This is a genomic window from Hydrogenophaga soli (genome assembly GCF_054777695.1).
In genome coordinates, this window is sequence record NZ_BAAHAK010000008.1 from 165,110 (window position 1) to 218,676 (window position 53,567).

Consider the following 53,567-nt stretch of genomic DNA (forward strand, 5'->3'; position numbering starts at 1 on the left):
AAGGCGTGGTGCGCCCCGATGGCAGCGTGACCGCCGGCAACGCCAGCGGCGTGAACGACGGTGCCTGCGCCCTGCTGCTGGCCGACGAAGCCACTGCCGCCAAGAACGGCCTCACGCCCAAGGCCCGCGTGGTGGGCATGGCCACCGCCGGGGTGGCCCCGCGCATCATGGGCATCGGCCCGGCCCCGGCCACGCAAAAGCTGCTGGCGCAGACCGGGCTGACGCTGGCGCAACTGGATGTGATCGAACTCAACGAAGCCTTTGCCGCCCAGGGCCTGGCCGTGCTGCGCCTGCTGGGCCTGAAGGACGACGACGAGCGCGTCAACGCCTGGGGCGGCGCCATCGCCCTGGGCCACCCGCTGGGCGCCAGCGGCGCCCGGCTGGCCACCACCGCCATCAACCGCCTGCACGCCACCGGCGGGCGCTACGCGCTGTGCACCATGTGCATCGGCGTGGGGCAGGGCATTGCGCTGGTGTTGGAGCGGGTGTGAGTGACCGGGCCAACGGCTCGGCACCTCAGCTCACATGACGGGCCACACCCGTGGCCGCCACGGGCGTGTCGCCCGGGTGGTGGCCCAGCGAATAGGGGATGGAGACAAACGCGCTCAGCGCCACGACAAACAGCGTGGGCAGCACAGCGCGCAGAACGGACTGGACAAACGACTTCAGATGGGCGTTCATGGCGGCACCTTGTGGGGTTGGGGTGTGGGCATGATGGAGCCGACCCGCTGAATGGGGTCTGAAGTCCGGGTTCAGGTGCGGTTCACCCGGCCTGTGTCGCGTGCCTGCGGGTGGCGATAGACTGCCCGCATGAGCACCGAGCAGACCCCTTCCCCCCTCACCCATTTCGACGCCCAAGGCCAGGCCCACATGGTGGACGTGGGCGACAAGGCCCACACCCGCCGCGTGGCGGTGGCCGAGGGGCGCATCCGCATGTTGCCCGCCACGCTGGCGCTGGTGCAAAGCGGCACCGCCAAGAAGGGCGACGTGCTGGGCGTGGCCCGCATTGCGGGCATCCAGGCAGCCAAGAAAACCAGCGACCTCATTCCCCTGTGCCACCCCATTGCCCTCACGCGGGTGGCGGTGGAGTTCGAGGTGGAGCCCGACACCCACAGCGTGCGCTGCCGCGCCACCACCGAGTGCACCGGCCAGACCGGCGTGGAAATGGAAGCCCTGACGGCCTGCAGCGCCGCCCTGCTCACCATTTACGACATGTGCAAGGCCGCCGACCGTGGCATGGTGATGTCCGACATCCGCCTGCTGGAAAAGCTGGGCGGCAAGAGCGGCCACTTTGTGGCCGGGGCCTGAGGGCCTGAACCACTGAGCGCCGCAACGGCGGCCTTCACTCTGCAGGGCCGATGGTGAGCGCGACGTGGCTCACCCCCGCCGCGCCCAGGTCCACCTGGCCGGTGATGTGGTCGCCCGGCACCACCGCGCCCACGCCTTCGGGGGTGCCGGTGTAGATCAGGTCGCCGGGTTGCAGGTGGTAGTAGGTGGACAGGTCGGCAATGATTTCGCGCACGTTCCAGATCAGCTTGCTCACGTCCGAGCTTTGCTGGGTGACACCGTTCACGCTCAGCGCGATGGCCCCGCTGTCGATCAACACACCCGGCAGGGGCACGATGTCGGCACACACCGAGCCCTGCTCGATGTCCTTGCCCGTGTCCCAGGGGCGGCCTTTGTCGCGGGCCACCAGCTGCAGGTCGCGGCGCGTCATGTCCAGCCCGGCGGCGCAGCCGTACACCAGGGTGTGGGCGTCGGCCTCGGTCACCCGAAAGCCCGGCTTACCGATGGCCACCACCAGCTCCATCTCGAAGTGGTAGTTGCGGGTGCGGGGCGGGTAGGCCACGGTGGCGCCGCTGTCCACCAGCGTCTGGGGCGACTTGGTGAAATAGAACGGTTGCTCCACGCTTTTGTCCACCGGGCGGCCCATTTCCACCGCATGGGCGTGGTAGTTGCGCCCCACGCAGAAGATGCGGTTCACGGGAAAACGCTCGGCCAGGCCCCGCACGGGCAGGCTGGGGAGGGGTGGCGGGTTGAACAGGTAAGACACGGGGGTGGCGGTCATGGGTTTTCAGCCTCGGTTTTCGTACACACCCAGCTTGCGGTGCAAGGGCGATTCATCGGCCATGAAGACATAGGCCGGGGCGTGGGGGGCGCGGTTGGTCAAGGTCACGGCGGTGTAGCCGGGGGCGCAGCAGGTGTCGGCCTCGGCCAGGGTGAAGGTGGTGGCGTTTTCCCCGGCGTTGCCCACGGTCACGGCCACGCTGCCTTCGATGGGGTGGAACACACACGAGGGGGAGCGGGCGGGCAGGCGCAGCGTCTGGCCGGGGCGCAGCATCAGGGCGTAGTAGCCCAGGTTGTTCTGTGCATCGGCCCCGGTTTCGGGGTTGATGTAGGTGATTTGCACCGCCTCCAGCGCGGGCTGGTCGGCGGCCATGGCTTGCAGCGCGGCCTTGGCGTCGGCCCAGGGGTAGCGCAGCATGGGGTAACCGCCGTGGGCGTGGGTGGCCCCGCTGCCCCCGTTCTGGCGGACGAACAGCGGGGTGGGGGCCACACCCCCACGGGCGTACAGGCGGTCGCCCTGGCCGGGCTGGGGTTGCTGGCGTTGGCCTTCGATGGCGTAGGAGGTTTCGGCGTAATAGATGACGGGCAGGTCCAACACGTCCAGCCACACCACGGGCTGGGTGCCCGCGTGTTCATGCTCGTGCCACAGGCCGGTGGGGGTCAGGATCAGGTCGCCGCGTTGCATGGGGCAGCGCTCGCCGTCCACCGTGGTGAAGGCCCCTTCACCCTCCACCACCATGCGCACGGCGTTGGGGGTGTGGCGGTGGCTGGGGGCCCATTCGCCGGGCAGCAGCAGCTGCATGCCCAAATACATGGCGGGGCTGGCCTTCATGTTGTCCAGGCCGTGGCCAGGGTTGGCCAGCACCAGCACGCGGCGCTCGGCCTTGTCCATGGGGGTCAGCTCGCCCGCACGCATCAGCAGCGGGCGCAGCGACTGGTAAGGCCAGTGGGTGGGCTGGGTGCGGCGGGTGGGCACGCCCGGGGGCAGCACGGCACGCAGGCTGGGCCACAGGGGCACCAGGTTGAGGGCGGAGAGTTCGTCGCGGTAGGACTGGGGCAGGTCTTCCAGTCGGCCCAATGCATGGCTCATGTTTATTCCCTTATTGATAGCTGCTTGCGCTTTTCTATAAAGCGACAGAGGCCAATTTCATGCCTGATTCAGGCAGTTGTTCACGTTCCAGCCGTAGAGCCACGCCATGGCGTCGTAGAAGCGCTCCTGGCTGCGGCCTTTCCACAGGCTGTTGCGCACCAAGCGTTCCACCCCGGCGGCGTGGTAAATGCGGCCCATCTCCCGGCCACTGAGCACGATGCGGGCGGTGCGGGTCACGCGGTTCTTCTGGTACAGGGCCAGGGCGGCGTCCCAGTCGTGTCCTTGCGCCGTGCGGGACACGCGCAGCGCTTCGCCCAGGGTGACGGCGTCTTCCAGCGCCATGCAGGCACCCTGGGCCATGTACTGGGTGGTGGGGTGGGCGGCGTCGCCCAGCAGGGTGGCGCGGCCAAACACCCAGGTGCCAATGGGCTCGCGGTCGGCGGTGGCCCAGCGGCGCCAGCTTTTGGGCAGCTCGATCAGCTGGCGGGCTTTGGGGCAGATGCCTTGGAAGTAGCTTTCCACCTCTTCCTTGCTGCCGTCGGTCACGCCCCACTGCTCGGGCTGGCGGCTGTGGAAGGTGACCACCACGTTGTACTGCTCGCCCCCGCGCAGCGGGTAATGCACCAGGTGGCATTTGGGGCCGGCCCACAGGCTGGCGGCGTTCCACTTCAGGTTGTCGGGGAAGTCGGCCTGGTCCACCACGGCGCGGTACACCACGTGGCCGGTGATGCGGGGCGGATCGTTCACGTACTGGGCGCGCACCACGCTTTTGCCGCCATCGGCCCCGATCAGGGCCTGGCCTTGCCAGCGTTTGCCATGCTGGTCGATGGCGGTCACGGTGCCGCTGGCCTCGTCCTGCTCGACCTTTTCGATGCGCGTGCTGGTGAAGAACTCGACGCGCCCGGTTTCCACCGCGCCTTCCAGCAGCGAGGTGTGGATGTCCACGCGGTGAATCACGGCATACGGGTTGCCAAAGCGCTGGCGGAAGGCCTCGCCGGTTTCCAGGCGGCCCACCAGGGTTTCGTCCAGGGCGTCGTGCATCACCATGCAGTCGGTGTAGACGGCGCGGCCCCGGGCCTTGTCGCCCACGCCCAGGGCATCAAACGCATGGAAGGCGTTGGGCCCCAGCTGGATGCCCGCGCCAATTTCGCCAATCTCCGCGGCCTGTTCGAACACCTGCACGTGGAAACCCTGGCGCACCAGCGCCAGCGCCGCGGCCAGGCCGCCGATGCCGCCGCCGGACACCAGCACCGGCAGGGGAGAGGGGGATGTGCTCATGCGTGTGCTCCTATGTAATGTGTGCTGATAATCAGCATGCTGATGAAGTGTAGCGATATCATCAGCATGCTGACGAGTTGGTGTTTTCCCTGAGCTTCCCCCACCCTGCCTGCACAGATCTGCCATGAGCCCTTCCCCCTCTCCGCTGGCCCTGGATGTTTTGCCCGGGCCCTACATCCGCCGCTTGCAGCAGATTGCGGTGGCCCTGTTTGTGGCCGAAACCGAGGGCTGGGGCCTCACGCCGGTGCAATACGGGGCCTTGTTGACGGTCAGCCGCCAACCGGGGGTGGACCAGCGCACCCTGGCCAGCCTGCTGGGGCTGGACACCTCCACCACCGCCGGGGTGGTGGACCGGCTGGAGGCCCGCGGCTGGTTGCGCCGGGGGGCGTCGTCCACCGACAAGCGGGTCAAGCTGCTCAGCGCCACTGCCGAAGGCGTGGCCCTGCTGGCCGAGGTGGAGGACCGGGTGCTGGCGGCGCAGGCCCGCATCCTGTCGCCGCTGTCGCCCGAGGAGCAGGGGCTGTTCATGCGCATGCTGCGCACCCTGGTGGACACACATGCCCAGGCCGGGGAAGGCCCGTCCGACGGCCAGCCCGCCTGAGCGACCGCCCACGAACGGGTCAAGTCCGGCCCTGCAAGGCCGATAAGCCCTCATGTTCAGCATGATTCGGGGGTGAAGACCATGGACGTTTCCACACAAGGGCTGGTGCAGGTGGCCACCGCCATGGCCGACGCGCAGACCAGCCAGGCCATCCAGGTCAGCGTGCTCAAGAAGGCCCTCAACGCCGAAGCCTCCGGTGCCCTGGCCTTGCTGCAAGCGCTGCCCACCACGGGCGAACTGCCCCTGGCCACCGAGGGCAACCTGGGCACCCAGGTCAACGTGCTGGCCTGAGCCGAGGGCGGAATAACGGGGCGTTTGCCCGGTTGATGCGGGTTTAGCCCCCACAGCCCCCCGGTACATTGCATGGCAGCGCGTGAAAAAACGTCCGGCCATGACACCCCAAACTCCCCTTCGCCCTTCCGTGCGCCAGCGCCTGACCCGCAAGGTCCAGGGTGGTGTGATCGCTGTGCTGCTGGCTGCGCAAGCCGGATGCACCACGCTGGACGTGCCCCGGGCTGAAAACTACCCCGCCACCGACCAGCTCAAGGCCCGCGCCGTGCACCACTGGAACGTGCTGGCCGACGACGTGGCCATGCGCATATCTGCCTCGGCTTTGCCCGCGGTGCCAGATGCCTCCGGGGCCTACCACCTGGAGTCCAGCACGGTGTCGCCGTTTCACCGGGCGTTTTCCAGCCTGCTGCTGACGCGGCTGGTCAACAGCGGTGTGCCCATGTCCACCCAGCCCACCGAGGGCCACAAGGTGCACGCCCGCATCGTGTTCGACGTGCAGGTGGTGCAGCACCGCAGCAGCGCCTTCAACGCGCCCCAATTCCCGCTCACCTTCCTGGCGGCGGGGCTGTCGGTGTTGCGCGGCATGTACCTCTACCCCCCCACCGAACTGGGCGGGGCAGCCCTGGGCCTGGCCGCGGCCACAGGCATGGACCTGGCGCAGCAGCACCTGTCGGGACAAGCTCTGGGCGGCCCCACCCGCACCGAGTTGCTGGTGTCCACCACGGTGGAACAAGGGCCGCGCATCGTGGCGCGCACGTCCGACATCTACTACATCGACGCCGCCGACGCCTCGCTGTTCCTGGAGCCCCCGCCCCCGCCGCCGCCAGCCCCGGTCAAACAATGGAAGGTGATCGGGTCATGAAGCGCCGCACCTTTGCTGGGGCCTTGACCCTGATGGTGTCCCTGACGGCCTCCCTGCTGGGGGGCTGTGCGTCGGTGGACGAGGGCCTGGGCTCCAACCTCATCGTGGTCAACCACCGGGCCACCGACGCCCTGATGCAAAAGGTCAAGCTCGACCCGTCGCAGCCCGTGCTGGTGGCCACCCTGGTCGATCAGGAAGACCTGGGTGAATCCTCGCGTTTGGGGCGGCTGTTTTCCGAGCACATTGCCAGCCGCCTGGCCTCGCAGGGGGCGAGGGTGGTGGAGCTGAAGCTGCGCGAGCAGCTTTTCATGAAACAGACCACGGGGGCCCTGCTGCTGTCGCGCGAGGTGCGCGACGTCAGTCAGTCGCACAACGCGCAGGCGGTGGTGGTGGGCACCTACACCTCGTCGGGGCAGACGCTGTACGTCAGTCTGAAACTGGTGCGCCCCGAGGGCAACACCGTGATGGCCGCGCACGACTACGCGCTGCCCCTCAACGCCAACATCAAAGGCTTGTTGCGCTGAAACAGGGGGGGCGGGGCGCATGCCCGCCCCGGCACAGCGGCTGGGGTGCCGCCGCGTCAGTGGGTCAGTGGATGTTGTAGCGGTTCAGCACGCCACGGATCGTGGAAGCCAGGTCGTCGGCGTGGAACTTGGCCACGTAGCCATCGGCCCCCACCTTGCGCACATGGTCTTCGTTGGTGGCACCGGTCAGCGAGGAGTGGATCACCACCGGCAGGTTGCGGAACCGCGGGTCCTGCTTGATGTTGCGGGTGAGGGTGAAACCGTCCATTTCGGGCATTTCCAGGTCGGTCAGCACCATGGCCACACGGTCGGTGATGGTTTGGCCGTTGGACTCGGCGTCGGCCGCCATGTGCTGCAGGCGCTCCCAGGCCTCCTGCCCCGACTTGGTCATGACGTACGCCACCCCCATGGCCTTCAGGCCCGATTCGATCATGGCGCGGGCCACGAAGGAGTCGTCGGCGGCCAGCACCACGGTGCCGGGTTTGATCTTGACCACGGGCCCCACATCGGCGGGGTCCACTTCAGCTTCTTCGCTGGGCATGATTTCGCCCAGAATGGACTCCACGTCCAGCACCTGGGCCAGCCGCGAGCCGGTCACGTTGCCATCGAGGCGGGCAATGCTGGTGACCTTGCCGCCTTGGGCGCCGCGCTCGGCAGGCAGCACCTGCCCCCATTCCATGCGCACGATGTCTTCCACGCTTTCCACGGCAAACGCCTGGGTGGTGCGGGCGAATTCGGTGACCAGCATGATGTTCAACCCGGTTTCGGGCGTGACACCGATGACCGCTGGCAGGTCGATCACGGGGATGATCTGGCCGCGCAGGTTGACCATGCCCAGCATGTGTTTGGACGATCCGGCCATTTCGGTGATTTCGGGCATGGCCACGATTTCGCGGATCTTGAACACGTTGATGCCATACAGCTCTGACTGACCGCCCGGCTTCACCACCCCCAGCCGGAACAACAACATCTCGAATTTGTTGGAACTGGTCAGGTTCGACCGTTCGTCCACTTCTTGTTGAATGGAATGGGTGCTCATGCCGGGATCCTGTGAAAAAATGCGATTGACGGACAACAAATGCCGATGAGCCATTCTAGGAGGGTCTGTTACCCCCGGGCAATGATCGGCACTGCTTTTGTTGTTTGTCTTGTGTCAATCGGCTTTTTCTCACGGAGCGTCCCATGCCAACCCTGTCGTCGATCGCCCAGTCTGGCTTGCAGGCCGCGCAGGCGCGCTTGAACGCCTCGGCCAGCAACGTCGCCAACCTCCAGACCCCGGGTTACAAACCCGTGGCTGTGCAGGCCCAACCCCAGCCGCAGGGCGGCGTGGTGGTCAACTTCAGCCGGGCCGCCACCGAAGGCGTGGCCCTGGAAGAAGAAGTGGTGGCCCAGATGCAGGCCAAGACCGATTTCATGGCCAACCTGCAGGTGCTCAAAACCGCCGACCAGGTCATGGGCAGCCTGCTCGACGCCAAAGCCTGAGCCTGCTGGTCCCCTCGCCATCCACCGCCCCCGACCGATCCTGACCGTTTTGCTGGTTCCTGTTCTGAGTTCGCCTCGCGCGCCCCTCCCTTGTCACTGACCGGCCCCCTTGAAAGCGAGGCCGATGCCCGCGTGCGCGTTGCCATGGCGTCGTTCGACGCGGCCTTGCAGCGCCTGCCAGGCCTGGTCAGCCGCCCCGGCCAGCGCCAGATGGCCGAGCAGGTGGCCCGCACCTTTGCCGAAGCCGAATTGGGTGGCCCCCGCGACCCCCTGCCGGTGCTGGGCGCCGAGGCCGAACCCGCCCCCGACGTGCCAGGCCGCCGCCTGGCCGTGGTACAGGCCGGCACCGGCGTGGGCAAGTCGCTGGCCTACAGCGCCCCGGCCATCGCTCTGGCTTTGGCGCGCAACGCCCGGGTGCTGATCTCCACCGCCACTGTGGCCCTGCAAGAGCAACTGGTGAACAAGGACCTGCCCGCGCTGGCCTCGGTGTGGCCGCAACCCTTCAAATTTGCCCTGGCCAAAGGCCGGGGGCGTTATGTGTGCCGCCTGAAGCTGGAGCGCCAGCTGGGCGGTGACCCGGTCGAGGCCGACGACGACCTGTTTGCCGACGCCGCCGCCCAGGCCGCGGAACGGGCGTCCACCCAAGCCCAGGTCCAGGCCGCCGAGCGCCCCGTGCGCTGGCAGACCTGGGCGCAGGCCCTGGCCAGCGGCTCCTGGGACGGCGACCGCGACAGCCTGCCCACCACCCCCGACGCTGCCGACTGGCTGCCGGTGGCCGCCGAAGCCGCCTCGTGCACCGGCAAACACTGCCCGCTGTTCAACGGCTGCACCTATTTCGAGCGGCGCAAGGAGCTGGTGGGGGCGCAGGTGATCGTGGTCAACCACGACCTGCTGCTGTCCTCCCTGGGCGCGCGGGTGTTGCCCGAGTTGGACCAAAGCCTACTGGTGCTGGACGAAGCCCACCACCTGCCCGCCGTGGCGCTGGACCAGTTCACCGGAAGCGCCGACCTCACCCGCCTGCGCTGGGTGGACCAGTTGGCCCAGCGGGGCTTGCAGGTGGGCGCGGCGCTGTACCTGTCCGACGCGGTGGATTCACCCAAGCTCGCCGCCCAGTTGCGCCTGGCCGTGCAGGAGCTGGCCCGCTGGGTGGTGGACCACCTGCGCCCCGACACTTCTTCAGGCGCCCGCCCCCACGACGCCCCAGGTGCGGGCGGCTTCCGCGCCCGGCGGGGCGGTGCACCCACGCCTGTGCGTGAAGGGCCGGTCCAGGTGCGCCTGCCCAAGGGCCTGCTGCCTGACGGCATGGCCGAACACTGGCAGGCTGTGCTGGATGCCGCCGATGCCTGGTTGGCCCACCTGGCCGGGCTGGCCAAGGTGCTCAAGGCCGAAATCAAGGACAAGCCCGAGGATGCCCGCCGCCTGTCGCAGCTGTACGCCCAGATGGGCACGCTGGCCCCGCGGCTGGAGGGACTGGCCGACTGCGCCCGCCTGTTCCTCTCGGGCCTGGAGCCGCAGCAACCGCCGGTGGCCAAGTGGCTGGACTTCCAGTTCAGCGGCGAGCAGCTGAACGTGCGTGCCCACGCCAGCCCCACGCTGCCGGGCAACGTGTTGCGCCAGCACCTGTGGCCCCGAGTGCGGGCGGCGGTGCTGACCTCGGCCACGCTCACCTCGTGTGGCAAGTTCGACTTCTTTCTGGCCGAAAGCGGCCTGAACAACGACCCCGGTGCCACTGCGCTGGAGGTGCCCAGCCCCTTCGACTTTGCCCGCCAGGGCCGTTTTGAAGTGGCCGCCACCCGGGCCGACCCGCGTGATGCCGCCGCCTTCACCGCCGACATGCTGCGCCTGCTCATGGCCGACCTGGCCGAGGTGGACGGCGGGGCCCTGGTGCTGTTCACCTCCCGCGACCAGATGCGCCAGGCCACCGACCAGTTGCCCGACCGCCTGCGCCCCTATGTGCTGGTGCAGGGCGAATGGCCGCGCACCGTGTTGCTGCAGCGCCACCGCCAGGCGGTGGGGCGGGGCGAGCGGTCCATCATCTTCGGCATGCAGTCGTTTGGCGAAGGGCTGGACCTGCCCGGAGCGCTGTGTGCCCACCTGTTCATTGCCAAACTGCCGTTTTCCTCACCCGACGACCCGGTGGGCCAGGCCCGTGCCGAATGGCTGGAGGCCCAGGGTCGCAACCCCTTCATGGAGCTGACCGTGCCCGCCACCTCGGTGCGCCTGGCACAGTGGGCGGGCCGCGCCATCCGCACCGAAACCGACCAGGCCCACATCGTCTGTTACGACCGCCGTCTGCTGTCCACCCCCTACGGCCAGCGCCTGCTGCAAGGCCTGCCCCCGTTCACCCAGGTGCGCCGTGGCGATGTTTGAAGTTTTTTCAGGCTCTACCGCTTTTCCTGATTCAGTTGCTTGCTATGGTTTTGAAGAATTCTGATGCCCCCGTTTCGCCGCAACTGGGCTTGGCCTTTGGGGATGAGTTCGAGCAGGCGCTGCCGCCCGCTCCGCCCAAGGCCCCCCGTGCCCGCCGCAAACCCGCCGCGACAACCCCCGCGGCGGCAGTGCCAACGGCGCCGCCCGCGGTGGCTTCGGTGGCGCCGGTCGCCCTGGCGCAGCAGATCTCCAGCGCCGCAGCGGGGGCCGTGGCGGCCCCTCCCGTAGCCGCGGAAAGCGTGCCTGTCGTGCCGCCAGCGCTGTCGCCCGAAGGCATGGCCCAGGCGCTGGACGCCCACCCCGACTACCGCGTGCTGCGCCGCCTGGTGCCCACGCTGGACTTTGGCCCCGCGCCCGAGGGGGCCGATCTGGCGCAGGTGCTGGTGCTGGACACCGAAACCACCGGGCTGGACGCGTCGCGTGACAGCGTCATCGAACTGGCGCTGCTGCGCGTGGCGGTGGATCGGCGCACCGGCCAGCCCTTCGGCCCGGTGCAGGTGTACGACGGGCTGGAAGACCCGGGCCGCCCGCTGCCCGCCGAGATCGTGAAGATCACCGGCATCACCGACGCCCTGCTGGCCGGGCAGCGGCTGGACGATGCCCGTGTGACCGAGCTGCTGCACGGCGTGGACCTGGTGGTGGCCCACAACGCCGGGTTCGACCGCCCGTTTGTGGAAGCCCGCTGCCCCCACTTTGCCGCACGGGCCTGGGCCTGTTCGTGGGCCGACCTGGACTGGAAAGCCCTGGGCCAGGGCAGTGCCAAGCTCGAAAGCCTGGCCCTGGGTTTGGGCCTGTTCTACGACGCCCACCGCGCCGAGACCGACTGCCATGCCCTGCTGGCGGTGCTGAGCCGACCCGCCAGCGCCTTTGGCGAGGGCGCTTCCACGCCCTCGGAAACCCCGGCACCCACCCTGCTGGCCGAGCTGCTGCAAGCGGCCCGGCAGCCGCAACACCGCTTGCAGGCCACGGGCGCGCCGTTCGAGGCCAAGGACGCGCTCAAGGCCCGCGGTTACCGCTGGGACGGCAACCAGCGCGTGTGGGGCACGGTGCTGCGCACCGAGGCCGCGTTGCGGGCCGAGCTGCGCTGGCTGGCCGACGCGGTGTACGGTGGCCGGGCGGTGCGCGTGCGGGTGGAAACCCTGGACGCCCACCACCGCTACAGCCCGCGCCCGGGCGAGGTGTCCATGCGGGCGGTGGGCGGGAACGACGGGCTCGATGATGGGTCTACCGAAGCGCCGTCCCGCGAGGCGGGGGCCTGAACAAGCAAGGACCGACTGTGTTGACCGATGTGCTGAACCGCCTCTGGCGGGTGTTTTGGATGCTGGTGGCGGGGGCCTTGGTGCTCACCGTGGCCGGGGTGCTGCTGCTGTTCACCCTGGCGTTTTTGGGGGTGGTGTGGCTGCGGGCCTTGCTCACCGGCCAGCCCTTTGGCTGGCGGGGCTGGCAGCAGACGGCGGCGTCCAAGGTGTGGCGGCAGTACCAGCGGCGTTACACCACCACCGATGGCGGGGCGTCGGCCACGGCCACCGAGGTGGTGGATGTGGAATTCCGCGAGGTGTCGCCCCGCGCCCACACCGCCGAAGCGGCCACCGACGTGGAGCCCCGCCGCATTGAAGCGTCCGACCCCGGTCACCCCAAGACCTGAAGACCCTTCGCCCTGAAGCGGGCCTGGTGGCGGCGTCAGTCCGCCGCGTTGGGCTCGTCGGGGGTGGACTGCTGCGCCAGTGCGGCGGCGTACAGCACGTTGCGCGGGCGGCCCAGGATCTCCACCGCCAGTTTCACCGCAGTCTTTGTGGGCAGTTCGGCCAGCAGCAGGCGCAGGGTGTGTTGTTCGCGCTCGGTCAGCGCATCGGCGTCTTCGTCGGTTGCAGGGGCCAGCGGGTGCAGCACCAGGGCAAATTCACCCTTGCCGCGGTGGGCGTCGGCGGCCAGCCAGGCGGGCAGGTCGGCGCAGGCCAGGGTGACGATTTGTTCGAACTGCTTGGTCAGTTCGCGGCCCAGCGTCACCGGGCGGGCGCCCAGCACGGCCAGGGCCTGGGCCAGGTCGTGGATGCGGTGGGGCGCTTCCAGCAGCACCAGGGCCTGGGCTCGGGTGGCCAGGGCCTGCACGGCGCGCTGGCGTTCGGTGGTCTTGGTGGGCAGAAAACCCACAAAGTCAAACCCCAGCTCTCCCGCGCCCGAGGCGCTGAGCAGCGTGGTGACGCTGCTGGCCCCGGGCAGGGGCACCACGCGGTGCCCGGCGGCCTGCACCGCACGCACCAGGCGGGCGCCGGGGTCGCTCACGGCGGGGGTGCCCGCGTCGCTCACGTAGGCCACGCGCTGGCCTTGGGCCAGGCGTTCGACCACGGTCTGGGCGGCCTGGGCCTCGTTGTGCTGGTGCAGGGCCAGCAGGGGCTTGTGCAGCCCATACTGCCCCAGCAGCGCGGCGGTGTGGCGGGTGTCTTCGCAGGCGATGGTGTCCACCCGTTGCAGCACCTCCAGCGCCCGCAGGGTGATGTCGGCCAGGTTGCCGATGGGGGTGGCCACCACGTACAGCGTGGCCTCGGGATAATGCTGCTGGCCAGCCGCCTGATGGGCGGCCTGGACCGCCAGCGCAAAGCTGGACGACAACGGGGCTGTGGAGGGCGTGTTCAATGTCGGATTCCGGGACAAAACAGGGCTGGGGCGCGGGGGCGGTGCGCACCACCAAGGCCGTGGGCGACGAGGCCGAGGCGCAGGCATTGTCCCATTTGCAGGCGGCGGGGCTGCGCCTGGTGGCCCGCAACTTCCGCACACCCGGGCGCGGCGGCGGCGAGGTGGACCTGATCGTGCGCGAACCCGACGGCACCCTGGTGTTTGTGGAGGTGCGCCGACGCGCCCGCACCGACTTTGGCGGCGCGGCGGCCAGCGTGGGCCACGTCAAGCAGCGGCGCATTGTGTTTGCGGCGCGGCACTACCTGGCCCGGCTGCGTGACCTGCCGCCTTGCCGCTTTGACGTGGTGGCCATCGACGGGCCTGGGGTGGTGCAGTGGCACAAGGCGGCGTTTGATGCCGCCGGTTACACCTGAGCGGGGTGGGGAACTCGGGGCGTCATGTGCGTCTCGTATCATGCCCGCCTGTTCCTGACTGGAGTGAGTTCATGCCCATCAACACCGTCCGTTTCTCGTCGTTCAACCGTGCCGTGCTGACGGCAGTGGCCGTGGCCACGCTGGGGCTGTCGCTGCAAGCCTGCGCCCCGCTGGTGGTGGGCGGGGTGGCCGCCACGGGGGTGATGGTGGCGGTGGACCGCCGCACCTCCGGCACGCAGCTGGAGGACGAAACCATCGAGCTCAAGGCCGCCAGCCAGGTGCGCGACGCGCTGGGCGACAAGGGGCACATCAACTTCAACTGTTTCAACCGCCAGCTGCTGCTGACGGGCGAGGTGCCGACCGAGGCCGACAAGGCCAAGGTGGAGCGCATTGCCGGGCAGGTGGAAAACGTGCGCTCGGTGGTGAACGAGCTGGCGGTGGCTGGCAACTCCAGCCTCAGCCAGCGTTCGTCCGACACGCTGGTGTCGGGGCGGGTGAAGGCGGCCATCGTGGATGACAAGTCGCTGTCCATCCATGCCTTTGACGTCATCACCGAACGCGGCACGGTCTACCTGATGGGCCGTGTCACCCAACGCGAGGCCAACCGCGTGACCGACGTGGTGCGTTCGGTGTCGGGTGTTCAGCGGGTGGTGCGGGTGTTCGAGGTCATTTCCGAAGAGGAGCTGGCCCGCATCCAGCCCAAGCAACCCGCCAAGAACGACCAGCCCAAGGCGGGCAACTGATTCGAGTCAGGGCCGGTTCACGGCCCTGGGTTCACCGGTGTGCTGCGGCTGGTCCAGACGTTGCCGCTTCGTTGGGCCAACAGCAAGGCTGGCGCTTCCTGGGGGGCGGTGCACAGCAATTGCCCTCCGGGTGCCCAGAATGCACTTTTTCCGGCAGCCACGTAGCCGCCCGTCGGTGCCGCGTGGTTGGCCACCAGCGCGGCAAAACCGTGCTGGATGCAATGGGCCTTGATTTGCGCGGCGTCGGCGTCATACCCTGCATGGCTCCACAGCACGCCTGCTGCGTAGACCGTGGCCCCCGCTTCAGCCGCCCAGCGTGGATGGTCAGGATTCACGGTGTCGGCGCAAATCGCGATGGAAATGCGCTCGCCATTCAAGTCAAAGGACTTCGCGTTGACCGAGCCCGCCGTGGCAAAAGCAGCCTCGCCTGAATGCAGAAACCGCTTGCGGTAGGTGGCGGTGGTGCCGTCGGGCCGCAGGCAGATCGAGCCGATGGATGGCTTGCCACCCTGCGGGCACGCCAGCGGAGCGCCCACCACGAGGGTCATGTGGGCGCTTTGAGCGAGTGTTCGCAGCGGGTCGAGTGCCGCTGCGTCTGGGTTCAGCGCCAGTTGGGCCAACGAAGGCAATTCATATCCCGTGAGCGAGAGCTCGGGAAAGATCAGGAACGACACGCCGCAGTCGGCGGCCGCACGGGCGAACACGAGGTGCTGGGCCACATTGGCGCGGATGTTGTTGGGGATGGACGCCGATTGCGCCGCAGCGAGGGTGATGGATGCCAAGGCTCAGCTCGGCTTTTGCAGCCGTTTGATCAGGCTGGAGGTGTCCCAGCGCTGGCCGCCCATGCGTTGCACGTCGGCGTAGAACTGGTCCACCAGCGCGGTGACGGGCAGGCGCGCGCCGTTGCGGCGGGCTTCGTCCAGCACCAGGCCCAGGTCCTTGCGCATCCAGTCCACGGCAAAACCGAAGTTGAACTGGTCGGCCACCATGGTCTTGCCGCGGTTGTCCAGCTGCCAGCTTTGGGCCGCGCCTTTGCCGATGACGTCGAGCACCAGGTTCATGTCCAGCCCGGCGTGTTGCCCGAAGGCGATGGCCTCGGCCAGGCCTTGCACCAGCCCGGCAATGCAGATCTGGTTGACCATCTTGGCCAGCTGACCGGCACCGGCCTCGCCAATGCGCGTGAAGGCCTTTGAAAACGCCATGCCCGCGGGGCGCACGGCGTCGAATGCGGCGGTGTCGCCCCCGCACATCACGGTGAGCACGCCGTTTTCGGCGCCCGCCTGACCACCCGACACCGGGGCATCGACAAACGACAGGCCCTGTTGCTGCGCCGCGGCGTACAGCTCGCGGGCCACATCGGCGGAGGCGGTGGTGTGGTCCACAAAAATGGCCCCCGGCTTCATGCCGGCCAATGCGCCCTCAGGCCCCAGCACGACGGCGCGCAGGTCGTCGTCGTTGCCCACGCAGGCGAACACGATGTCGGCCCCGCCGCCCGCCGCGGCGGCCTCACGCGGGGTGGCGGCGCTGTGGGCGCGGGCGGCCTCGGTGGCATCGCGCGGGGCCTGGCCCAGCCACGCCTGGGCCTTGGCCGGGCTGCGGTTGTACACGGTGACGGTGTGGCCCGCCCGCAGCAGGTGGCCGGCCATGGGGAAGCCCATGACGCCCAGGCCCAGAAAGGCCACGTGCAGGGCGGGGCAGGCTTCGTAGGTTTTGGCTTGGATGTTGCTCATGAATTGATAGCTGCTTGCGCTTTATTAAAAAGCGCTAGAGGTCAAAAAGGCTTGAAATTTCAGACGATGGACAGGTGCTCGGTGCCCGAGGACAGGTCCTGCGTCTTGGCCCGCTGGCTTTGCAGCTTGATTTGCAGGCGCAGGTCGTTGACCGAGTCGGCGTTGCGCAGTGCGTCTTCGTAGCTGATGTTGCCTTCTTCATAGGCGTCGAACAGCGCCTGGTCAAAGGTCTGCATGCCCAGGTTGCGGCTCTTTTTCATGATTTCCTTGATGCCGCTGACCTCGCCTTTGAAGATGAGGTCGGCAATCAAGGGGCTGTTGAGCATGATTTCCACCGCGGCGTACCGGCCCTTGAAGTCCTGGCGCGGGATGAGCCGTTGCGAGATCATGCCGCGCAGGTTGAGCGAGAGGTCCATGAGCAGCTGCGCCCGCCGCTCTTCCGGGAAGAAGTTGATGATGCGGTCCAGCGCCTGGTTGGCGCTGTTGGCGTGCAGCGTGGCCATGCACAGGTGGCCGGTTTCGGCAAAAGCCACGGCGTGTTCCATGGTCTCGCGGTCGCGGATTTCGCCCATCAGGATCACGTCGGGTGCCTGGCGCAGGGTGTTTTTCAGGGCGGCTTCCCAGCTGTCGGTGTCCAGGCCCACTTCGCGTTGGGTGACCACGCAGTTCTTGTGGGGGTGGACAAATTCCACCGGGTCTTCGACGGTGATGATGTGCCCGTAGGAGTTCTCGTTGCGCCAGTCCACCATGGCCGCCAGCGAGGTGCTTTTGCCCGAGCCCGTGGCCCCCACCACGATGCACAGGCCGCGCTTGGTCATGGCCACGTCCTTGAGCACCGGGGGCAGCTTGAGCGAGTCGATGGTGGGCAAGGTGGACGGGATGACCCGCATCACCATGCCCACCTTGCCTTGCTGGATGAAGGCGTTGACCCGGAAGCGCCCGATGCCGCTGGGGGAGATGGCGAAGTTGCACTCCTTGCTGCGCTCGAACTCGGCGGCCTGCTTGTCGTTCATGACCGAGCGGGCCAGGGTCAGGGTGTGGTTGGCGGTCAGCGGCTGGGGGCTGACCTTGGTGACCTTGCCGTCCACCTTGATGGCCGGGGGAAACTCGGCGGTGATGAACAGGTCGCTGCCGCCCCGGCTGACCAGCAGCTTGAGCAGATCGTGGATGAATTTGGTCGCCTGATCGCGTTCCATGTGTGCAGGTCTCCGGTGTGCGCGTGCTGCGCTCAGGTTTTGCGGCCACCCAGGCGGGCGCTGACCACCCGCAGGCGCAGCGACAGCTTGCGCGCCAGCAGGGCGATGAGGGTGGCGGCGATCTGGGGCTCTCCCGCGATCATGTGGTCCAGGTCTTCCGCGGTGATGACCGCCACATCGCATTCGGAGCGTGTCATGCAAGTGGAAAAGCGCACGCCGCCATCGAGCAGCGACATTTCGCCCAGCATTTCGCCGGGGTTGACGTGGGCCAGCACCAGCAGCTCACCCCACTCCTGCTTGCGCACCACCGAGATGTTGCCGCGCAGCAGCACCAGCATGTAATCGCCCAGTTCGTCCTGCTGCACCAGCTCCCGTTCGGCGGGCACGGTGGTGAACTGGATGTAGGGGGCCATGCGCTCCAGCGTCGCACCGCTGAGCGTCGACATCATCGGGTCGTTCTGCCAAAGCTTGTGCAGCAGGGCCAGGCCTTGCTTGGGCTCCAGGGGCACGGCGCGCACCTGTTGCGCCCGTGTGCCCCAGGCGGTGGGGTGTTGCAGCGCGGCGGCCTCTTCCGGGGGCAGGGCGAAGAAGCGGGACTCTCCGTCCTCGTGGGGCAGGCCTTCTTCGCCGGTGTTCTTCAGCAGGCCAAAAAAGCGGGTCTTGATGGTTTTCATGGTGGGGGCGCTCCCTGCAGGAGCGGAGGTCAGCCGGGGAAGTTTTCGGGAATCTTGGCCTTGGTGCGGGCTTCGGCGGCGCTGATGACGTTGCGTTTGACCAGGTCGGTGAGGTTCTGGTCCAGCGTCTGCATGCCCACGTTCTGCCCGGTCTGGATGGCGGAGTACATCTGCGCCACCTTGGCCTCGCGGATGAGGTTGCGGATGGCCGGGGTGCCGATCATGATTTCGTGCGCCGCCACCCGGCCCGAGCCGTCCTTGGTCTTGCACAGCGTCTGCGAAATGACCGCCTGCAACGACTCGGACAACATGGCGCGGACCATTTCCTTTTCCTCAGCCGGGAACACGTCGATGATCCGGTCGATGGTCTTGGCCGCGCTGCTGGTGTGCAGCGTGCCAAACACCAAGTGGCCGGTTTCGGCGGCCGTCATGGCCAGGCGGATGGTTTCGAGGTCGCGCATTTCGCCCACCAGGATGCAGTCCGGGTCTTCCCGCAGGGCGCTGCGCAGGGCGTTGGCAAAGCTCAGGGTGTGGGGGCCCACCTCGCGCTGGTTGACCAGGCACTTCTTGCTCTCGTGCACGAATTCGATGGGGTCTTCCACCGTCAGCACGTGGCCGTATTCGCTTTCGTTGAGGTGGTTGATCATGGCCGCCAGCGTGGTGGACTTGCCCGAGCCCGTGGGGCCGGTCACCAGCACCATGCCCCGGGGCTTCATGGCCAGGTCGCCAAAAATCTTGGGGGCGTTGAGCTGCTCCAGCGTCAGGATCTTGCTGGGAATGGTCCGGAACACCGCCCCGGCCCCGCGGTTCTGGTTGAAGGCGTTGACCCGGAAACGGGCCAGACCGTCGATCTCGAACGAAAAGTCCACCTCCAGGAACTCTTCGTAGTGCTTGCGCTGGGTGTCGTTCATGATGTCGTACACCATGGCGTGCACCTGCTTGTGGTCCAGGGCATCGACGTTGATGCGCCGCACATCGCCGTGCACACGGATCATGGGCGGCAACCCGGCAGACAGGTGAAGATCGGAGGCCTTGTTCTTGACGCTGAAAGCCAGCAACTGCGTGATGTCCATCCTGACGGTTCCTTGTGAGTGTCCTGAAGGCTTGAAGGGCGTCCGCGGGGCCTGCCCTTCGGGGCATGCGCCATGAACGCAGAATGACGGACCATTATGACCACGATAGCCACCAACCTCCAGCACCAGCGCGAACGCCTTTTGAGGGCGTGTGAACGTTTTGGCCGCCCCTCTGACGCCGTGGGCCTGCTGGCCGTTTCCAAGACGTTTCCGGCCCAAGCCGTGGCCGAGGCCGCTGCCGCCGGGCAAGCCGCGTTTGGCGAGAACTACATCCAGGAAGGCGTGGAGAAGATCCTGGCCTTGCGCGCCCAGGGCATCACCCATTTGCAATGGCACTGCATCGGCCCGGTGCAAGGCAACAAGACCCGGCTGGTGGCCGAGCATTTCGACTGGGTGGAGTCGGTGGACCGCCTCAAGATCGCGCAGCGCCTGTCCGACCAGCGCCCCCACACCCTGCCGCCGCTGCAGGTGTGTTTGCAAGTCAATGTGGATGGGGGCGCGACCAAATCGGGTGTGACGCCCGCTGAGTTGCCCGCCCTGGCCCACGCCGTGGCGGCCTTGCCCCGGTTGCGCCTGCGGGGGCTGATGTGCATTCCCGAGCCTGCTCCTGATTTCGAAGCGGCAAAGGCAGTATTTGAAAGCGCCAGAGCCCTGTTTGACTCATTGAATGCCGAAGGCCTGGCGCTGGACACGCTGTCCATGGGCATGAGCGACGACGTGGAAGCCGCCGTGGCCGCGGGCAGCACCCTGGTGCGCGTGGGGCGGGGGGTGTTCGGGTACAGGCCGCTCAAGGGCTGAGCGGCTTTCAGGCCACGCCACCGCTGCCAGCGCGGTGGGGCAGCGCATCACTCGCAGTCGGAGATGATGATCTTGCAGGCGGAGTTGCCGCACTCTTCCAGGGCCTTGTTTTCGGCCACTTTCTTGGAGCTGCCGTAGCCGATGCCCGAGTACTTGCGGGAGGCCGCATAGGCTCCGCACTGCTTGAACCAGACCGCCACTTTACAGTTGTCGTTGCCGGCCTTCTTGCATTCCTTCAGGGCACCGGCTTTGGCTTCCTGCTCGGAGCTGGCCCCCGTGACATAGCCGAAACCGGGGTCTTTTTCCCCTTCTTCGTCATCGACCGCGATGGCCCCAATGGCCAGGGCGTTCAAGGGCAGGGTGATGGCCAGCATCAGGGCGGCCAGGGTGTGCAGTTTGGTGGTGCGCATGGGAAACCGTGGGTTGAAGGAACTGAAACAGGGGCGCTGGGCCCCTGGAAAGATGGTGGCGACGCGGTCGCCGCCACCATTATGGAAGCAGGGTCTTCGCCCCCGCGTGGTCGTCAACTTTTCCGTTTCTTGCCTTGTTGGATGGCGGCGTCCAGCCGCTGGCACAGCGCATTGAGCACCTCGATGCGGCTCCACAGCTTGTCGTCGCTGGCCACCACATGCCAGGGAGCCAGTTCGGTGGAGGTGCGGTCGATCATGTCGTCCACGGCCCGGGTGTACAGCGGCCACTTGTCGCGGTTGCGCCAGTCTTCCGGGGTGATCTTGTGCTGCTTGTAGGGGATGCTCTGGCGGGCTTCGAAGCGCCGGAGCTGCTCGTCCGAGGTGATGGCCAGCCAGAACTTGACCACGATGGCCCCGGCCTCGGTCATCTGCTCTTCAAAGGCGTTGATCTCGTCGTAGGCACGGGTCCAGGCGGCCTCGGTGCAAAAACCTTCCACCCGTTCCACCAGCACACGCCCGTACCACGAGCGGTCGAAAATGACCGTGTGTTGCCACTGTGGCAGGTAGCGCCAGAAGCGCCACAGGTAGGGCTGTGCCCGCTCCGATTCGTTGGGGGCGGCAATGGGCACCACCCGGTAGTGGCGCGCATCCATGGCCTGGGTGATGCGCCGGATGGTGCTGCCCTTGCCCGCCGCGTCCATGCCCTCGAACACCAGCACCAGCGAGCGGCGTTGGAGTTGTGGCGCCCGCAGCAAGGCGTTGAGGCGGCCTTGCAGCAGGTCCAGCTGTTCCTCGTAGGTCTTGGGCAGCAGTTTGCGCTGGTAGTCAAAGCTGTCGAGCAGGCTGCGGCCATCCAGCGGGGCCGGGGGCAAGGGGGCTGCGTGGGCGGGCGTGGGGGCTGGGGCCTGGGCGGCCTTTTGCACGTAACTCAGCAGGTAGCGCCCGGCGGTGATGGCGCGGTACTGCGGGTCGCTGCCGTCCACCACCAGCCAAGGGGCTTCACCCGTGCTGGTCTTGCGCAGGGCCGTGGCGGAGGTGGACACCAGTTCGTCGTAATGGTCCAGCCGGTTCTTGTCGGCGGCCGTGACTTTCCAGGCCGTCCGGGGGTCTTTGGACAGGGCCTTGAAGCGTTTTTCCACCCCGTCGCGGGTCATGTGGAACCACAGCTTGACCAGCAGCACCCCTTCGGACACCAGCATGCGTTCGAACGCGCGGACGTCTTCCAGCCGCGACTGGAACTGGGCCTTGCTGTCGTGCCCGTGGGCACGCTGGACGATGGGGTCGGTGTACCAGTTGCCAAAGAGGATGCCGATGTGCCCTTTGGGCGGCAACACCTGCCAGAAGCGCCACATGTCCGAACGCCCGCCCAGCACCTCTTGCTGCGCCGGGGTGAGTGCGGCAAAGGCCTCGGTGCGGATGTGGCGCGGGTCCATCCATTCGTTGAACAGGTTGACGGTTTCGCCCTTGCCCGCACCGTCCACGCCATTGACCAGCACCACCACGGCGTGGTGGCGCGACTCCAGCAGTGCGTACTGCGCCTGCAACAGGGCCTGGCGAAGCTCTTTTTCGGCTTCGCGGTAGGCTTTTTTGTCCATCTTGTGGCCAATTTCGGCGGATTCGAACATGCGATGTCTGCGAGGAAGGTGGGGGGATGGGACAGGGCCGGAGGCGGACAGGGCCCCGGGTGATCAGTGCAAGGTGGGCGGGGCGGGGCGGTTGATGCGCAGCCAGAATTCGCACACGTGTTTCATGGCTGCCAGAAACTCACCAAAGTCGGTGGGTTTGGCCATGTAGGCGTTGGTGCCCTGTGCATAGGCGCGGAGCAGATCGGACGGCTCGGACGACGAGGTCAGCACCACCACTGGCGTGTGGCGAAGCCGGTCCGACGCTTTGATCTGGGCCAGCACGCCAAAGCCGTCGAGCACGGGCATCTTCAGGTCCAGCAGCACCACGGTCGGGTCGGGGCTGATGCGGCTGTGGAACGCCCCGCGCCGAAACAGGTAGTCCAGCGCGTCCTGGCCATTGGTCACGTGGACGACCTGCACCTCAGGGCCATGGCGGCTCAGCGCCAGGCGGGTGAGTTCGGCTTCGTCTGGGTTGTCTTCCACCAGGAGGATGGGGGCGGCACGGTTGTTGGACATGTGGTGGTGCGAGGGGCTCTCCGCCCGGATTCTGCGCCCGATGCGGGGCCGTCGTCCACTTGGGGCGTGCTAAGCTGGCCCGCTACCCCCCCCCCCCCAATGTGGAGATGCCCATGCCCGGTTTGTTGCCCGCCGTCGACCCCGATGGCCTGCTGGAGTTCTCTGTGGTCTACACCGACCGAGCCCTCAACCACATGTCGGTCCGCTTTCGCGGCGTGATGACCGACATTTCGGCCATTCTGAAAGAGGTGTACCACGCCCGCTCGGCGGCGCTGGTGCCCGGCAGTGGCACCTTTGGCATGGAAGCGGTGGCACGGCAGTTTGCGACCGGGAAGAATACGCTGGTCATCCGCAATGGCTGGTTCAGCTACCGTTGGACGCAGATTTTCGACATGGGCAGCATTCCCAGCGCATCCATCGTTTGCAAGGCCCGCCGCACCAGCGACGACCCCGAGGCCCCCTGGGTGCCGTGCCCTGCCGAGGAGGTGGCTGCCACCATCCGTGCCGAAAAGCCCGCCGTGGTGTTCGCCCCGCATGTGGAAACGGCGGCCGGCATGATCCTGCCCGACGACTACATCCGCACCGTGACCGACGCGGCCCATGAGGTGGGAGCCCTGTTTGTGCTGGATTGCATTGCCTCCGGGGCCATGTGGGTGGACATGCAGGCCACCGGGGTGGACGTGTTGGTGTCCGCCCCGCAAAAGGGCTGGAGCGGCTCGCCCGCCTGTGCCATGGTGATGTTGAGCGAGCGGGCCCGCGCCGCCATCGACGCCACCACCAGCACCAGCTTTGCCTGCGACCTCAAGAAGTGGTTGCAGGTGATGGAAACCTACGAAAACGGTGCGCACACCTACCACACCACCATGCCGACCGACGCGCTGGCCCGCCTGCGCGACGTGATGCAGGAAACCCGCGACTACGGCTTTGAGAAGGTGCGCCAGGAGCAGATGGCGCTGGGCACCCAGGTGCGTGCGTTGTTCGAAAGCCGGGGCATCCGCAGCGTGGCGGCCGAGGGTTTCCAGGCCCCGGGTGTGGTGGTCAGCTACACCCGCGACCCCGACATGCAGAACAGCAAGAAATTCCTGGCCCTGGGGTTGCAGACGGCGGCCGGGGTGCCGCTGATGTGTGACGAGCCCGCCGGGTTCTCCTCCTTCCGTGTGGGGCTGTTTGGCTTGGAAAAACTGCACAACGTGGACCGCACCGTGGGGCACCTGGCCGCGGCGCTGGACCGCATGGGCGTGACGCCATGACCTCCCGTGCCCCCCTGCCCCGTTACTCGTTTGGCGAAGAACTGGCCAACAGTCTGACCCATGGGGTGGGCATCGTGCTGGCCATTGCGGGGCTGGCGGTGCTCACCGGATTTGCCGCCGTTCGGGGCGGTGCGTTGGATGTGGTGGCCAGCGCGGTGTTCGCGTTCACGCTCATCCTTTGCTACACCACGTCCACGCTGTACCACGCCATTCCCATGGACAACATCCGCCATGTGCTGCGGGCGCTGGACCATTCGGCCATCTTTTTGCTGATCGCGGGCACCTACACACCCTTCATGCTGCTCAGCCTGGGCGGTGTGCTGGGATGGAGCATGCTGGCGCTGATCTGGACGTTGGCGGTGGCCGGGGTGGTGCTGCGGCTGGTGCTGAAGGGACGCCACCATGGCTGGGTGGTGGCCCTGTACGTGGCCATGGGCTGGGCGGTGCTGGGGGCCATCAAGCCGCTGGTGGCCGCGCTGGGCACCGGGGGCGTGGTGCTGCTGGCCGCGGGTGGCGTGGCGTACACGCTGGGGGTGGTGTTCTACAAGTGGAAGTCGCTACCCTACAGCCACGCGGTGTGGCACGGCTTTGTGCTGCTGGGCAGCGCACTGCACTTCTTTGCGGTGCTGTTCTACGTGCTGCCCGACTGACCTGACGGGCGCCAAGGCGGCCTTCAGAACCGCTCCAGTTCCGGGTGCTTGAGGGTTCCGGCCCGCACCAGCATCTTGCCGTACTCGGCACAGCGGTGTTTGGTGGGGATGACCTTGCCGGGGTTCAACAACCCGGCGGGGTCAAAGGCGCGCTTCACACCGAACATAGCCTCGTTCTCCTGGTCTGAGAACTGCACACACATGCTGTTGAGCTTTTCCACGCCCACGCCGTGTTCACCGGTGACGGTGCCGCCCATGGCCACGCTGGTCTCCAGGATGTCGGCGCCGAACAGCTCACAACGGTGCAGCTGGTCGGGGTCGTTGGCATCGAACAGGATCAGCGGGTGCAGGTTGCCGTCGCCCGCGTGGAACACGTTGCAGCAGCGCAGCTGGTACTTTTGCTCCATGGCGGCAATGGCGTCCAGGATGTCGGCCAGGCGCTTGCGCGGAATGGTGCTGTCCATGCACATGTAGTCGGGGCTGATGCGCCCGCTGGCCGGAAAGGCGTTCTTGCGTCCGCTCCAGAACCGAAGGCGTTCGGCCTCGCTCTGGCTGACGGCAATGGCCGTGGCCCCGGCCCCGCGCAGCACCTCGCTCATGCGGCCGATTTCTTCTTCCACCTCTTCCGGGGTGCCGTCGCTTTCGCACAGCAGGATGGCGGCGGCGTTCAGGTCGTACCCGGCGTGCACAAAGTCCTCCACCGCAGCGGTCATGGGCTTGTCCATCATCTCCAACCCGGCGGGGATGATGCCGGCGGCAATCACCGCGGCCACGGCGTCGCCCGCTTTGCGCACGTCGTCAAAGCTGGCCATGATGCAGCGGGCCAGCTGGGGCTTGGGCACCAGCTTCACCGTGACCTCGGTGGTGACGGCCAGCATGCCCTCGCTGCCGATCAGGATGGACAACAGGTCCAGCCCCGGTGCGTCCAGCGCATCGGCCCCGAACTCGACGGGCTCGCCTTCGACGGTGAAGCCCTTGACCTTGACGATGTTGTGCACCGTCAGCCCGTACTTCAGGCAGTGCACGCCGCCCGAGTTTTCGGCCACGTTGCCGCCGATGGTGCAGGCGATCTGGCTGCTGGGGTCGGGCGCGTAGTACAGCCCGTGCGGCGCGGCGGCTTCGCTGATGGCCAGGTTGCGCACCCCGGCCTGCACCACGGCGGTGCGGCTGACGGGGTCCACCTTCAGGATGCGGTTGAACTTGGCCAGGCTCAGCGTCACCCCGCGTTCGTGTGGCATGGCGCCGCCCGACAGGCCGGTGCCCGCGCCGCGGGCCACCACCGGCACCCCCAGCGCATGGCAGGCCTGGAGCACGGCGGCCACTTCGGCTTCGGTCTCGGGCAGGGCCACGGCCAGCGGGCGCTGGCGGTAGGCGGTGAGGCCGTCGCACTCGTAGGGCACGGTGTCTTCGGCGTGATGCAGCAGCGCATGTGAAGGTAAAAGTGGCTCTAGCGCTTTTATTACCTTGTTGATGTGCTCTCTATTCAGGAGTTGTTCCATGTGGGGTCGGCGGCCATGGTTGGGGTGAGAACCCGATCAGTGTAGGCATCGGGTGGGATGGCGGTGTGAAGAAATCTGCATCGGTTTTTGATTTCACGCAATGCGCAGGCCGCACAGGCGTCTTGAAATTTCGGATGGTTCCCGGCACATGGGGCCTACACAGCGAGGCGCTGTGCATGTTTGTGGTTCAACCATGGAGGCATGACATGAATCAACTCATCACCCGTTCCGGCCTGCTCGACGACTTTTTCCGCGATGTGGCCCCAGGCTTTTTCGTCAAACCCCTGCACGGTGATCCGTTGCCGTCGCAGATCAAGGTGGATGTGTCGGAAACGCCCCAGGCGTACGTGCTCAAGGCCGATCTGCCTGGCGTCCAGAAGGAGGACATCCACGTCCATGTGGAGGGCAACTTGGTGTCTTTGAGTGCCGAGGTGCGCCAGGAAGATCGACAGACCGATGGCGAAAAGGTGTTGCGCAGCGAGCGTTATGTGGGCAGCGTGGCCCGCAATTTTCAGTTGCCGCAAGACCTCGACCCTGCCCAGGCCAAGGCGAAGTTCGACAACGGTGTGCTGACGCTCACCCTGCCCAAGAAACAGGCGTCGGGTGGACAGAAGTTGGCCATCGAGTGATGGCGGGGGTCAACTGACCGCCTGACGCAGCCATTCGGCAAACGCCGCGCATTCCCACCGGTCCATGGTGCCCGTGCGCCAGCACAGGTGGTGGGCGTGGGGGCTGGGCACGTTGCGCCGGAACAGCTTGACCAGCGTGCCTTGCTCCAGCCACGGGGCGCCCAAGCGCAGCCGCACCAGGCCCACGCCCATGCCAGCGGCCGCGCCGTCGCACATCAGGCCAATGTCGTTGAACGTGGAGCCTTCGGTGGGTTCGGCCCAATCCAGGTCGTGGGCCGCGAACCAGGTGCGCCAAGGCTCCAGCGGGCTGCGCAGCAAAGGCATGCCTTCGAGGTCTGCGGCGGTGTCGAATGGGCCATGTTGGTGCACGAACGCCGGGGAGGCCATGGGCGTCACCTCGTCCTTGAACAGGCACACGTGTTCCACGTCGGCATAGCGGCCCGTGCCGAAGCGGATGGTGAGGTCGGCGTCTTCGGCCACCACGTCCAGCAGCGGGATGCTGACCTGCAGGGTCAGGTCGATTTCCGGGTAGGCCTCGGTGAACTGCCTGAGCTTGGGCATCAGGATGGAGCGCGCAAAGGTCGGGGTGACCGCCACCCTCAGCTTGCGACGCCCCGGCGCGGCGCCGCGGGAGGGAAAACGCTCCAGGCTGGCCAGCCCCTCGCGCACATGGGCCAGGTACTCGCTGCCCTCGCTGGTCAAGGAGAAATCCGCGCGTCCAAACAGACGGGTGCCAATGATCTGTTCCAGTTGCCGCACCCGATGGCTCACGGCGCTGGGGGTCACGCACAACTCATCGGCGGCCTGCGTCACGCTGCGCAACCGCGCCAGGGCTTCAAACGTCAGCAGGCATTGGATGGGGGGGATGCGAGCGGTCATCGTTCTGCATTGCGCATCAGGCAAAGTAACTGGGCACAAGAAATGCTTAAGCCTGGGTGGCTCAGGGGGTTGCAGTGTGTCACAGCCTGGGGCGGCGCGGGTGTTGCGCCTCGCTGCAGGGAAAACACCTGCTCCACAGAGGGCATGCAAGCTCGTTATGCTCCCCGCTTTGAGAACATGTGACGGAGGATTCAATAATGTCAGAAATCGTTGCGACTCACATGCCTGCGGGCTCGGCGCTTCAGCATGCGCCAGAGGCCGAAACGGGCGAAACCTCCCACAAGAACGTCCGAGGTATGTTTCGTGTTGGTGGTGCATGGCCGGGGTCCAAGGTGTTGGACCGTTTGTCCGTCCGGGCCAGCCTGTGGTTGGCCTTTGCCGCGATGCTGGTGGGTGCGGTGGTGATCGGGGTGTTTTCCCTGGTCCAGATGGGCGGCTTGAACCACGCCAGCAAGGTGTTGTACGAGCAGGCTTATCAGGCCGGCCAGGCCACAGAGCAGGTTCGCAGCTCACTGCTGCGTGCCAGCCGGGCGCAAACGCAGTTGCTCACGGCCACCACCGCCAAGGAGCGTGACACGCTGGGGGCGCAGATCGAGTCGGCCTTGACCCATGTGGCCGATCGCCTGAAGTTCATTGAGGCCGCCAGCCACGACGACGAGGCTCGCGAAAAAGTCGAGGCGCTGACCAAGGCCATCCAGCCCTGGGCCAAAGCCCTCAAGGAGTATGTGGACTTGGTCAAGGCGCAGCCCATTGACCTGATGCAGATGAGCCCCGACGTCACCACCGACGACGCCCGTCTGCAGAACATGACCAAAAAACTGGAAAAGTTTGTGGATGCGCTGGTGGATCACCGCGCGGCGTCGGCCGAGCAGACCCTGGCGTCGGCCGACGCCATCTACCAGTCGTCATTGACTTGGATGGCGGCCATCACCGTGGGCCTGGTGGTGTTGGCGGGCTTCATCAGCGCCTGGGTCACCCGGCGTCTGACGCGCCAGCTGGGGGCAGAGCCGGCGTATGCCAAGCAAATTGCCGGGCGCATTGCCAGTGGCGACCTGACCATGGGCATTCGTGTGCCGCCCAACGATCAGGACAGCCTCATCTATTCGCTGTCCGAAATGCAGACCCAACTGGCCCAGACGCTGCGCGAAATTGCGCAAAGCTCGCGCCAGGTGGCCGATGCCTCGGGCGACATCACAGAGGGCAACCAGGAGTTGTCTCAGCGCACAGAACAACAGTCCCAGGCGCTGGAGCGCACGGCAGGCAACGTCCAGCAACTGGCTTCCATTGCCCGCAACAACGCCGAAAGTGCCAGCGAGGCAGCGGCATTGACCTCGCGGGCCGCACAGGCCACCAGCACCAGCCGCGACGTGGTGTCCGAGGTGGCCAAGACCATGCAGCAGATCAGCGAAAGCACGCGCTCCATCCAGTCCATCAGTGGCGTGATCGAGGGCATTGCGTTTCGCACCAACATCCTGGCGCTGAACGCCGCGGTGGAAGCGGCGCACGCGGGCGAACATGGCCGCGGGTTTGCCGTGGTGGCCACCGAGGTGCGTGACCTGGCCCAACGCTGTGCCAGTGCCGCACGCGAGATCAATGGCCTCATCCAGGGCGCAGCGTCCAAGGTGGAGGTGGGGGTGGAGTTGACGCAGAAGGCGCGTCAGGCCATCCACGACGTGCGTGACACCATCCAGTCGGTGGCCACGGTCATGAGCGACATCTCGGATGCCTCACGCCAGCAAAGCCAGGAAGTGGAAGCCATCAACCAGGCCGTGTCCGAGCTGGACCACGGCAACCAGCAGAACGCCACCATGGTCAAGCAAAGCGTGCAGACCGCCCAGAGCCTGGACGAGCAGGCCCGCACGCTGGACGACCTGCTCAGCCGGTTCGAACTGAGTTCGACTACTTGAAGATCACGGTCCGGTGGCCGTTGAGCAGCACCCGGTGCTCGCTGTGCCACTTGACCGCGCGGGCCAGCACTTGGCTTTCGGTGTCGCGGCCCAGGGCGGTGAGGTCGTCCACCGTCTTGCTGTGGTCCACGCGGGCCACGTCCTGCTCGATGATGGGGCCTTCGTCCAGGTCGGCGGTGACGTAGTGGGCCGTGGCCCCAATCAGCTTCACCCCCCGGTCGTGGGCCTGGTAGTAGGGCTTGGCCCCTTTGAAGCTGGGCAGGAAGCTGTGGTGGATGTTGATGGCCCGACCGGCCAGCTTCTGGCACAGGTTGTTGCTCAAGATCTGCATGTAACGCGCCAGCACCACCAGCTCGGCGCCTTCGGCCTCAATGATTTCCAGTTGACGGGTTTCCACCTGGCCCTTGGTGGCCGCCGTGACCGGCAGGTGGTGGAAGGGCACGTTGTAACTGGCCGCCAGTTGGTAAAAGTCCCGGTGGTTGCTGATGATGGCCCGGATGTCCAGCGGCAACAGCCCGCTTTTCCAGCGGAACAGCAGGTCGTTCAGGCAGTGTCCCTGCTGGCTGACCAGCAGCACCGTGCGCATGGGCTGCGTGGTGTCGTGCAGGCGCCATTGCATCTGGAATGGCTGGGCAAAGCTGGTCAGGTCGGCCTTGAGAGCATCGGCGGGCAACGGGCAGGCAAACTGCACCCGCATGAAAAACAGGCCGGTGTCGTGGTCGTTGAACTGGGCGGCTTCTTCGATGTTGCCCTGGTGTTCCAGCAGGAAGCCGGACACCGCGTGCACCAGCCCCAGGCGGTCGGGGCAGGACAGGGTGAGCACGTAGGTGGGCAGGGACAAAGGCATGGCGGTGGTGGCTTGAGCGGCAGACATCCTTCGATTGTCTCAAAGCCTGCCGGGGCTCACAGTCCGAGCTGTTTCTTCAACTGGCTGCAATGGTCCGTGGGAGGCAGGGCGGGGGTGATCCAGACGGCGTCAAAGCCCTGGGCGTCGTCCGGGCGACCCGGGTCTGCCGCCAAGCGAACGGATTTCACGGAAACCTCTGCGGGCAAATGCTGGGCAACCCCCCACAGGCGGTGGGCGTGTTGGCTGCCGGTCAACAGCAGCACCGTGCGGTGGCGCTGCCGGACCGATTGCACGGTGTCGGCCAACTGCGCATCACGGGCCAGCTGAATCCGGGCCATGGGGGCCACCTGGTCAAAGGGCAGGAGGTCGCAATGGCCTTCCCGCACGGCCTCACGCTGGTGCAGCAGCACAGTGGGCGAAACGCGGCCATCCCATGCGGTGTCGCGGAACGTGGCGGCGTTGAGTTGCCGCGGCAGATTGCCGCCCAGCACGGGGATGCCAGCGGCGACCGCCGCCATCACCGCCGGGCCGTAGGCCTGCCACGGCCATGCCGCTTCGCGCCAGTCCAGGGCCTGCTGAACCTGTGGCGCCGATGCCGAGGCGGGCAGGCCCCGCGTGCTGTGGCCCGCCTCGGCCATTTCCAGCACCAGGGCGGCCAGCTCACCGGAGTCCACCAGCGCATTCACCACCTGCCGATGGATGGTTTGGTGGTCGGGCGCATCGTGTTGTTCGCCCAGCATCAGCACGTCGCTGCGTCCCAGCTTGTGCAGGCGGATGGGGATGGGGTCGTCGGTGGGTGATGAGGGCTGGGTGGTGCAGGCGCTCCAGCTGCACACGCAGGCCAGGAGCAGGGCTCGCCAGGCTGTTGGGCGCTTGGAACGGTCTGGGTTGGGGGCAATGGGCGCGAACATCCCCGGGATACTAGCCACCCCGGTACCCTCGGGCATGGGGCTGAGGCGGTTGAACGTTGGAAAGGACAGGTTTTGAACGGGTTGGACAGACGCCTGACGGTGCGCGTGTTGGGCACGTTGGCCGCTGCAGGGTTGGGCGCGTGGTTGTGTGTGCGGTTGGGCACCCCCATCCCCTGGATGATGGGGCCGCTGCTGGTCACCGCCGGGGCCGCCATGCTGGGCGCTCCAGTCGCCAGCTGGGGGCCTGCACGCAACACAGGCCAGTGGGTCATTGGCACGGCGTTGGGGTTGTCCTTCACCCCCGATGTGGGCGCGCTGATTGGGGGGCTGGCGGGCTGCATCGCCCTGGGGGTGACCTGGGCCTGCCTGATGGGGTGGCTGCTGGGCCGTTGGCTGGACCATGCCCAGCGCGACCTGCTGGCTCCGTTGCCCCCTCGCGCCCGGCGCGCCACCACTTTTTTTGCCGGAGCCATTGGCGGCGCATCGGAAATGACCTTGATTGCCGAACGCCATGGAGCCCGCACCGACCTGGTGGCCAGTGCCCACAGCCTGCGGGTGGTGATGGTCACGCTCACCTTGCCCTTTGCCATGCAGGCCTGGGGTGTTCACGGGTTGGACCCTTCGGTGAGCGCCTTGCGAGAGGTGCACCCTCAGGGGTTGCTCATCCTGTCGGGCCTGACGGGCATCGGCGTCGCGCTGATGCGGCACTCGGGGCGTGCCAACCCTTGGTTCATGGGGGCCTTGCTGGTGACCATGGGCATCACCCTGATGGATGTGCGGCTGTCCGCATTGCCTGGGTGGCTCACCAATGCCGCGCAGTGGGTGATCGGTATCAGCCTGGGGGTGCGGTTTTCGCCCGCATTCATCCACACGGCACCCCGGTGGCTGGGGGCGGTGGCGCTCGCCACCGGCGTGATGATGGTGCTGTGCGCGGCCTTTGGCGGGCTGTTGGCCTGGGCCACGGGGTTGCACCCGGCCACGCTCATCCTGGGCACGTCGCCTGGGGGCATTGCCGAAATGGCCATCACCGCCAAGGTGCTGCAACTGGGGGTGCCGGTGGTCACAGCCTTCCAGGTGTGCCGTTTGGTGGCGGTGCTGGTGCTGGCCGAGCCGCTGTTTCGCCACCTGACGCGGCACGACTGAAGGGTGCCCCCAAGCGGGGGCGGGATAGGGGGTGGCTATGGATAGTTTTTAGATATCCAAATGGATGTTTTCATGCGAGTTGATTAAATTTGCAACCATGCCGACCGCACAGAACAGGGGCCAGAACCGGTTTACGGTGTTCGGTCGGGCGTGCCCCGCCTGAATCAGGTGTTTTCAGTTCAACGTCCAGGAGAAAACCATGTCCAGCAAATCCAGCCGCAAAAACGCGTCCAAGGCCCCCGTCGGGGTGGCCATGGACATCGGCATCAGCGCCAACGACCGAGCGGCCATCGCCCAAGGGCTGTCGCGCCTCTTGGCCGACACCTACACGCTGTACCTGACCACGCACAACTTCCACTGGAACGTGACGGGGCCCATGTTCAACACCCTGCACACCATGTTCATGACCCAGTACACCGAGCTGTGGAATGCGGTGGACCCCATCGCCGAGCGCATTCGGGCACTGGGCCATGTGGCCCCCGGGTCGTATGCCGAGTTTGGCCAGCTCAGTTCGTTGGCCGATGCACCTTCCACCCCTCCCAAGGCCTTGGAGATGGTGCGCATCCTGGCCCAAGGGCACGAGGCCGTGGCCCGAACAGCCCGCAGCCTGTTTCCGCTGGTGGACAAGGCCAGCGATGAACCCACCGCCGATGTGCTGGTGCAGCGCCTGACGGTGCACGAGCAGACCGCCTGGATGCTGCGAGCGTTGCTGGAAGAGTGAAAACGCCCCCGGGGCCGTCGCCTGCCTGTGATCGGAGGGGGGTGTCCTTGACTTTCATCAAGTCCAGGCCCCCTGTGGCTTTTCCGGGAGGGGGGAGGGCCTTTGATGCAGGTCAAAAACAAGGGATAACCCCTAGACAGAATGAGGTTGTCGTCCGGGGCTTGTTTCCCGGCTCTTTCAGGGAGCCTTGTTCAGATGCCGCTTCGGAGGACGCTTTCCATCCGACAAGAGGACGCTGAATCATGTTGACCAAAGGTGTTTTGACCTGCGCAAAGGCCATGGGCATGGCCGGTTTGTTGTTGGGGGCTGCCGCGGCGGCACAGGCCCAAGAGTGGGACAAGTTGTATGCCCCGGTCGCGCCGCCCAAGGCGGTGGACCTGGGCAAGGTGGAACTGGGCAAGAAGCTCTACTTTGACCCGCGGCTGTCCAAGTCCGGGTTCATTTCGTGCAATTCCTGCCACAACCTGAGCATGGGGGGCACGGACAACCTGCCCACCTCCATTGGTGACAAGTGGCAACAAGGCCCCATCAATGCGCCCACGGTGCTCAACTCCAGCATGAACCTGGCCCAGTTCTGGGATGGCCGTGCCGCAGACCTCAAGGCCCAGGCCGGAGGCCCCATTGCCAACCCGGGCGAAATGGCGTTCAGCCACACCCTGGCCATCGGGGTGCTGGAGTCGATTCCTGCCTATGTGCGCGAATTCAAGATGGTGTTTGGCAAGGACAGGATCAACATCGATCAGGTGACCGAGGCCATCGCCGAGTTCGAAAAGACCCTGGTCACGCCCAACGCCAAATTCGACCAATTCCTGCTGGGCAAGAAAGACGCGCTCAACGGCCAGGAGCTGGCGGGCTACAAGCTGTTCAACGAAAGCGGTTGTGTGTCCTGTCACAACGGCGTGGCCGTGGGTGGCAACTCGTTCCAGAAGATGGGGGTGGTGGAGCCCTACAAGGGCAACAAGCAAGGTGTGGAGGGGCGCTCCGCGGTGTCGGGCAAGGAAATTGACCGCTTCAGCTTCAAGGTGCCCACCCTGCGCAACGTGGAAATGACCTACCCCTACTTCCACGACGGGGCCACCAACACCCTGCCCGAAGCGGTGGACGTGATGGGCCGCCTGCAGTTGGGCAAGAAGTTCACCAAGGACGAGAACGACAAGATCGTGGCTTTCCTCAAGACGCTGACCGGGGACCAACCCACGTTCCAGCTGCCGGTGCTGCCGCCGTCGTCAGACGCCACCCCACGGCCCACGCCGTTCAAGTGAACGTGCAAAAAAAACCGCTCCTCGGAGCGGTTTTTTCATGGGGCCGGAGGGCGGAGGGGGTCAGTGCACCACCACCGGCATTTGCGCCAGGGTGGCATAACCTTCCAGCGTGTCCTCCACCTCTTCTTGTGAGGGGGTGTCGCGTTGCCAGGCGTTGATCTGCATCTGGAACATCTCGGCCCAGGAACCGTCGAGGTAGACCTCTTTGCCCGAGCGTTTGTCCACGATTTCAAAACCGTGGCGAGGCATCAGCAAGGCGGCGTCGTCACCGCTGGGTTCACCGGCCATGGGGGCGTTGGCATGGATGTGGACCACGGCGAACGAGTCAGAGTCGTAAAGCATGTTCATGGTGTGCGTCCTGTCAAAGTCAGTCCATTGTGCGTCATTTCGGCGGACCGCCGCGGGCCATGGCCTGATGACCGATACATCGACACACAACTGGGGTTTCTGAACCGATTTTCAAGGGCTGTGGCTGGACAGCCGCTGGTCCACCACGTCACCGTTGGCCTGGGTCCACAACACGCGCACGGGCAGGTGGCCCAGCGCCGGGGCCATCCACAGCTCCACCCGGTTGTCATAGGGCTGGGTGGGGGTGCGCAGCAGGTGCAGGGCCGTCATGGGGCCCGCGGGCAGGTCCAGGGCCTCGGGGCCTTTGACCTCAAAGTCCCACCATTCCGCGTCGCGGGGGCCGACGGTGTAAATGCGGATGTGCTGTCCGGCGGTGTAGCGCTGGGGTTCACCCTCCAGCATGGCGGCCAGTTGCAGCAACACGCTCAACCGGTCTTGGGCCCCTTGGGGCAAGGGCGCATCGGGCGTGTTGGCGCTGAAGCGCACGGTGGCCGGTTGGCGGCTGCGGTCGAAGTGGGCGGCCTGCTCGGCCTTGGATCGGTTCTTGTCGCCAAACCGTTGCGGCACCAGCCCCCAGTGGGCGTCCAGCTCGCCCCGGCTGGTCTGCACCCGTGCACCAGCCAGCCAGGCTTGCAGCGTCAGCTGAGCCTCGTAGCGTTGGTCGGAGACGGTCAGGCGCAGCGTGCTGTCGGCCGACAGGGTCATGCCCTTGCGGGTGGCGCTGACCGCATAACGCAGCGCCACGTTGCCCGGCAGCACCACGTGCCGGGGCACGGTGGCCCCGGTCGCATCGACGTCCTCTCCCGGGCGGGCCTGTGCGGCTGGGGCGGGCTCGGAGGGCGTGAGCGCGGTGGGTGCTGGCGTGGAGGGTGGTGCTATTGTTTGTGTAGCTGCTTGCGCTTTTTCTGAAAGCGCTAAGGGATGATTTGGCTTGGGTCTTTGGGGCAGAGGGGCGGCAGGGGCTGCTGACAGCGTTGAGGTGGTGGTGGCCCGTTGGGGCGGCGCGGTTTTGGCGGGTGTGCGGGGTGGGGCCTGTTCTTCCGCCGCGGGGGGCTGCGGGGTGGCGGCCATGGGGGCGGTGGCGTGCACCGGCGCGGTCTGGATGGCGGCGGGCTCGGGGTTGCCCTCGGGGCGTGAGGGCTGGGTCAGCCCGGGGGGGGCTGGGACCGATGGCTGGGCCGCACGGTCGGCGGGTTGGGCCAGGTACACCAGGGCCAGGTGCGCGGTTCCCACGGCCAGCGCCAAGCCCAGCAACCAGCGTCGCTTCAGACCGGCGCGCGGCGGGGCAGGGGTGGGCGGTGGATGGGGGGATGCATTGCGGGGCATGGCGCATTCTGATTCCTAAAATCCGCCCTTGTTCCGGGCCGAGGGCCCGGCCTGCATCCAACCTTTGGCACCCATGAAACTGGCCACTTACCGCGACGGCTCGCGCGACGGGCAACTGGTGGTCGTCTCCCGCGACCTGACCCAGGCCCACTACGCCACCCATGTGGCCCACACCCTGCAACAGGTGCTGGACGACTGGAACTTTGTCAGCCCCCAGCTGGAAGACCTGTCCCGCGAACTCAACCACGGCAAGGCGCGGCATGTGTTCCCCTTCGATCCGGCGCAGTGCCTGGCCCCGTTGCCGCGCACCAGCCAATGCGTGCGGGCGCATGCCGTGGCCCCTGCGGCCACCCGGACCCGGGGCGGTGTGGCCGACCTGCTCACCCTGTCTGGCGATGCCTTGTTGGGCGCCCGCGCCGACCTGCCGCTGGCCGACGTGGCCGATGGCTTGGACTTCGAGGCCGGGTGGGCGGTGTTGTGCAGTGACTTGCCCCAAGGCTGTGCCCCGGCGCGGGCCCTGGAGGGGGTGCGCCTGCTCACCCTGGCCAACACCTGGGTGCTGCGCGAGGTGCAGGCCCGCGAGCGGGCGGCCCAGGTGGGCGAGGTGCAAAGCCGCCCGGCAGTGACGCTGGGGCCGGTGGTGGTCACGCCCGACGAGTTGGGGGGCGCATGGGCTTCGGGGCGTGTGTCGCTGACGCTGGAGGTGCTGCTCAACGGACGGCGGGTGGCTCAGGGGCAGGCCGATCAGGCCCAGGCGCAGCATGCCGGGCAATGGCTGGCCGCCCTGGCCGCCAAGCGCCCGGTGCGGGCCGGGGCGGTGGTGTGCAGCGGTCCGCTGGTGGCCCCAGCGGGCTTGCCTGCGGGGGGCTTGCAACCGGGAGACTGCTTGCGCGTGACCCTGACGGCGGCGGATGGCAGCCAGCCCTTGGGGGCCGTGGACACCGAGGTGCGCGCCCTCCACGAAGCCGACGACCAGCGCGTGGCCGACGACCTGGGTTGACGGCCTGCTGAGGGCGTGCAGGTCGAAATGGAGCCACCGCTCACAGGGACGGTGTGGGCACATGCCCGTGGGCGTTCTCGGCCCGGGTCTGACAGGCCACGCACCGCAAGGCCAGCGGGTTGGCCTGCAGGCGGGCTTCGGGGATGTCGGCCCCGCAATCGGTGCACGAGCCATAGCTGCCGTCGGCCAGCCGGGCCAGCGCCGCGTCAATCTCATTGAGTTCTTGCAACTCGCGCTCTTGCAGTGCCACGGTCAGGTCGCGTTCGGCGTCGGCCTGGGCCCAGTCGCCCTGCGTCAGGTCCAGGGCCGAGGCGGCGGCGTCAACCCGGCTGAGGTCGCCGCCGCGCTGCTGGCGCAACTGGTTCAGCAAGCTGGTGCGAAGGACCCCCAGGCGTTGGGCAGGGGTGAGGGTGGAGTGGGGGGCGGGGGTGTTCATGTCGGTGTCCTTTCAGAACCATGATGCGGCGATTGCAAGGCCCCGACGTTGACCCAGGTCAGACAGCCTGGGGGATGCTCGCCTTCCCGTTTTGGGCACAGATGTGGCATGCTGGGCCACATCCCCAACGACAGGAGACACCCCATGGCAGACACGGATGGCAGCGGTTTTGGCAAGTTTGTGCCGGGTTTCGAGTTCATGCAGAACCTGGCGCGTCAGGCCGCGGGGGGCATTGCCCAGGGGGTGCAGCAGTCGGTGCCACAGCTGCCCAGCCTCAACAGCTGGGTGGCCCCCACGTTCAGTGTCGAAGAGTTGGAAAAGCGCATCACCGAGCTCAAGGCCGTCCAGTTCTGGCTGGACCAGAACGCCCGCGCCCTGTCGGCCACCGTGCAGGCCTTGGAGGTGCAGAAAATGACCTTGGCCACCCTCCAGGGCATGAACGTCAACCTGGGCGATGTGGCCAACGCCCTCAAGGTGCGAGCCACCGACACCATGGCCACGATGGCGGGCATGGCTGGCCTGAGCGCTGACGCCCCCAAGGAGCCCACCCGTTTCAAGGGGCTGGAGGTGCCGCCGCGCACCGGGGCGCCGGAACCGGCCCCAACCCCGGCACCGGCACCCGCCGCCAAGAAGTCCACCACCGCCCAGGCCGCGGCCACGCCAGCGTCTGCGGTGGTCGACCCCATGCTGTGGTGGGGCTCGCTGTCCCAGCAGTTCCAGAACATCGCTACCCAGGCCATGAAGGACGTGGCCACCCAGGCTGCGCTGGACACCAGCCGCAACGTGGCGGCGTCGCTCACCCGAGAAGCGGTCAAGACCGCCACCCAGGCGGCCACCGCCGTGGCCCAGACCGCCGTGCAGGCGGGCAGCGGCCTGGTGGGGGCCGGGGTGCGGGCGGCCAGCACCGGGGCCAAGGTGGCCCGCAAAGCCGCCACCCCGGCAACCACCGCTGCTTCAGCCGCGGCCCCCAAGGCGGCCGCCAAAGCCCCGGCTGCAGGCCGTGCAGGGACCAAGACCGCCGCCAAATCCGCCGCGAAGCCCAGCGCCAAACCCTCGGCCAAACCTGCGGCCAAGAAGGCCGCGGGCACCACCCGCCCCCGATCGCGCTGATCGCCCGCCCGCCCTCGCGCTGATCGCCCGCCCGCCCTCGCGCTGATCGCCCGCCCGCCCTCGCGCAGCCATGGCCATGGACTTCCTCAGCGCCCACGCCACCCATCCGCGCTGGGACATGGCGGTCACTTTGGTGTCGGCACCGCTGCGGGCGCAGCTGGACGCCCGCCTGGCTGCCGCGCAAGCCCCGGAACCCGCGCACGGGGAGGCGTCCGTTCCGCCAGGGCGCAGCCTGCCCAGCCTGGGCCTGATGTACGTGACCGACGCGTTGGCTGGGCATGTGCAGGACATGCTGGACCAGCTCATGGCCGCCCTGCCCGAGGTGTCGGACTGGGTGGGCACGGTGGCCGTGGGCGTGGTGGCCAGTGGGGTGGAATACTGGGATGAGCCCGCTGTGTCGGTGATGCTGCTGGACCTGCCTTCCGACCAGTACCGCGTGTTCAGCGGCGTTCAGCCGCTGCCGCGGTCCTGGCCGGGCGGAGACGGCCAGCCCGTGGTGCCGCAAACCGCCTGGGTGCATGCCGATCCCGCCACGCCCGACTTGGCCGAGCTGGTGGGCGAGCTGGCCTCCCGCACCCGCACGGGCACGGTGTGGGGCGGCTTGTCGTCCGGGCGGACTGGTGCGGTGCAGATCGCCCACGGCAGCCAAGGGGTGCCGCCGGGGCAGAGGGCCAGTTCGGGCGTCATGCGCGGGGGGCTCTGCGGTGTGGCCTGGGGCGCAGGTGTCGCTTGGCAGGCCGGGGTCACCCAAGGGTGCCAGCCGGTGGGGCCGTCGCGGCGGGTCACGTCGGCGGCGGGCGGCGTCATCCTCACGCTCGATGACCAACCGGCCCTGGACGCCTTGCTGGCCGACCTGGGGGTGGCCGCCGAAACCGGCCTGCCCTTGCGCCTGCTGCGCGAAACACTCACCGCGGTGGAGCCCGGGACCGTGGCCGACAGCGCGGGGCATCGGCGCCACGGGGCTTTGTCGGTGCAGGCCCGGGTGCGCCACCTGATGGGCCTGGACCCCGCCCGCCGCGCCCTGGTCAGCACCGACCCGGTGCAGCCGGGCGAGCGCCTGACCTTTTGCCGCCGCCATGCCGATGTGGCCAAGGCCGACCTGATGGCCCTGTGCGCGTCCCTGCGCGAGGGGCTGGAGTCGCCCGACGCGGACAACGGGGCGGGCGAAACCGTTCCCCAGCGCATCGTGGGGGCCTTGTACGCCAGTTGTGTGGGGCGGGGTGGGTCGCACTTTGGCCATCCGCATGCCGAAATGCAGGCCGTGCGCCGGGCCCTGGGGGATGTGCCGCTGACCGGTTTTTTTGCCGCGGGCGAACTGGCGGGCCAGCAGCTCATGGGCTACAGCGGCGTGCTGGTGGTGTTCACACAAGCTGTTGCGTCCCGTCCACCCGGGTGAGGCACATGACCGGATGGCCGCGGGGCGTGGCGTTCCCCGTGGCGACCAGTTGCTACCATGGCGGCTGTTTCACGGAGCAAGCCCATGGTCTTCCCCTCGATTTCTTCCCGTTCCCTGTGGGCCGTTGCCGGGCTGCTGGGGTTGGGTGCCGTGCTGGCCGGTTGCGGCGGTGGCGATTCCTACACCCCCACCACCCCGATCACCACCACCACCGATTACTTCCCCACCGTGGTCAACACCGAAAGCGGCGCACTCATGCGCCGTGGCCGCCAGGTGGACAAGACCACCGGCTCCCTCACCGGACCCGAGTACGGCGACACCTGGATGTACCAGTGGATCAACAAGACCGCGGGCACGGGGTACTACAGCACCCACTTCCTGTCGGCACTGGACAAGACCACCCAGCTTTACAGCCACACCGTCACGTTCTCCGACGCCCAGCCCCTGCAGGTGCGCGATTTCGGGGCCAGGAACCAGACGCTGTCCACCTCCTATGACAACACCCGTTGCCAGGACAACACCCAGACCCGTTCCATGTTCCCGCGCCGCCCCTACGCCGCGGGCAACACCTGGACCTATGTGTGGAGTGAAACCTGCCTGAACGGCACCGTGGCCACCACCACCAGCAAATCCATCACCGGCACGGTGCTGGCGCTGGAAACCAAAACCCTGGGCCTGATGGGGGCCGGTGGCACGGCCCTGGGCGGCACCACGCAAAAGACCTTCCAGACCGCCAAGTACAGCGCCACCCGCACCGAAACCAACACCGCCGGCACCTGGACCTTTGCCGACACCTGCTGGCACGACATGGCGCAAGACCGCACCGTGCAGTGCGACACCGTGGCCAGCTACGTGCCCGCGGGCAGCAGCACGGCCACCCAGACCTACGAACAGTCCCAAACCCTGGCGTGGGTGCGTGAAGTGCGCACCCCCAGCCCGGTTCTGGCCACCGACGGGCCGTTCACCGTGGCCCAGTTTGCCGGGCGCTGGAGCTTCAAGCTGGTGGGCTCGGGCGGCTCGGTCACCTGCACCAACATGGTCATCAGCCTCACGGGCAATGTCACCGGCAATTGCGAGCGTGTCACCGTCACCAACGTCACCCGCCCCGACCCCAACAACACGGGCGGCACCATCACCGTGCCGGTGGAGAACCGGGCGGCCTTCACGGTCAGCGGCTTTGTGGACCGCCGCACCATCACCACGCAAAACCCGGGGCAGGCGGCGTTCACCCGCCAGATCGACGCCATCAACATCGTGGCCGACTCCAACCCCAACGACCTCAGCATGACCGGCGAGATGCTCTCCCCGGTGACGTCCGAAGGCACATGGCTGGGCGCCATGACCACCAGCGGCAGCCAGCTCACCGGCACTTTTGCCGCACGGCACCTGTGAGGTTGTGAATAAAAAAAGCCCTCTCACGCTTTCTGTGAGAGGGCTTTTTGCTATGAAATTTGAGTGTTACACCCCACGCGCCCGGTCGGCGTGGAAGCGGGCCACAAAGGCCCCAAAGCGGCCCACGTCCAGCGCGGCACGCACCTCGCTCATCAGGTTGAGGTAGTAGTGCAGGTTGTGGATGCTGGTCAGCATGGGGCCCAGCATTTCGCCGCAGCGGTCCAGGTGGTGCAGGTAGGCGCGGCTGAAACCGTCGCGGCCGCCCTCGCTCCACGGCACGCCCGAGCTGCCCGCACAGGCGTAGCAGGTGCAGGTTTCGTCCAGCGGGCGCTCGTCGGTCTTGTGGCGGGCGTTGCGGATCTTCAGGTCACCGTAGCGGGTGAAGGTGTGGCCGTTGCGTGCGTTGCGGGTGGGCATGACGCAGTCGAACATGTCGATGCCGTTCTGCACCCCGGCGATCAGGTCTTCCGGTGTGCCCACGCCCATCAGGTAGTGCGGCTTGTGGGCGGGCAGGCGGGGGCCAATGTGCTGGAGCACCCGCATCATGTCTTCCTTGGGCTCGCCCACACTCAGGCCGCCCACGGCAATGCCGGGGAAGTCCAGCGCCTCCAGCCCGGCCAGGGATTCGTCTCGCAGGTGCTCGAACATGCCACCCTGCACGATGCCGAACAGCGCGTTGGGGTTTTCCAGCCGGGCGAACTCGGTCTGGCAACGCTGGGCCCAGCGCAGGCTCAGTTCCATGGAGGCGCGGGCTTCGGCCTCGGTGGTGATCTGGCCCTTGGTCTTCTTGTCCACCGACAAATAGGGCGTGCACTCGTCGAACTGCATGACGATGTCGCTGTTGAGCACCGTCTGGATTTGCATGCTCACCTCAGGAGTGAGGAAGAGCTTGTCGCCGTTGACCGGGCTGGCAAAACGCACGCCTTCTTCGGTGATCTTGCGCATTTCGCCCAGACTCCACACCTGGAAACCGCCCGAGTCGGTCAGGATGGGCTTGTCCCATTTTTCGAAGGCGTGCAGGCCGCCGAACTGCTTGACCACGTCCAGCCCCGGGCGCATCCACAGGTGGAAGGTGTTGCCCAGGATGATTTGGGCGTCCATCTCGTGCAGGCTGAGCGGCATCACGCCCTTGACGGTGCCGTAGGTGCCCACGGGCATGAAGATGGGGGTTTGCACCACGCCGTGGTTGAGCGTGAGTTCGCCACGGCGCGCGTGGCTGCCCGTGTAGCCCTCGCGGGCGGTGTCTTGGGCGAGGATGCGGAATTGAAGCATGCGGAAACCAGAAGGAGCGTTCAGGACGCCCGGGGTTGCAAGGGGTCGCGTTCAGGGCCGGCCAGCTTGCGCCGGGGCAGGCCGCCAGCGGGGGCAGGGCCCAGGGCCGTCAGCACGGCCTTCATGGGCTCGTGGGAGCCGGCCAGGGCCGGGTCGGCGCGCAGGCGGCGTTCCTGGGCGGCCATGGCGTCGAAGATGGCGTGGGTCAGGGACCGGGCCACGCGGGAGCAGATGGCCCAGTCCTCGGCCTCCACCTGGGCATGGCGCGCGGCGGGGTTGTGGGGGTAGCGGTCGCGGTGCACCAGCAGCCAGGCCAGGTGTTGTTCCACCACCAGCCCCAGGATGCGGTGGTGCAGGTGGTCCACGTAGTTGGCCTCGAAGATGGCGGTCAGCCAACCGCCATCGGCCAGTTTGCTGCGGGCGTTGTTCTTGAGCTTGTCGGCGTCGGCCTCGTTGAACAGGTGCACCCCCACCATCAGGCTGTTGCGGGCCAGGTCCCAGATGCGGGCGGCGGCAAACCGGGTGAGCGATTCAAAGGCCTCGTACTTGTCCCAGGGGCTGCCCGCACTGAGTTTGGGCGGGCCAAAACGCAGCCAGTGGGCCCAGCTTTCGTGCAGGTGGTCGGGCAGGGTGGGTAGCCAACCGTCGGGGTGGGCGGCAAAGGCGTCGCGCACCGAGGTTTCCAGCACCGCCCGCAGGCCCACCAGCTCGGGGGCCTGGACCGGAGGGGGCACAAAGGGCTCGGCCCCCAGCAGGGGTTTGCGGGCGGCCCAGGCCACACCCAGGGCGGCCACGGTCGATCCGATGAAGACCAGGTGGTTGAAAAGACGACGGTTCATGGGGGGCAGGCTCCTGCGGGGAAGCGACGCTGGCACTCTATCACCGCCCATCGGCGCAAGGGGTGCCGCGCGTGAGCCACATGGCGTCGCCGTAGCTGAAAAAGCGGTAACCCTGCGCAATGGCGTGGCGATAGAGCGACTGGATGTGCCCATACCCCGCCAGGGCGCTGACCAGCATCATCAGCGTGCTCTTGGGCAGGTGGAAGTTGGTGATGAGTGCATCCACCACCTGGAACCCGAAGCCCGGGGTGATGAAGATCTGCGTGTCCCCCTGGGCCTGCCCGCTGTGCGCCCAGCTCTCCAGCGTGCGCACGGTGGTGGTGCCCACGGCCACCACCCGCCCGCCGCGGGCGCGACAGCGGGCGATGGCCTCTTGCGTGGCGGCGGGCACGTCGTACCACTCGCGGTGCATGGTGTGTTCGGCCAGGTTTTCGGTCTTCACCGGCTGGAAGGTGCCCGCGCCCACATGCAGCGTGACGCTGGCACGCTCCACACCCAGGGCGTCCAGCTGGCCCAGCAGGGCCTGGTCGAAGTGCAGGGCGGCCGTGGGTGCGGCCACCGCGCCGGGATGGCGGGCAAACACCGTCTGGTAACGCTGCTCGTCTTCCGCCGTGTCGGTGTGGGTGATGTAGGGCGGCAGCGGCACATGGCCGTGGCGCTGCATCAGCGCGTGCGGCTCGTCCGAGAACTTCAGGCGGAACAGCGCACCCTGCTCGTCGGGCCAGCGGCCCAGCAGGGTGGCCGTGAACCCCCCGTTGCGCGGGCCACCGCACATGTGCATCACCCCGCCCACCAGGGGCTTCTTGCTGACCTTCATGTGGGCCACCACCTCGTGGTTGGGCAGCACCCGCTCCACCAGCAGCTCCAGTTTGCCGCCCGTGGCCTTTTCGCCAAACAGCCGGGCCTTGATGACCTGGGTGTCGTTGAACACCAGCAGGTCGGTGGGCCGCAGCAGCGTGGGCAACTCGCGGAAGATGCGGTCCACCGGCGTGGGGCCGCTGCCGTCCAGCAGGCGCGAGGCGCTGCGCTCGGGCGCGGGGTGCTGGGCAATCAGCTCAGGCGGCAGGTGGAAGTCGAAATCCGCCAGGGTGAAGGGGCGGCCATCGGGGTGAAGGGTCGTGGGGGGCAATGCAGCGGTCATGGGGCTTGAGGGCCGGACGGGCCCGTGCCAAGGGGGAAAGGGGTTGGGAAAGGGTTGGAGAAAGGGCGTGATTGTCGGGGATGCGTGAGGGCGGTTGCGTCTGTTCCGCTCAGCGCCCCCCGAAGGGGCTTTTCGCCAAGCGCTTGCGCTTGGCGTTCTCCACGGGCCGGGGGGCAAAGTTCCGCCGCTGAGCCATCAGCGCCTCGCCATCGATGAATTCAGCCAGTCGATCGATGTCGCCCTGGGACACGCCCGCTTGCGCGAAATGGCTTTGCCACGTGTCCACCACGGCGATGACGCTCATGACCTCTTGCGCGGCCTCTGCAGGCTGCAAGCCAAAAGCCTCGCAGGCGGACATGGCGTTGTCCAAGCTGGAATCCCTGCCTTGTTCGCCGCAAATGAACTCCTGGTAGCCCTGGCCGGAATTGGTGGGCAGCACGTCATAGGCCGGTGCCAGCTTCAACCGACCGTTGCGGTGCGGGTGGACCACCAGCAGGGCGTGGTTTTTTTCGTGGTCGTCGGTGTTGTCCATCAGGATGTTGAACACCATGCGCCGGAACAGCTCGCGGGCGTCACGCAGGTTCGCGCCGTCGTCCGCCACGCCGATTCGGCGAAGGATGCGGGCCAAATCAGGGTAGCCCATTTGGGGCTCCTCTCCCGCCGTGGTGGCGGCTCGGATGGCCGTGCCCGCGGACATGCAGTGGATGCGCTGACCGTTGACGCGATCGAACCGCCGAATGGCCACGGCGTTGAACCCCTCCAAAGGAATGACCCGGGTCTGGGCGACCGTGATGCCCGCTTTCTCCGCCAGGGTCAGGGTGGCGTGCTCCACCAGGGGGGAATCAACGGGTTCGTTGTTGAAAAACTTGATGACCCACTGCTCACCGTTGATCTGGATGAGCGCCTTGGGTTTGGCTCCGCCCAGCGGGCTGCCGCCCCCGGCGATGATGCGGGCCTCCAGGGCCGTGAGCGGTTCCGAGGCCTCGATCTTTCCCACCACCTCGCTCAGGTGCTGGGCGTCTTCCAGCCGAGGCAACGGCCCCCCAGCGCGTGGGCTGTAGGTGTCGGGTGACGTGGAAACCCCCAGGGCTCCGAAGCGGTCGTCTCCGGCGTAATACAGGTACTCCATCAGCGACAGCCGTTGGGGCTTGTCCACGAAGCGGATGACTTTTTCGCCCCAGCGGTCGGGGCGGGCATCGTTCACGGCGCCCACGGCGCGTGGCCCGTCGCCCGCCAGTCGCCCGGGGGGCAGGAATTCGGCATCGGTCAACGGCAGGTCTTCGCTCAGCGCAAAGCCCGATGCCAACCAGTCCGCCCCATACCGCAGCGACACCCCCTTGCCCGCGGCCACCAACTTCAATGCGCCCACATACCGGGGTGTGTGAGGATTGGCCAGGTACCACAGGTACAGGTCGTCCAAGCGCATGTCAGCCCACCTTCGGGTCGGTTTGGGTTGGGGTTTGGGCGCTCAGCCTGGCCTGGGCCGAGGCCCGGGCGCGGGACCGGCCCAATGCCACGGCCTCACGCACGTTCATTTCAATGGCCCCCTGGTCATGTTCCGGGGCGGCCAGGGTGCCCAACATGCCATCTCGCTGGATGAGCCACAACGCGGTGGCCACGATGCCGATGCCCACCCCCGGGTCACCGGCTTCCAGCCGTTGCAAGGTGGGCACCGACACGCCCATGCGCTGCGCCCAAGTCTTGAGGGACTCTTTGCGGCGCAAGCGGGCCACGGCCAGGTCAGCGCCCAGTTTCTCGATGACGGCGGTGGTGGACGGGGGCAACTGCAGGAGGGCTTTGGCCGTTTTTGGCATAAGCATAGATTTTAGTTATTGAGCAATCTTTGTAAACATCTATATTTAAACCTGACGCCCCTTTTGGGGCCGCACAATGCCAACCAGCATGGCCGCCCCGAAAGACCCCTCACCGTCAGCCCAAGCGCCCGCCAAACCCCGGGCACCCAACGCCCAGCAGCTGGCCCTGCAGCGCCTGGGCCTGCGCACCGACTGGGACCTGGTGCTGCACCTGCCGCTGCGGCACGAGGACGAAACCCGCATCGAAGGCCTGGCCCACGCGCACGACGGCCAGACGCTTCAGTTCGAAGGCACGGTGACGCACAGCGAAGTCAGCCTGCGCCCGCGCCGCCAGTTGCGGGTGACGGTGCTGGACGCCGCCGATGGCCGCAGCAGCTGCGTGCTGCGCTTCATGCACTTCTACCCCCAGCACCAGAAAACCCTGGCCGTGGGCGAGCAGGTGCGCGTGCGCGGCGAGCTGCGCGTGGGTCTGTGGGGCCGCGAAATGGTGCACCCCACCTTCAAACCCGCCAGCGCCCCGCTGCCTCAGGGCCTCACGCCCGTGTACCCCAGCGGGGCCGGGCTGTCGCAGGCCTATTTGCGCAAGGCCGTGGCGGGTGCGCTGCAGCGGGCATTGGACGAGCGGCGTTGGCAGGACACCTTGACGCCAGAAATTGCAAGCCAAATTGGCCTCCAGCGCTTTTTTGACTTGCGCAAGGCGCTCCTTTTTTTGCACCATCCGTCGCCCGACAGCGCCGCCGTGCTGCAAGGCGACCGCGACCACCCGGCCTGGCAACGGCTGAAGCTGGAGGAGCTGCTGGCGCAGCAGCTCTCGCAACAGGTGGCCCGGCGCGAACGCGCCCGCAGCCGCGCCCCGGTGCTGGCCGGGGTGGCGGTTCAGGGGCACGATGCCCCCCTTGCCGACGCCTTGCTGGCCGCGCTGCCCTTTGGCCTGACCGGTGCCCAAACCCGGGTGAGCGCCGAAATTGCCGCCGACCTGGCCCGCCCCGTGCCCATGCACCGGCTGCTGCAGGGCGACGTGGGCGCGGGCAAGACCGTGGTGGCCGCGCTGGCCGCCTGCCGTTGCATGGACGCGGGCTGGCAGTGTGCCCTGATGGCCCCCGCCGAAATCCTGGCCCAGCAGCACTTTGCCAAGCTGGTGGGCTGGCTGGCCCCGCTGCTGGCCCAACGCGGACTGACCGTGGCCTGGCTGACCGGCAGCCAGAAAAAGAAGGCCCGCGAGGCCATGGCCGCCCAAGTGGCCAGCGGACAGGCCGGGCTGGTGGTGGGCACCCATGCCCTCATCCAGGACAGCGTGCAGTTCGCCCGGCTGGGCCTGGCCGTCATCGACGAGCAGCACCGCTTTGGCGTGGCCCAGCGCCTGGCCTTGCGCAGCAAGTTGGACGGCGCTGCACAAGCGGACGGTGCGCAGGAGCCCCACCTGCTGATGATGACCGCCACCCCCATCCCCCGCACCCTGGCCATGAGCCACCTGGCCGACCTGGACGTGTCCACGCTGGACGAGTTGCCGCCGGGGCGCACGCCCATCGTCACCCGGGTGGTGTCGGACGAGCGGCGCGAGGAGGTGGTGCAACGCATCGCCGCCCAGGTGGCGCAGGGGCGGCAGGTGTACTGGGTGTGCCCGCTGATTCAGGAATCGGAGGCCGCGCAGAACGCCTCTCAATCGCCATCCGCGTCAGACGACGGGCGCAAGCTGGCCGCGCAAGACCTGCGCAACGTCACCGACACCCATGCCGAGTTGTCCGACGCCCTGCCCGGCGTGGGCGTGGGGCTGTTGCACTCCCGCCTGCCCCCGACCGAGAAACAGGCGGTGATGGACGCGTTTGCCCGCGGCGAGCTGTCGGTGCTGGTCAGCACCACGGTGATCGAGGTGGGGGTGGACGTGCCCAACGCCAGCCTGATGGTCATTGACCATGCCGAACGCTTCGGCCTGAGCCAGCTGCACCAGCTGCGCGGGCGGGTGGGGCGGGGGGCTGCGGCGTCGGCCTGTGTGCTGCTGTACACCGCGCCGCTGTCGCCCACCGGGCGCGAGCGCCTCAAGGCCATGGCGCAGACCCACGACGGGTTCGAAATCGCCCGCATCGACCTGGCCTTGCGCGGGCCGGGGGAGTTTTTGGGGGCGCGTCAGTCGGGCGAGGCCATGCTGCGTTTTGCCGACCTGGCCACCGACGAAGACCTGCTGGAGCAGGCCCGCCACGCCGCGCCGCTGATGCTGGACCGCTACCCCGAAGCGGCCCAGGCCCACCTGCAGCGCTGGCTGGGGGCGCGGGCCGAATTCCTCAAGGCCTGAGAGGCTGGGCGGGGTCAGCGGCTGTATTCGCAGCGCTTGCGTTCGCCCGGGTTGGGGTCGCCAAACACGCCGATGTGGCAGTGCACGTCGCCCTGCACCTGGTTCATGTACACGTAGCGCCCGTCCGAGCCGAAGCGGACGGTGGCACCGCGGGGGGCGCGGCAGTACTGGTCCTCGTCGGCGCACATGCGCCAGTTGCCGTTGTCCATGGGGGCTGCGGGGCGGTTGTAGCCCCCGTTGTGGCCGCCGTTGTTCCGGCGACCGTTGTCATCGCGGACCTGGCACAGCTTGCGTTGCCCCGGGGCCGGGTCGCCGAAGTTGCGCACATGGCAGTCCACCCCGCCGCGGAAGGTGCGCACCGTGTACTGGTCCCCACTGCCAAAACGCACCTCGCGCGTGCCGCGGAAGTTGCAGTGTTCGTCTTCCATGGCGCAGGTTTGCCAACCGGCGTCTTCACGGGGACGGGTGGCCCAGCCGCCGTTGTTGTCCCAGCCTTCGCCGCGGCGGTCGGGGTCCTGGGCGCTGTGGCCCAGGCGGTATTCACAGCGCTTGGTTTCGCCGCGGGCCGGGTCGCCAAACACATGGTTGCTGCATGGGATGGGGCCGGTCACGTTGCGGTATTCGAAATCCTCGCCCGCGCCGTAGCGCACGGTGGCCTGGCCGTTGACGTTGCAGGTCTGGCCTTCCATGGCGCAGTACACCCAGCCGCTGGCGTGGGCCGCCCAAGGGGCCAACAGGCCGCTGGCCACGATCAACGCGCCGCCCGCACGGCGCAACACAGCGGGAATGGAAGAGGGGAGGAATCTCATGGTGTCAAGCTTCAACAACAACGATGGCGGCAGTGTAGGCCAGGGTCCGGTGGGGGGCGTGGGAAGGTGCCAGGGCAAATGGTGTCAGTCTGTTGCAGAGTGCACAATCCGCCCTCATTCGAGGTGAGCGATGACCCTGACCGAACTCAAATACATCGTGGCCGTGGCCCGCGAAAAACACTTTGGCAAGGCGGCGGAGGCCTGCCATGTGTCGCAGCCCACGCTGTCGGTGGCCATCAAGAAGCTGGAAGAGGAGCTGGAGCTCAAGATCTTCGAGCGCAACGCCAACGAGGTGACCGTGACCCCGCTGGGCGACGACATCGTGCGCCAGGCGCAGATGGTGCTGGAGCAGGCCGCCGCCATCAAGGAAATTGCCAAGCGCGGCAAGGACCCGCTGGCCGGGCCGCTCAAGCTGGGGGTGATCTACACCATCGGGCCCTACCTGCTGCCCGACCTGGTGCGCCAAGTCATTGCCCTCACCCCGCAGATGCCGCTGATGCTGCAGGAGAACTTCACCGTCAAGCTGCTGGAGCAGCTGCGGCTGGGCGAGATCGACTGCGCCATCCTGGCCGAGCCCTTCCCCGACACCAACCTGGCCATCGCCCCGCTGTACGACGAGCCCTTTGTGGCCGCCGTGCCGTCCAACCACCCGCTGGCCCAGCGCGACGCCATCACCGCCGAAGAGATCAAGCAGGAAACCATGCTGCTGCTGGGCAACGGCCACTGCTTTCGCGACCATGTGCTGGAGGTGTGCCCCGAGTTCGCCCGCTACGCCAGCCAGGCCGAGGGCATCCGCCGCAGCTTCGAAGGCTCGTCGCTGGAGACCATCAAACACATGGTGGCCGCGGGCATGGGCGTGACCCTGGTGCCCCGCCTGAGCGTGCCCACCGCGGCGCTGGCGCGGCCCGAAGGCGATGCCGCCGCCCCGCAGCGCCTGCCCGACACGGTGGAGTTCACCCACGTGCGCTACCTGCCCTTTGCGGGCGTGCCACCCACCCGCCGCGTGGTGCTGGCCTGGCGGCGCAGCTTCACCCGCTACGAAGCCATTGCCGCCTTGCGCAACGCCATCTACGCCTGCCAACTGCCGGGCGTGCAACGCCTGTCCTGACCCGCCCATGACCGCCCGTTTTCAGCTCTACCTCAACCTCATCCGCTGGGACCGTCCCGCCGGTTGGCTGCTGCTCTTGTGGCCCACCCTGGTGGCGCTGTGGGTGGCCGCCGGGGGCTGGCCGGGCTGGCATTTGCTGGCCGTGTTCGTGGCCGGCACGGTGCTGATGCGCAGCGCCGGGTGCTGCATCAACGACGTGGCCGACCGCGAGTTCGACCGCCACGTCAAACGCACCGCCCAGCGCCCGGTCACCTCGGGCGCGGTGTCGGTGAAGGAGGCGCTGACCGTGGGCGCCGTGCTGGCGCTGGTGGCCCTGGCCCTGGCCCTCACCACCAACGCCGCCACCGTGCTGTGGGCCCTGCCCGCCATGGGCGTGACGCTGGCCTACCCCTACGCCAAGCGCTGGGTGGCCATGCCGCAGGCGGTGCTGGGCGTGGCCTTCAGTTTCGGCATCCCCATGGCCTACACCGCGGTGCAGGCCGGGCCCGCCGGGCAGCTGTGGAGCGGCGGCGACTGGACCTGGGCGCAGGCCCTGGCCGCTTGGACCCACATCCCCTGGAACGCCTGGGTGCTGATGCTGGGCAACCTGTGCTGGGTGCTGGCCTACGACACCGAATACGCCATGGTGGACCGCGACGACGACCTGAAGATCGGCATGAAAACCTCGGCCATCACCCTGGGCCACTGGGACGTGGCGGCGGTCAGCGCGTTTTACGGACTCTTCATGCTTTTTTGGGCTCTGGCGCTTTCAAGCATTGCGCAAGGTGCTCTGTATTGGATAGCAACCGCCCTGGGCGTGGCCCAGGCCGTCTGGCACTTTCGGCTGATCCGCCACCGCGAGCGCGACGGCTGCTTCCGCGCCTTCCGCGCCAACCACTGGCTGGGCGCCACGCTGTTTGCCGGGGTGGTGCTGGCCTTGGCCTGAGCCTCATTGGTAGATCGTCTCACCTGCGCGCTGCTGAGTGCCCTGTTTGGGCTTCGGCGGTTTTGGCTTTGTGCTGGGCGCCATTTGGTGTTCGGTGCCTGCTTGAACGTGGTGCGGCCCATGGCGGGGGCAAGGGCGGCGGGGGGGGAGCCCTTATGATTTACCCATACCAACAGCATGGACTCGACGATGCCACTGTCTCGCGCAGATGGTGCAGGGTTCTCAACTCAGGGAGTATTTAAAGATGCCATTTCTCGGTCTCGGTTTGCATGTGCTTTTGGCACTTTTTTGTGCGGTTCATGCCGTCAGGTCGGGGCAGCCACTGTATTGGTTGGTCATTCTTTTTTCTTTTCCCCTGCTGGGCAGCCTCGTCTACTTCTTTGTCATCTATTTGCCAAACTCCCGTTTGGAGCGCGGGGCGATTCAGGCGGTGTCTGCAGCGGCAAAGGCTCTTGATCCAGGCAAGGACGTGCGGGTTGCGCAGGCAGATTTCGACGCCACCCCGACCGCTCACAACCAGATGAAGCTGGCGGCAGCTTTGCTGCATGCCGGGGCCGCAGAGGACGCTGCACAGCACTATGTTTCGGCGCTGAAAGGACCGTTTGCGTCCGATCCTGAAATCCGATTTGGCGCAGCCAAGTCTTTGGTGGAGTGCCAACGTTTTGCAGAGGCACTCATTCATCTGGAAGAGTTGATGCGTGTGGCCCCAAACTATCGGACGGATGCTGTCGCTTTGCTGCTGGCCAGGGCCTATGCGGGCCTGGGTCGGCGTGTTGAAGCGCAGGCAGAGTTCGAGCGAACGATTGAAGTTTTCGGAACTTTTGAAGCCCATGCGGAGTACGCCATATGGGCTCTTGCGATGGGAGACGCTGTTCTTGCGACGAGGCTGCAGGCCCAGATCGACCAGATCACCAGTCGATGGAGCAAGATGAACCGGGAATTGAATGACGCCCCATTGCGACGGTTGAAGGCGGCTCAGCAGCTGGCCACCAAGGGTTGATTCACCACGGCCGTTGAGAGGTTGCATCGTTCCGTGCACTCCCATGCCCTAACCATTGTGCGTTCGCCAAGCCCTCCCCGCGTGGTGGGGCGACGGGGCTGTGGGGTGCGGGCCTTCGCCGGTGGCGAGGCGCACAGACCGTGGGGCGGGTGCGCGACAGCGCACTTCCACATCTGACTTCGTCGCGGTTGTTTGAGCGGAACGCCCGCAAGGGCGTGCAGCGAGTTCCGCGACGACGCCCCACGGTCGAGCACCGCAGCGCAGTCCGCGCCAGCGGACCACCGGCGAGGCCCCACCCCACAGCCCCTTTGCCCCACCACGCCGCGAGCACCTTCAGCGCCACGCAGCCAGCTGCCCCTGAGGTCATCCAATTGCTGGCAACATCGCGGCACGTTCATTGCCAAAGCGTTTCCATGCTCTACAACCTGCTCAAGCTGAGCCATGTGCTGTCCATCCTGGTGTGGGTGGGCGGCATGGTGTTTGCCCATGTCTTCCTGCGCCCCGCTGCGGCGGAGCTGCCGCCGCCCGAGCGCCTGCGCCTGATGCGCGGCGTGTTGTCGCGGTTCTTCCGGGTGGTCTTGGTGCTGTCCAGCTGGACGGTGGTGTCCGGCCTGGTGCTGATTGCGCTGGCCCGCGGGGCGGCGGAGGGTTTCCGCATGCCCCTGTCGTGGACGGTGATGGCCACGCTGGGCCTGGTGATGTGGGCCATTTTTGGCCACATCCGCTTTGCCTTGTTCAAGCGGCTGGACCGGGCGGTGGCCGCTTCGGACTGGCCCGCGGGCGGTTTGGCCATGAACGCCATCCGCCAGTGGGTGGGCGTCAACCTCGTGCTGGGCCTGGCCGTGGTGGGTGTGACGCTGGTGCTGCGTTGACCAGCCCCAGCAACACCAGGTTCATGAACAGGTAGACCATGGTGCCCGAGTTGTGGGCGAACATGACCTGGGTCAGCCCGAAGCCCATGTAGCCCACCACCAGCGTGAGGCCGGTGAGGGCGGCCCGGTTGGCCCACGGGGGGCGTTGTGTCGGATCGGTCTGACGCCAGCGCCGCAAGGCCTGGGCGTACAGCGTGGCGGGAACGCCGTACATCAGCACCACCAGGGCCAGCACGCCCGGCAGGCCCCGTTTGGCCCACATGTCCAGCAACTCGTTGTGGGCGTGTTTGAATTCGTTGAGCACGGCAGGGGCTTCGCCCCGCGCCACGCGGGCGGCTTTTTCCACCTGGTAGC

At 67.2% G+C, this 53,567-nt stretch carries 57 protein-coding genes (2 of these 57 running past the window's edge); 29 read left to right on the plus strand and 28 right to left on the minus strand.

Annotated features, from left to right (window positions below; genetic code table 11):
• Positions 1 to 491 carry the final stretch of a thiolase family protein gene (gene pcaF, locus ACYVB7_RS15130; RefSeq protein WP_460509206.1) on the plus strand. 715 nt of this gene lie to the left of the window's left edge, so 491 of the gene's 1,206 nt are visible here — the last part of the coding sequence; its start codon lies off the left edge, out of view; it ends in the stop codon at positions 489 to 491.
• Positions 492 to 516: 25 nt separating this feature from the next.
• Here pcaF and ACYVB7_RS15135 read toward each other — a convergent pair whose 3' ends face one another.
• On the minus strand, positions 517 to 681 hold the full coding sequence (locus ACYVB7_RS15135; RefSeq protein ID WP_460509209.1) for a hypothetical protein: 165 nt from the start codon (positions 679 to 681) through the stop codon (positions 517 to 519).
• A gap of 129 nt (positions 682 to 810) precedes the next feature.
• Between ACYVB7_RS15135 and moaC the strand changes: the two genes are divergently transcribed.
• Positions 811 to 1,308: a cyclic pyranopterin monophosphate synthase gene (moaC, locus tag ACYVB7_RS15140; protein WP_460509211.1), complete on the plus strand. Its 498-nt coding sequence runs from the start codon at positions 811 to 813 to the stop codon at positions 1,306 to 1,308.
• Positions 1,309 to 1,342: 34 nt separating this feature from the next.
• Here the strand turns inward: moaC and ACYVB7_RS15145 are convergent, their stop codons facing one another.
• The 3 genes from ACYVB7_RS15145 to ACYVB7_RS15155 are packed head-to-tail and all read right to left on the minus strand — an operon-like array spanning position 1,343 to position 4,435.
• A complete protein-coding gene (locus ACYVB7_RS15145; RefSeq protein ID WP_460509214.1) occupies positions 1,343 to 2,068 on the minus strand; it encodes a fumarylacetoacetate hydrolase family protein in 726 nt (241 codons plus the stop codon).
• Between the two features lie 6 nt (positions 2,069 to 2,074).
• The gene (locus tag ACYVB7_RS15150; RefSeq protein WP_460509216.1) at positions 2,075 to 3,157 is read right to left on the minus strand and encodes a cupin domain-containing protein; all 1,083 of its coding nucleotides are present in this window, start codon (positions 3,155 to 3,157) and stop codon (positions 2,075 to 2,077) included.
• Between the two features lie 57 nt (positions 3,158 to 3,214).
• Entirely contained in the window at positions 3,215 to 4,435 is a 1,221-nt protein-coding gene (locus ACYVB7_RS15155; RefSeq protein WP_460509219.1) for a 3-hydroxybenzoate 6-monooxygenase, read from the minus strand.
• A gap of 124 nt (positions 4,436 to 4,559) precedes the next feature.
• On the opposite strand from ACYVB7_RS15155, the gene ACYVB7_RS15160 reads away from it, so the two are divergent.
• The 4 genes from ACYVB7_RS15160 (at position 4,560) to ACYVB7_RS15175 (ending at position 6,713) form a co-directional block, all read left to right on the plus strand.
• Positions 4,560 to 5,036, plus strand: coding sequence for a MarR family winged helix-turn-helix transcriptional regulator (locus ACYVB7_RS15160; protein WP_460509221.1), 477 nt, complete (start codon positions 4,560 to 4,562; stop codon positions 5,034 to 5,036).
• 81 nt (positions 5,037 to 5,117) lie between these two features.
• Positions 5,118 to 5,327, plus strand: coding sequence for a YjfB family protein (locus tag ACYVB7_RS15165; protein ID WP_460509223.1), 210 nt, complete (start codon positions 5,118 to 5,120; stop codon positions 5,325 to 5,327).
• A 100-nt stretch (positions 5,328 to 5,427) separates the two neighbouring features.
• Entirely contained in the window at positions 5,428 to 6,189 is a 762-nt protein-coding gene (locus ACYVB7_RS15170; RefSeq protein ID WP_460509225.1) for a hypothetical protein, read from the plus strand.
• Complete coding sequence (locus ACYVB7_RS15175) at positions 6,186 to 6,713, plus strand: FlgO family outer membrane protein (RefSeq protein WP_460509227.1); 528 nt, start codon at positions 6,186 to 6,188, stop codon at positions 6,711 to 6,713. Before ACYVB7_RS15170 ends, ACYVB7_RS15175 begins: the two co-directional genes overlap by 4 nt.
• Positions 6,714 to 6,777: 64 nt before the next feature.
• Here the strand turns inward: ACYVB7_RS15175 and ACYVB7_RS15180 are convergent, their stop codons facing one another.
• On the minus strand, positions 6,778 to 7,752 hold the full coding sequence (locus ACYVB7_RS15180) for a chemotaxis protein (RefSeq protein ID WP_460509229.1): 975 nt from the start codon (positions 7,750 to 7,752) through the stop codon (positions 6,778 to 6,780).
• A gap of 143 nt (positions 7,753 to 7,895) precedes the next feature.
• Here ACYVB7_RS15180 and ACYVB7_RS15185 point away from each other — a divergent pair, with 143 nt between their 5' ends.
• The 4 genes from ACYVB7_RS15185 to ACYVB7_RS15200 all read left to right on the plus strand — a co-directional run bounded on the left by ACYVB7_RS15185 (position 7,896) and on the right by ACYVB7_RS15200 (position 12,270).
• Positions 7,896 to 8,195 carry a flagellar basal body rod protein FlgC gene (locus ACYVB7_RS15185; protein WP_460509232.1) on the plus strand — a complete coding sequence of 100 codons (300 nt, stop codon included), beginning with the start codon at positions 7,896 to 7,898 and terminating at the stop codon, positions 8,193 to 8,195.
• A 144-nt stretch (positions 8,196 to 8,339) separates the two neighbouring features.
• Positions 8,340 to 10,565, plus strand: coding sequence for an ATP-dependent DNA helicase DinG (dinG, locus tag ACYVB7_RS15190; RefSeq protein ID WP_460509326.1), 2,226 nt, complete (start codon positions 8,340 to 8,342; stop codon positions 10,563 to 10,565).
• A gap of 44 nt (positions 10,566 to 10,609) precedes the next feature.
• A complete protein-coding gene (locus ACYVB7_RS15195; RefSeq protein WP_460509234.1) occupies positions 10,610 to 11,884 on the plus strand; it encodes a 3'-5' exonuclease in 1,275 nt (424 codons plus the stop codon).
• A gap of 20 nt (positions 11,885 to 11,904) precedes the next feature.
• Complete coding sequence (locus ACYVB7_RS15200) at positions 11,905 to 12,270, plus strand: hypothetical protein (protein ID WP_460509237.1); 366 nt, start codon at positions 11,905 to 11,907, stop codon at positions 12,268 to 12,270.
• A gap of 35 nt (positions 12,271 to 12,305) precedes the next feature.
• Here ACYVB7_RS15200 and rsmI read toward each other — a convergent pair whose 3' ends face one another.
• Complete coding sequence (gene rsmI, locus ACYVB7_RS15205) at positions 12,306 to 13,235, minus strand: 16S rRNA (cytidine(1402)-2'-O)-methyltransferase (protein WP_460509328.1); 930 nt, start codon at positions 13,233 to 13,235, stop codon at positions 12,306 to 12,308.
• A 23-nt stretch (positions 13,236 to 13,258) separates the two neighbouring features.
• Between rsmI and ACYVB7_RS15210 the strand changes: the two genes are divergently transcribed.
• Both ACYVB7_RS15210 and ACYVB7_RS15215 read left to right on the plus strand, forming a co-directional pair.
• On the plus strand, positions 13,259 to 13,672 hold the full coding sequence (locus ACYVB7_RS15210) for a YraN family protein (protein ID WP_460509239.1): 414 nt from the start codon (positions 13,259 to 13,261) through the stop codon (positions 13,670 to 13,672).
• A 71-nt stretch (positions 13,673 to 13,743) separates the two neighbouring features.
• A complete protein-coding gene (locus tag ACYVB7_RS15215; RefSeq protein ID WP_460509241.1) occupies positions 13,744 to 14,415 on the plus strand; it encodes a BON domain-containing protein in 672 nt (223 codons plus the stop codon).
• A 17-nt stretch (positions 14,416 to 14,432) separates the two neighbouring features.
• Here ACYVB7_RS15215 and ACYVB7_RS15220 read toward each other — a convergent pair whose 3' ends face one another.
• The 5 genes from ACYVB7_RS15220 to ACYVB7_RS15240 are packed head-to-tail and all read right to left on the minus strand — an operon-like array spanning position 14,433 to position 19,214.
• Positions 14,433 to 15,197: a carbon-nitrogen hydrolase family protein gene (locus tag ACYVB7_RS15220; protein ID WP_460509242.1), complete on the minus strand. Its 765-nt coding sequence runs from the start codon at positions 15,195 to 15,197 to the stop codon at positions 14,433 to 14,435.
• Positions 15,198 to 15,200: 3 nt separating this feature from the next.
• On the minus strand, positions 15,201 to 16,145 hold the full coding sequence (locus tag ACYVB7_RS15225; protein ID WP_460509244.1) for an NAD(P)-dependent oxidoreductase: 945 nt from the start codon (positions 16,143 to 16,145) through the stop codon (positions 15,201 to 15,203).
• Positions 16,146 to 16,204: 59 nt separating this feature from the next.
• A complete protein-coding gene (locus tag ACYVB7_RS15230; RefSeq protein ID WP_460509245.1) occupies positions 16,205 to 17,341 on the minus strand; it encodes a PilT/PilU family type 4a pilus ATPase in 1,137 nt (378 codons plus the stop codon).
• A gap of 32 nt (positions 17,342 to 17,373) precedes the next feature.
• The gene (locus tag ACYVB7_RS15235; RefSeq protein WP_460509246.1) at positions 17,374 to 18,015 is read right to left on the minus strand and encodes a Crp/Fnr family transcriptional regulator; all 642 of its coding nucleotides are present in this window, start codon (positions 18,013 to 18,015) and stop codon (positions 17,374 to 17,376) included.
• 29 nt (positions 18,016 to 18,044) lie between these two features.
• The gene (locus ACYVB7_RS15240; protein WP_460509247.1) at positions 18,045 to 19,214 is read right to left on the minus strand and encodes a type IV pilus twitching motility protein PilT; all 1,170 of its coding nucleotides are present in this window, start codon (positions 19,212 to 19,214) and stop codon (positions 18,045 to 18,047) included.
• Between ACYVB7_RS15240 and ACYVB7_RS15245 the strand changes: the two genes are divergently transcribed.
• Positions 19,185 to 19,886 (plus strand): pyridoxal phosphate-binding protein, encoded by a 702-nt coding sequence (locus tag ACYVB7_RS15245; protein WP_460509248.1) that lies wholly within the window; start codon positions 19,185 to 19,187, stop codon positions 19,884 to 19,886. The genes ACYVB7_RS15240 and ACYVB7_RS15245 overlap by 30 nt on opposite strands.
• A 47-nt stretch (positions 19,887 to 19,933) precedes the next feature.
• Here ACYVB7_RS15245 and ACYVB7_RS15250 read toward each other — a convergent pair whose 3' ends face one another.
• The 3 genes from ACYVB7_RS15250 to ACYVB7_RS15260 form a co-directional block, all read right to left on the minus strand.
• On the minus strand, positions 19,934 to 20,296 hold the full coding sequence (locus ACYVB7_RS15250) for a DUF4189 domain-containing protein (RefSeq protein WP_460509249.1): 363 nt from the start codon (positions 20,294 to 20,296) through the stop codon (positions 19,934 to 19,936).
• A gap of 113 nt (positions 20,297 to 20,409) precedes the next feature.
• The gene (gene pap, locus ACYVB7_RS15255) at positions 20,410 to 21,921 is read right to left on the minus strand and encodes a polyphosphate:AMP phosphotransferase (protein WP_460509250.1); all 1,512 of its coding nucleotides are present in this window, start codon (positions 21,919 to 21,921) and stop codon (positions 20,410 to 20,412) included.
• A gap of 63 nt (positions 21,922 to 21,984) precedes the next feature.
• Positions 21,985 to 22,437, minus strand: coding sequence for a response regulator (locus tag ACYVB7_RS15260; RefSeq protein ID WP_460509252.1), 453 nt, complete (start codon positions 22,435 to 22,437; stop codon positions 21,985 to 21,987).
• Between the two features lie 113 nt (positions 22,438 to 22,550).
• Between ACYVB7_RS15260 and ACYVB7_RS15265 the strand changes: the two genes are divergently transcribed.
• Together ACYVB7_RS15265 and trhA are read left to right on the plus strand one after the other, a co-directional pair.
• The gene (locus ACYVB7_RS15265) at positions 22,551 to 23,687 is read left to right on the plus strand and encodes an aminotransferase class V-fold PLP-dependent enzyme (protein WP_460509253.1); all 1,137 of its coding nucleotides are present in this window, start codon (positions 22,551 to 22,553) and stop codon (positions 23,685 to 23,687) included.
• Positions 23,684 to 24,337 carry a PAQR family membrane homeostasis protein gene (trhA, locus tag ACYVB7_RS15270; RefSeq protein ID WP_460509254.1) on the plus strand — a complete coding sequence of 218 codons (654 nt, stop codon included), beginning with the start codon at positions 23,684 to 23,686 and terminating at the stop codon, positions 24,335 to 24,337. Before ACYVB7_RS15265 ends, trhA begins: the two co-directional genes overlap by 4 nt.
• Before the next feature lie 23 nt (positions 24,338 to 24,360).
• Here trhA and ACYVB7_RS15275 read toward each other — a convergent pair whose 3' ends face one another.
• Complete coding sequence (locus tag ACYVB7_RS15275; protein WP_460509255.1) at positions 24,361 to 25,836, minus strand: FAD-binding oxidoreductase; 1,476 nt, start codon at positions 25,834 to 25,836, stop codon at positions 24,361 to 24,363.
• 206 nt (positions 25,837 to 26,042) lie between these two features.
• Between ACYVB7_RS15275 and ACYVB7_RS15280 the strand changes: the two genes are divergently transcribed.
• A complete protein-coding gene (locus ACYVB7_RS15280; RefSeq protein ID WP_460509256.1) occupies positions 26,043 to 26,465 on the plus strand; it encodes an Hsp20/alpha crystallin family protein in 423 nt (140 codons plus the stop codon).
• Positions 26,466 to 26,474: 9 nt separating this feature from the next.
• Here ACYVB7_RS15280 and ACYVB7_RS15285 read toward each other — a convergent pair whose 3' ends face one another.
• On the minus strand, positions 26,475 to 27,344 hold the full coding sequence (locus tag ACYVB7_RS15285; protein ID WP_460509257.1) for a LysR family transcriptional regulator: 870 nt from the start codon (positions 27,342 to 27,344) through the stop codon (positions 26,475 to 26,477).
• A 197-nt stretch (positions 27,345 to 27,541) separates the two neighbouring features.
• Here ACYVB7_RS15285 and ACYVB7_RS15290 point away from each other — a divergent pair, with 197 nt between their 5' ends.
• On the plus strand, positions 27,542 to 29,251 hold the full coding sequence (locus ACYVB7_RS15290) for a methyl-accepting chemotaxis protein (protein ID WP_460509258.1): 1,710 nt from the start codon (positions 27,542 to 27,544) through the stop codon (positions 29,249 to 29,251).
• Here the strand turns inward: ACYVB7_RS15290 and purU are convergent.
• Both purU and ACYVB7_RS15300 read right to left on the minus strand, forming a co-directional pair.
• Complete coding sequence (gene purU / locus ACYVB7_RS15295; protein ID WP_460509260.1) at positions 29,244 to 30,125, minus strand: formyltetrahydrofolate deformylase; 882 nt, start codon at positions 30,123 to 30,125, stop codon at positions 29,244 to 29,246. The genes ACYVB7_RS15290 and purU overlap by 8 nt on opposite strands.
• 29 nt (positions 30,126 to 30,154) lie before the next feature.
• Positions 30,155 to 31,045: a ChaN family lipoprotein gene (locus tag ACYVB7_RS15300; protein ID WP_460509261.1), complete on the minus strand. Its 891-nt coding sequence runs from the start codon at positions 31,043 to 31,045 to the stop codon at positions 30,155 to 30,157.
• Between the two features lie 45 nt (positions 31,046 to 31,090).
• Here ACYVB7_RS15300 and ACYVB7_RS15305 point away from each other — a divergent pair, with 45 nt between their 5' ends.
• The 3 genes from ACYVB7_RS15305 (at position 31,091) to ACYVB7_RS15315 (ending at position 34,135) form a co-directional block, all read left to right on the plus strand.
• Positions 31,091 to 32,152, plus strand: coding sequence for an AbrB family transcriptional regulator (locus tag ACYVB7_RS15305; RefSeq protein ID WP_460509262.1), 1,062 nt, complete (start codon positions 31,091 to 31,093; stop codon positions 32,150 to 32,152).
• 199 nt (positions 32,153 to 32,351) lie between these two features.
• Positions 32,352 to 32,873: a Dps family protein gene (locus ACYVB7_RS15310; protein WP_460509263.1), complete on the plus strand. Its 522-nt coding sequence runs from the start codon at positions 32,352 to 32,354 to the stop codon at positions 32,871 to 32,873.
• 242 nt (positions 32,874 to 33,115) lie between these two features.
• Positions 33,116 to 34,135 carry a cytochrome-c peroxidase gene (locus ACYVB7_RS15315; protein ID WP_460509264.1) on the plus strand — a complete coding sequence of 340 codons (1,020 nt, stop codon included), beginning with the start codon at positions 33,116 to 33,118 and terminating at the stop codon, positions 34,133 to 34,135.
• Between the two features lie 60 nt (positions 34,136 to 34,195).
• On the opposite strand, the gene ACYVB7_RS15320 is transcribed toward ACYVB7_RS15315, so the two are convergent.
• Positions 34,196 to 34,483, minus strand: a complete 288-nt coding sequence (locus tag ACYVB7_RS15320; RefSeq protein ID WP_460509265.1) for a DUF3567 domain-containing protein — start codon at positions 34,481 to 34,483, stop codon at positions 34,196 to 34,198.
• 111 nt (positions 34,484 to 34,594) lie between these two features.
• Positions 34,595 to 35,809: a DUF3108 domain-containing protein gene (locus ACYVB7_RS15325; RefSeq protein ID WP_460509266.1), complete on the minus strand. Its 1,215-nt coding sequence runs from the start codon at positions 35,807 to 35,809 to the stop codon at positions 34,595 to 34,597.
• Between the two features lie 73 nt (positions 35,810 to 35,882).
• Between ACYVB7_RS15325 and ACYVB7_RS15330 the strand changes: the two genes are divergently transcribed.
• Complete coding sequence (locus ACYVB7_RS15330; RefSeq protein ID WP_460509268.1) at positions 35,883 to 36,809, plus strand: fumarylacetoacetate hydrolase family protein; 927 nt, start codon at positions 35,883 to 35,885, stop codon at positions 36,807 to 36,809.
• Positions 36,810 to 36,849: 40 nt separating this feature from the next.
• Here ACYVB7_RS15330 and ACYVB7_RS15335 read toward each other — a convergent pair whose 3' ends face one another.
• A complete protein-coding gene (locus ACYVB7_RS15335; RefSeq protein ID WP_460509269.1) occupies positions 36,850 to 37,245 on the minus strand; it encodes a TraR/DksA family transcriptional regulator in 396 nt (131 codons plus the stop codon).
• 144 nt (positions 37,246 to 37,389) lie between these two features.
• On the opposite strand from ACYVB7_RS15335, the gene ACYVB7_RS15340 reads away from it, so the two are divergent.
• From ACYVB7_RS15340 to ACYVB7_RS15350, 3 genes are all read left to right on the plus strand, one after another.
• Positions 37,390 to 38,355 carry a PhaM family polyhydroxyalkanoate granule multifunctional regulatory protein gene (locus ACYVB7_RS15340; protein WP_460509270.1) on the plus strand — a complete coding sequence of 322 codons (966 nt, stop codon included), beginning with the start codon at positions 37,390 to 37,392 and terminating at the stop codon, positions 38,353 to 38,355.
• 76 nt (positions 38,356 to 38,431) lie between these two features.
• Entirely contained in the window at positions 38,432 to 39,751 is a 1,320-nt protein-coding gene (locus tag ACYVB7_RS15345) for an FIST signal transduction protein (RefSeq protein ID WP_460509271.1), read from the plus strand.
• Between the two features lie 84 nt (positions 39,752 to 39,835).
• A complete protein-coding gene (locus tag ACYVB7_RS15350; RefSeq protein ID WP_460509273.1) occupies positions 39,836 to 41,143 on the plus strand; it encodes a hypothetical protein in 1,308 nt (435 codons plus the stop codon).
• A gap of 66 nt (positions 41,144 to 41,209) precedes the next feature.
• Here ACYVB7_RS15350 and tgt read toward each other — a convergent pair whose 3' ends face one another.
• The 5 genes from tgt to ACYVB7_RS15375 form a co-directional block, all read right to left on the minus strand.
• Positions 41,210 to 42,415, minus strand: a complete 1,206-nt coding sequence (gene tgt / locus ACYVB7_RS15355; RefSeq protein ID WP_460509274.1) for a tRNA guanosine(34) transglycosylase Tgt — start codon at positions 42,413 to 42,415, stop codon at positions 41,210 to 41,212.
• Positions 42,416 to 42,435: 20 nt separating this feature from the next.
• The gene (locus ACYVB7_RS15360) at positions 42,436 to 43,254 is read right to left on the minus strand and encodes a hypothetical protein (protein ID WP_460509275.1); all 819 of its coding nucleotides are present in this window, start codon (positions 43,252 to 43,254) and stop codon (positions 42,436 to 42,438) included.
• A 40-nt stretch (positions 43,255 to 43,294) separates the two neighbouring features.
• The gene (gene queA / locus ACYVB7_RS15365) at positions 43,295 to 44,395 is read right to left on the minus strand and encodes an S-adenosylmethionine:tRNA ribosyltransferase-isomerase (protein WP_460509277.1); all 1,101 of its coding nucleotides are present in this window, start codon (positions 44,393 to 44,395) and stop codon (positions 43,295 to 43,297) included.
• Between the two features lie 109 nt (positions 44,396 to 44,504).
• The gene (locus ACYVB7_RS15370) at positions 44,505 to 45,821 is read right to left on the minus strand and encodes a type II toxin-antitoxin system HipA family toxin (protein WP_460509278.1); all 1,317 of its coding nucleotides are present in this window, start codon (positions 45,819 to 45,821) and stop codon (positions 44,505 to 44,507) included.
• Between the two features lies 1 nt (position 45,822).
• A complete protein-coding gene (locus ACYVB7_RS15375; RefSeq protein WP_460509279.1) occupies positions 45,823 to 46,215 on the minus strand; it encodes an XRE family transcriptional regulator in 393 nt (130 codons plus the stop codon).
• A gap of 82 nt (positions 46,216 to 46,297) precedes the next feature.
• On the opposite strand from ACYVB7_RS15375, the gene recG reads away from it, so the two are divergent.
• Positions 46,298 to 48,499: an ATP-dependent DNA helicase RecG gene (recG, locus tag ACYVB7_RS15380; RefSeq protein ID WP_460509280.1), complete on the plus strand. Its 2,202-nt coding sequence runs from the start codon at positions 46,298 to 46,300 to the stop codon at positions 48,497 to 48,499.
• A 14-nt stretch (positions 48,500 to 48,513) separates the two neighbouring features.
• Here the strand turns inward: recG and ACYVB7_RS15385 are convergent, their stop codons facing one another.
• On the minus strand, positions 48,514 to 49,308 hold the full coding sequence (locus ACYVB7_RS15385; protein ID WP_460509281.1) for a hypothetical protein: 795 nt from the start codon (positions 49,306 to 49,308) through the stop codon (positions 48,514 to 48,516).
• Between the two features lie 130 nt (positions 49,309 to 49,438).
• Here ACYVB7_RS15385 and ACYVB7_RS15390 point away from each other — a divergent pair, with 130 nt between their 5' ends.
• From ACYVB7_RS15390 to ACYVB7_RS15405, 4 genes are all read left to right on the plus strand, one after another.
• On the plus strand, positions 49,439 to 50,416 hold the full coding sequence (locus ACYVB7_RS15390; protein ID WP_460509282.1) for a hydrogen peroxide-inducible genes activator: 978 nt from the start codon (positions 49,439 to 49,441) through the stop codon (positions 50,414 to 50,416).
• 7 nt (positions 50,417 to 50,423) lie between these two features.
• Complete coding sequence (locus ACYVB7_RS15395) at positions 50,424 to 51,341, plus strand: 4-hydroxybenzoate octaprenyltransferase (protein WP_460509284.1); 918 nt, start codon at positions 50,424 to 50,426, stop codon at positions 51,339 to 51,341.
• Between the two features lie 208 nt (positions 51,342 to 51,549).
• Positions 51,550 to 52,341, plus strand: a complete 792-nt coding sequence (locus ACYVB7_RS15400; protein ID WP_460509285.1) for a hypothetical protein — start codon at positions 51,550 to 51,552, stop codon at positions 52,339 to 52,341.
• Positions 52,342 to 52,754: 413 nt separating this feature from the next.
• Complete coding sequence (locus ACYVB7_RS15405; protein WP_460509286.1) at positions 52,755 to 53,213, plus strand: CopD family protein; 459 nt, start codon at positions 52,755 to 52,757, stop codon at positions 53,211 to 53,213.
• On the opposite strand, the gene ACYVB7_RS15410 is transcribed toward ACYVB7_RS15405, so the two are convergent.
• Positions 53,161 to 53,567: the 3' end of an O-antigen ligase family protein gene (locus ACYVB7_RS15410; protein ID WP_460509287.1), read on the minus strand. The gene runs 928 nt beyond the window's last position; only the last 407 of its 1,335 coding nucleotides appear in the window; its start codon lies off the right edge, out of view; its stop codon occupies positions 53,161 to 53,163. The genes ACYVB7_RS15405 and ACYVB7_RS15410 overlap by 53 nt on opposite strands.

Coding starts and splice junctions, on each gene's coding strand:
- ACYVB7_RS15185 (WP_460509232.1), top strand. CDS start 7,896: ATGCCAACCCTGTCGTCGATCGCCCAGTCTGGCTTGCAGGCCGCGCAG.
- ACYVB7_RS15280 (WP_460509256.1), top strand. CDS start 26,043: ATGAATCAACTCATCACCCGTTCCGGCCTGCTCGACGACTTTTTCCGC.
- ACYVB7_RS15325 (WP_460509266.1), bottom strand. CDS start 35,809: ATGCCCCGCAATGCATCCCCCCATCCACCGCCCACCCCTGCCCCGCCG.
- recG (WP_460509280.1), top strand. CDS start 46,298: ATGGCCGCCCCGAAAGACCCCTCACCGTCAGCCCAAGCGCCCGCCAAA.
- ACYVB7_RS15170 (WP_460509225.1), top strand. CDS start 5,428: ATGACACCCCAAACTCCCCTTCGCCCTTCCGTGCGCCAGCGCCTGACC.
- ACYVB7_RS15385 (WP_460509281.1), bottom strand. CDS start 49,308: ATGAGATTCCTCCCCTCTTCCATTCCCGCTGTGTTGCGCCGTGCGGGC.
- ACYVB7_RS15165 (WP_460509223.1), top strand. CDS start 5,118: ATGGACGTTTCCACACAAGGGCTGGTGCAGGTGGCCACCGCCATGGCC.
- ACYVB7_RS15260 (WP_460509252.1), bottom strand. CDS start 22,437: ATGTCCAACAACCGTGCCGCCCCCATCCTCCTGGTGGAAGACAACCCA.
- ACYVB7_RS15225 (WP_460509244.1), bottom strand. CDS start 16,145: ATGAGCAACATCCAAGCCAAAACCTACGAAGCCTGCCCCGCCCTGCAC.
- ACYVB7_RS15275 (WP_460509255.1), bottom strand. CDS start 25,836: ATGGAACAACTCCTGAATAGAGAGCACATCAACAAGGTAATAAAAGCG.
- ACYVB7_RS15310 (WP_460509263.1), top strand. CDS start 32,352: ATGTCCAGCAAATCCAGCCGCAAAAACGCGTCCAAGGCCCCCGTCGGG.
- ACYVB7_RS15250 (WP_460509249.1), bottom strand. CDS start 20,296: ATGCGCACCACCAAACTGCACACCCTGGCCGCCCTGATGCTGGCCATC.
- ACYVB7_RS15175 (WP_460509227.1), top strand. CDS start 6,186: ATGAAGCGCCGCACCTTTGCTGGGGCCTTGACCCTGATGGTGTCCCTG.
- ACYVB7_RS15290 (WP_460509258.1), top strand. CDS start 27,542: ATGTCAGAAATCGTTGCGACTCACATGCCTGCGGGCTCGGCGCTTCAG.
- ACYVB7_RS15245 (WP_460509248.1), top strand. CDS start 19,185: ATGACCACGATAGCCACCAACCTCCAGCACCAGCGCGAACGCCTTTTG.
- ACYVB7_RS15300 (WP_460509261.1), bottom strand. CDS start 31,045: ATGCCCGAGGGTACCGGGGTGGCTAGTATCCCGGGGATGTTCGCGCCC.
- ACYVB7_RS15210 (WP_460509239.1), top strand. CDS start 13,259: ATGTCGGATTCCGGGACAAAACAGGGCTGGGGCGCGGGGGCGGTGCGC.
- ACYVB7_RS15195 (WP_460509234.1), top strand. CDS start 10,610: ATGGTTTTGAAGAATTCTGATGCCCCCGTTTCGCCGCAACTGGGCTTG.
- ACYVB7_RS15315 (WP_460509264.1), top strand. CDS start 33,116: ATGTTGACCAAAGGTGTTTTGACCTGCGCAAAGGCCATGGGCATGGCC.
- ACYVB7_RS15395 (WP_460509284.1), top strand. CDS start 50,424: ATGACCGCCCGTTTTCAGCTCTACCTCAACCTCATCCGCTGGGACCGT.
- ACYVB7_RS15350 (WP_460509273.1), top strand. CDS start 39,836: ATGGTCTTCCCCTCGATTTCTTCCCGTTCCCTGTGGGCCGTTGCCGGG.
- ACYVB7_RS15230 (WP_460509245.1), bottom strand. CDS start 17,341: ATGGAACGCGATCAGGCGACCAAATTCATCCACGATCTGCTCAAGCTG.
- ACYVB7_RS15135 (WP_460509209.1), bottom strand. CDS start 681: ATGAACGCCCATCTGAAGTCGTTTGTCCAGTCCGTTCTGCGCGCTGTG.
- ACYVB7_RS15330 (WP_460509268.1), top strand. CDS start 35,883: ATGAAACTGGCCACTTACCGCGACGGCTCGCGCGACGGGCAACTGGTG.
- ACYVB7_RS15400 (WP_460509285.1), top strand. CDS start 51,550: ATGGTGCAGGGTTCTCAACTCAGGGAGTATTTAAAGATGCCATTTCTC.
- ACYVB7_RS15360 (WP_460509275.1), bottom strand. CDS start 43,254: ATGAACCGTCGTCTTTTCAACCACCTGGTCTTCATCGGATCGACCGTG.
- ACYVB7_RS15145 (WP_460509214.1), bottom strand. CDS start 2,068: ATGACCGCCACCCCCGTGTCTTACCTGTTCAACCCGCCACCCCTCCCC.
- ACYVB7_RS15345 (WP_460509271.1), top strand. CDS start 38,432: ATGGACTTCCTCAGCGCCCACGCCACCCATCCGCGCTGGGACATGGCG.
- trhA (WP_460509254.1), top strand. CDS start 23,684: ATGACCTCCCGTGCCCCCCTGCCCCGTTACTCGTTTGGCGAAGAACTG.
- ACYVB7_RS15235 (WP_460509246.1), bottom strand. CDS start 18,015: ATGAAAACCATCAAGACCCGCTTTTTTGGCCTGCTGAAGAACACCGGC.
- ACYVB7_RS15390 (WP_460509282.1), top strand. CDS start 49,439: ATGACCCTGACCGAACTCAAATACATCGTGGCCGTGGCCCGCGAAAAA.
- queA (WP_460509277.1), bottom strand. CDS start 44,395: ATGACCGCTGCATTGCCCCCCACGACCCTTCACCCCGATGGCCGCCCC.
- ACYVB7_RS15215 (WP_460509241.1), top strand. CDS start 13,744: ATGCCCATCAACACCGTCCGTTTCTCGTCGTTCAACCGTGCCGTGCTG.
- moaC (WP_460509211.1), top strand. CDS start 811: ATGAGCACCGAGCAGACCCCTTCCCCCCTCACCCATTTCGACGCCCAA.
- ACYVB7_RS15340 (WP_460509270.1), top strand. CDS start 37,390: ATGGCAGACACGGATGGCAGCGGTTTTGGCAAGTTTGTGCCGGGTTTC.
- ACYVB7_RS15370 (WP_460509278.1), bottom strand. CDS start 45,821: ATGCGCTTGGACGACCTGTACCTGTGGTACCTGGCCAATCCTCACACA.
- ACYVB7_RS15150 (WP_460509216.1), bottom strand. CDS start 3,157: ATGAGCCATGCATTGGGCCGACTGGAAGACCTGCCCCAGTCCTACCGC.
- ACYVB7_RS15180 (WP_460509229.1), bottom strand. CDS start 7,752: ATGAGCACCCATTCCATTCAACAAGAAGTGGACGAACGGTCGAACCTG.
- dinG (WP_460509326.1), top strand. CDS start 8,340: ATGGCGTCGTTCGACGCGGCCTTGCAGCGCCTGCCAGGCCTGGTCAGC.
- ACYVB7_RS15160 (WP_460509221.1), top strand. CDS start 4,560: ATGAGCCCTTCCCCCTCTCCGCTGGCCCTGGATGTTTTGCCCGGGCCC.
- ACYVB7_RS15155 (WP_460509219.1), bottom strand. CDS start 4,435: ATGAGCACATCCCCCTCTCCCCTGCCGGTGCTGGTGTCCGGCGGCGGC.
- ACYVB7_RS15285 (WP_460509257.1), bottom strand. CDS start 27,344: ATGACCGCTCGCATCCCCCCCATCCAATGCCTGCTGACGTTTGAAGCC.
- ACYVB7_RS15320 (WP_460509265.1), bottom strand. CDS start 34,483: ATGAACATGCTTTACGACTCTGACTCGTTCGCCGTGGTCCACATCCAT.
- pap (WP_460509250.1), bottom strand. CDS start 21,921: ATGTTCGAATCCGCCGAAATTGGCCACAAGATGGACAAAAAAGCCTAC.
- ACYVB7_RS15335 (WP_460509269.1), bottom strand. CDS start 37,245: ATGAACACCCCCGCCCCCCACTCCACCCTCACCCCTGCCCAACGCCTG.
- tgt (WP_460509274.1), bottom strand. CDS start 42,415: ATGCTTCAATTCCGCATCCTCGCCCAAGACACCGCCCGCGAGGGCTAC.
- purU (WP_460509260.1), bottom strand. CDS start 30,125: ATGTCTGCCGCTCAAGCCACCACCGCCATGCCTTTGTCCCTGCCCACC.
- ACYVB7_RS15375 (WP_460509279.1), bottom strand. CDS start 46,215: ATGCTTATGCCAAAAACGGCCAAAGCCCTCCTGCAGTTGCCCCCGTCC.
- ACYVB7_RS15265 (WP_460509253.1), top strand. CDS start 22,551: ATGCCCGGTTTGTTGCCCGCCGTCGACCCCGATGGCCTGCTGGAGTTC.
- ACYVB7_RS15405 (WP_460509286.1), top strand. CDS start 52,755: ATGCTCTACAACCTGCTCAAGCTGAGCCATGTGCTGTCCATCCTGGTG.